At 61.9% G+C, this 57,671-nt stretch carries 46 protein-coding genes and 3 rRNA genes (2 of these 49 only partly in view); 9 read left to right on the forward strand and 40 right to left on the reverse strand.

Going from position 1 to position 57,671, the window contains the following annotated elements; all coding sequences use genetic code 11:
• Positions 1–1,246: the 5' portion of a sodium-dependent transporter gene (locus LCW13_RS16070; RefSeq protein WP_043336549.1), read on the reverse strand. It extends 95 nt beyond the left edge of the window; the window shows 1,246 of its 1,341 coding nt (coding positions 1–1,246); it begins with the start codon at positions 1,244–1,246; the stop codon falls past the left edge of the window.
• 349 nt (positions 1,247–1,595) lie between these two features.
• Here LCW13_RS16070 and LCW13_RS16075 point away from each other — a divergent pair, with 349 nt between their 5' ends.
• Positions 1,596–2,138, forward strand: coding sequence for an LOG family protein (locus LCW13_RS16075; RefSeq protein ID WP_043336551.1), 543 nt, complete (start codon positions 1,596–1,598; stop codon positions 2,136–2,138).
• Between the two features lie 120 nt (positions 2,139–2,258).
• Here the strand turns inward: LCW13_RS16075 and LCW13_RS16080 are convergent, their stop codons facing one another.
• Positions 2,259–4,040 (reverse strand): GNAT family N-acyltransferase, encoded by a 1,782-nt coding sequence (locus LCW13_RS16080; protein ID WP_225347375.1) that lies wholly within the window; start codon positions 4,038–4,040, stop codon positions 2,259–2,261.
• Positions 4,041–4,252: 212 nt separating this feature from the next.
• Here LCW13_RS16080 and LCW13_RS16085 point away from each other — a divergent pair, with 212 nt between their 5' ends.
• A complete protein-coding gene (locus LCW13_RS16085; RefSeq protein WP_225347376.1) occupies positions 4,253–5,221 on the forward strand; it encodes an NAD(P)H-quinone oxidoreductase in 969 nt (322 codons plus the stop codon).
• 191 nt (positions 5,222–5,412) lie between these two features.
• Here LCW13_RS16085 and LCW13_RS16090 read toward each other — a convergent pair whose 3' ends face one another.
• Complete coding sequence (locus LCW13_RS16090) at positions 5,413–5,913, reverse strand: 3'-5' exonuclease (RefSeq protein WP_043336558.1); 501 nt, start codon at positions 5,911–5,913, stop codon at positions 5,413–5,415.
• Positions 5,914–6,179: 266 nt separating this feature from the next.
• Complete coding sequence (locus LCW13_RS16095; RefSeq protein ID WP_043336560.1) at positions 6,180–6,665, reverse strand: tetratricopeptide repeat protein; 486 nt, start codon at positions 6,663–6,665, stop codon at positions 6,180–6,182.
• A 317-nt stretch (positions 6,666–6,982) separates the two neighbouring features.
• Here LCW13_RS16095 and LCW13_RS16100 point away from each other — a divergent pair, with 317 nt between their 5' ends.
• From LCW13_RS16100 to yaaA, 3 genes are all read left to right on the forward strand, one after another.
• Complete coding sequence (locus LCW13_RS16100; RefSeq protein WP_043336563.1) at positions 6,983–8,014, forward strand: NADP(H)-dependent aldo-keto reductase; 1,032 nt, start codon at positions 6,983–6,985, stop codon at positions 8,012–8,014.
• Between the two features lie 80 nt (positions 8,015–8,094).
• Complete coding sequence (locus LCW13_RS16105) at positions 8,095–8,547, forward strand: DMT family transporter (RefSeq protein ID WP_043336565.1); 453 nt, start codon at positions 8,095–8,097, stop codon at positions 8,545–8,547.
• Between the two features lie 107 nt (positions 8,548–8,654).
• Entirely contained in the window at positions 8,655–9,443 is a 789-nt protein-coding gene (yaaA, locus tag LCW13_RS16110) for a peroxide stress protein YaaA (protein ID WP_225347377.1), read from the forward strand.
• A 27-nt stretch (positions 9,444–9,470) separates the two neighbouring features.
• Here the strand turns inward: yaaA and LCW13_RS16115 are convergent, their stop codons facing one another.
• Complete coding sequence (locus LCW13_RS16115) at positions 9,471–10,076, reverse strand: isochorismatase family protein (protein WP_225347378.1); 606 nt, start codon at positions 10,074–10,076, stop codon at positions 9,471–9,473.
• Between the two features lie 74 nt (positions 10,077–10,150).
• On the opposite strand from LCW13_RS16115, the gene LCW13_RS16120 reads away from it, so the two are divergent.
• A complete protein-coding gene (locus LCW13_RS16120) occupies positions 10,151–11,050 on the forward strand; it encodes a Tim44 domain-containing protein (protein WP_225347379.1) in 900 nt (299 codons plus the stop codon).
• Between the two features lie 767 nt (positions 11,051–11,817).
• Here LCW13_RS16120 and rrf read toward each other — a convergent pair.
• From rrf to ilvC, 5 genes are all read right to left on the reverse strand, one after another.
• Positions 11,818–11,933 (reverse strand): 5S ribosomal RNA (rrf, locus tag LCW13_RS16125).
• 137 nt (positions 11,934–12,070) lie between these two features.
• Positions 12,071–14,956 (reverse strand): 23S ribosomal RNA (locus LCW13_RS16130).
• Positions 14,957–15,201: 245 nt separating this feature from the next.
• A 16S ribosomal RNA gene (locus tag LCW13_RS16135) occupies positions 15,202–16,742 on the reverse strand.
• The 16S, 23S and 5S rRNA genes sit together here, the layout of an rRNA operon.
• Positions 16,743–17,389: 647 nt before the next feature.
• Positions 17,390–18,241 (reverse strand): CDP-diacylglycerol--serine O-phosphatidyltransferase, encoded by an 852-nt coding sequence (gene pssA / locus LCW13_RS16140; RefSeq protein WP_054556944.1) that lies wholly within the window; start codon positions 18,239–18,241, stop codon positions 17,390–17,392.
• Positions 18,242–18,450: 209 nt separating this feature from the next.
• The gene (ilvC, locus tag LCW13_RS16145) at positions 18,451–19,467 is read right to left on the reverse strand and encodes a ketol-acid reductoisomerase (RefSeq protein WP_225347380.1); all 1,017 of its coding nucleotides are present in this window, start codon (positions 19,465–19,467) and stop codon (positions 18,451–18,453) included.
• A gap of 320 nt (positions 19,468–19,787) precedes the next feature.
• On the opposite strand from ilvC, the gene ilvY reads away from it, so the two are divergent.
• Positions 19,788–20,717: an HTH-type transcriptional activator IlvY gene (ilvY, locus tag LCW13_RS16150; RefSeq protein WP_043337230.1), complete on the forward strand. Its 930-nt coding sequence runs from the start codon at positions 19,788–19,790 to the stop codon at positions 20,715–20,717.
• 91 nt (positions 20,718–20,808) lie between these two features.
• Here ilvY and ilvN read toward each other — a convergent pair whose 3' ends face one another.
• From ilvN to rluD, 5 genes are all read right to left on the reverse strand, one after another.
• Positions 20,809–21,300, reverse strand: coding sequence for an acetolactate synthase small subunit (gene ilvN / locus LCW13_RS16155; protein WP_043337227.1), 492 nt, complete (start codon positions 21,298–21,300; stop codon positions 20,809–20,811).
• Positions 21,300–23,024, reverse strand: a complete 1,725-nt coding sequence (locus tag LCW13_RS16160) for an acetolactate synthase 3 large subunit (RefSeq protein ID WP_043337225.1) — start codon at positions 23,022–23,024, stop codon at positions 21,300–21,302. The genes ilvN and LCW13_RS16160 overlap by 1 nt, the downstream gene beginning before the upstream one ends.
• A 578-nt stretch (positions 23,025–23,602) precedes the next feature.
• A complete protein-coding gene (clpB, locus tag LCW13_RS16165) occupies positions 23,603–26,251 on the reverse strand; it encodes an ATP-dependent chaperone ClpB (RefSeq protein WP_225347381.1) in 2,649 nt (882 codons plus the stop codon).
• A gap of 313 nt (positions 26,252–26,564) precedes the next feature.
• On the reverse strand, positions 26,565–27,341 hold the full coding sequence (pgeF, locus tag LCW13_RS16170; RefSeq protein ID WP_043337183.1) for a peptidoglycan editing factor PgeF: 777 nt from the start codon (positions 27,339–27,341) through the stop codon (positions 26,565–26,567).
• A gap of 39 nt (positions 27,342–27,380) precedes the next feature.
• Positions 27,381–28,334: a 23S rRNA pseudouridine(1911/1915/1917) synthase RluD gene (gene rluD, locus LCW13_RS16175; RefSeq protein ID WP_054556942.1), complete on the reverse strand. Its 954-nt coding sequence runs from the start codon at positions 28,332–28,334 to the stop codon at positions 27,381–27,383.
• Positions 28,335–28,428: 94 nt separating this feature from the next.
• Here rluD and LCW13_RS16180 point away from each other — a divergent pair, with 94 nt between their 5' ends.
• Positions 28,429–29,232 carry an outer membrane protein assembly factor BamD gene (locus tag LCW13_RS16180; protein ID WP_054556941.1) on the forward strand — a complete coding sequence of 268 codons (804 nt, stop codon included), beginning with the start codon at positions 28,429–28,431 and terminating at the stop codon, positions 29,230–29,232.
• Positions 29,233–29,358: 126 nt separating this feature from the next.
• On the opposite strand, the gene LCW13_RS16185 is transcribed toward LCW13_RS16180, so the two are convergent.
• On the reverse strand, positions 29,359–30,993 hold the full coding sequence (locus LCW13_RS16185) for an NAD+ synthase (protein WP_225347382.1): 1,635 nt from the start codon (positions 30,991–30,993) through the stop codon (positions 29,359–29,361).
• 180 nt (positions 30,994–31,173) lie between these two features.
• Between LCW13_RS16185 and LCW13_RS16190 the strand changes: the two genes are divergently transcribed.
• The gene (locus LCW13_RS16190) at positions 31,174–31,437 is read left to right on the forward strand and encodes a PP0621 family protein (protein ID WP_043337174.1); all 264 of its coding nucleotides are present in this window, start codon (positions 31,174–31,176) and stop codon (positions 31,435–31,437) included.
• Between the two features lie 49 nt (positions 31,438–31,486).
• Here the strand turns inward: LCW13_RS16190 and thiO are convergent, their stop codons facing one another.
• The 24 genes from thiO to cgtA form a co-directional block, all read right to left on the reverse strand.
• Positions 31,487–32,632, reverse strand: coding sequence for a glycine oxidase ThiO (gene thiO / locus LCW13_RS16195; RefSeq protein WP_225347383.1), 1,146 nt, complete (start codon positions 32,630–32,632; stop codon positions 31,487–31,489).
• Between the two features lie 151 nt (positions 32,633–32,783).
• Positions 32,784–33,239: a type IV pilin protein gene (locus tag LCW13_RS16200; RefSeq protein WP_153636655.1), complete on the reverse strand. Its 456-nt coding sequence runs from the start codon at positions 33,237–33,239 to the stop codon at positions 32,784–32,786.
• A gap of 183 nt (positions 33,240–33,422) precedes the next feature.
• The gene (locus LCW13_RS16205) at positions 33,423–36,833 is read right to left on the reverse strand and encodes a pilus assembly protein (protein WP_225347384.1); all 3,411 of its coding nucleotides are present in this window, start codon (positions 36,831–36,833) and stop codon (positions 33,423–33,425) included.
• A 13-nt stretch (positions 36,834–36,846) separates the two neighbouring features.
• Positions 36,847–37,386, reverse strand: coding sequence for a pilus assembly PilX family protein (locus tag LCW13_RS16210; protein ID WP_225347385.1), 540 nt, complete (start codon positions 37,384–37,386; stop codon positions 36,847–36,849).
• Positions 37,383–38,384, reverse strand: a complete 1,002-nt coding sequence (locus LCW13_RS16215) for a PilW family protein (RefSeq protein WP_225347386.1) — start codon at positions 38,382–38,384, stop codon at positions 37,383–37,385. Before LCW13_RS16215 ends, LCW13_RS16210 begins: the two co-directional genes overlap by 4 nt.
• Positions 38,384–38,890 carry a hypothetical protein gene (locus LCW13_RS16220; RefSeq protein WP_131432817.1) on the reverse strand — a complete coding sequence of 169 codons (507 nt, stop codon included), beginning with the start codon at positions 38,888–38,890 and terminating at the stop codon, positions 38,384–38,386. Before LCW13_RS16220 ends, LCW13_RS16215 begins: the two co-directional genes overlap by 1 nt.
• A complete protein-coding gene (locus LCW13_RS16225) occupies positions 38,874–39,419 on the reverse strand; it encodes a GspH/FimT family pseudopilin (RefSeq protein ID WP_215824657.1) in 546 nt (181 codons plus the stop codon). Before LCW13_RS16225 ends, LCW13_RS16220 begins: the two co-directional genes overlap by 17 nt.
• 244 nt (positions 39,420–39,663) lie before the next feature.
• Positions 39,664–40,092, reverse strand: a complete 429-nt coding sequence (locus LCW13_RS16230) for a type IV pilin protein (protein WP_054556933.1) — start codon at positions 40,090–40,092, stop codon at positions 39,664–39,666.
• A gap of 56 nt (positions 40,093–40,148) precedes the next feature.
• Positions 40,149–40,487, reverse strand: coding sequence for a hypothetical protein (locus LCW13_RS16240; RefSeq protein ID WP_043335952.1), 339 nt, complete (start codon positions 40,485–40,487; stop codon positions 40,149–40,151).
• A gap of 10 nt (positions 40,488–40,497) precedes the next feature.
• Positions 40,498–44,082: a pilus assembly protein gene (locus LCW13_RS16245; protein WP_225347387.1), complete on the reverse strand. Its 3,585-nt coding sequence runs from the start codon at positions 44,080–44,082 to the stop codon at positions 40,498–40,500.
• Between the two features lie 13 nt (positions 44,083–44,095).
• Positions 44,096–44,602: a pilus assembly PilX family protein gene (locus LCW13_RS16250; protein ID WP_052384819.1), complete on the reverse strand. Its 507-nt coding sequence runs from the start codon at positions 44,600–44,602 to the stop codon at positions 44,096–44,098.
• Positions 44,603–44,673: 71 nt separating this feature from the next.
• On the reverse strand, positions 44,674–45,663 hold the full coding sequence (locus tag LCW13_RS16255; protein WP_225347388.1) for a hypothetical protein: 990 nt from the start codon (positions 45,661–45,663) through the stop codon (positions 44,674–44,676).
• The gene (gene pilV, locus LCW13_RS16260) at positions 45,660–46,226 is read right to left on the reverse strand and encodes a type IV pilus modification protein PilV (RefSeq protein ID WP_225347389.1); all 567 of its coding nucleotides are present in this window, start codon (positions 46,224–46,226) and stop codon (positions 45,660–45,662) included. The genes LCW13_RS16255 and pilV overlap by 4 nt, the downstream gene beginning before the upstream one ends.
• A complete protein-coding gene (locus LCW13_RS16265) occupies positions 46,223–46,723 on the reverse strand; it encodes a GspH/FimT family pseudopilin (RefSeq protein WP_192839470.1) in 501 nt (166 codons plus the stop codon). The genes pilV and LCW13_RS16265 overlap by 4 nt, the downstream gene beginning before the upstream one ends.
• 73 nt (positions 46,724–46,796) lie before the next feature.
• The gene (locus LCW13_RS17495; protein WP_318527667.1) at positions 46,797–47,285 is read right to left on the reverse strand and encodes a type IV pilin protein; all 489 of its coding nucleotides are present in this window, start codon (positions 47,283–47,285) and stop codon (positions 46,797–46,799) included.
• A 221-nt stretch (positions 47,286–47,506) separates the two neighbouring features.
• Complete coding sequence (gene ispH / locus LCW13_RS16280) at positions 47,507–48,475, reverse strand: 4-hydroxy-3-methylbut-2-enyl diphosphate reductase (protein ID WP_052384823.1); 969 nt, start codon at positions 48,473–48,475, stop codon at positions 47,507–47,509.
• Between the two features lie 59 nt (positions 48,476–48,534).
• Positions 48,535–48,978 carry an FKBP-type peptidyl-prolyl cis-trans isomerase gene (gene fkpB, locus LCW13_RS16285; RefSeq protein ID WP_043335961.1) on the reverse strand — a complete coding sequence of 148 codons (444 nt, stop codon included), beginning with the start codon at positions 48,976–48,978 and terminating at the stop codon, positions 48,535–48,537.
• A gap of 20 nt (positions 48,979–48,998) precedes the next feature.
• Positions 48,999–49,526, reverse strand: a complete 528-nt coding sequence (gene lspA / locus LCW13_RS16290; RefSeq protein WP_054556926.1) for a signal peptidase II — start codon at positions 49,524–49,526, stop codon at positions 48,999–49,001.
• A gap of 118 nt (positions 49,527–49,644) precedes the next feature.
• Positions 49,645–52,476: an isoleucine--tRNA ligase gene (gene ileS / locus LCW13_RS16295; RefSeq protein WP_131432822.1), complete on the reverse strand. Its 2,832-nt coding sequence runs from the start codon at positions 52,474–52,476 to the stop codon at positions 49,645–49,647.
• 11 nt (positions 52,477–52,487) lie between these two features.
• Positions 52,488–53,621 (reverse strand): bifunctional riboflavin kinase/FAD synthetase, encoded by a 1,134-nt coding sequence (gene ribF / locus LCW13_RS16300; protein WP_153636667.1) that lies wholly within the window; start codon positions 53,619–53,621, stop codon positions 52,488–52,490.
• Positions 53,622–53,755: 134 nt separating this feature from the next.
• Positions 53,756–55,252, reverse strand: coding sequence for a murein biosynthesis integral membrane protein MurJ (murJ, locus tag LCW13_RS16305; protein ID WP_234368289.1), 1,497 nt, complete (start codon positions 55,250–55,252; stop codon positions 53,756–53,758).
• 279 nt (positions 55,253–55,531) lie between these two features.
• Positions 55,532–55,798: a 30S ribosomal protein S20 gene (gene rpsT, locus LCW13_RS16310; RefSeq protein WP_043335965.1), complete on the reverse strand. Its 267-nt coding sequence runs from the start codon at positions 55,796–55,798 to the stop codon at positions 55,532–55,534.
• 301 nt (positions 55,799–56,099) lie between these two features.
• On the reverse strand, positions 56,100–57,281 hold the full coding sequence (proB, locus tag LCW13_RS16315) for a glutamate 5-kinase (protein ID WP_225347391.1): 1,182 nt from the start codon (positions 57,279–57,281) through the stop codon (positions 56,100–56,102).
• Between the two features lie 203 nt (positions 57,282–57,484).
• Positions 57,485–57,671, reverse strand: the end of a protein-coding gene (gene cgtA / locus LCW13_RS16320; RefSeq protein WP_043335967.1) for an Obg family GTPase CgtA. It continues 1,010 nt past the right edge of the window; 187 of the gene's 1,197 nt are visible here — the last part of the coding sequence; its start codon lies off the right edge, out of view — the gene reads right to left on this strand; its stop codon occupies positions 57,485–57,487.

A 57,671-nucleotide genomic window follows, 5' to 3' on the forward strand; every position in this document is an offset into this window, starting at 1 on the left:
CCGGCGCCCCGCTCTGGATCTCCTTGAGCAACGCATGGCGCGACATCGCCCAGCCCACCAGCAGGCACATCACCAGCGCGACCAGCGGCTGGCTGTACTGGGTGGTCAACATGATCACCAGGCCGAACAGTGCCCCGAAGTTGGCGGCGATGGTCAGGCTGATGGCCATGATGGCGGCACCGACGGCCAGGGTGGCGGCACGCCGACCCAGCCAGCCACGCTCGACCACGAAGGACACCGGCACTTCCAGCATCGAGATGGAAGAGGTGATGCCCGCCACGCTCATCAGCGCGAAGAACGCCACCATCAGGATGTCACCTGCGCCGCCCATCTGGCCGAACAGCGCCGGCAGCGTGTCGAACAGCAGGGTGTCCGAGCTCTTGAGCAGGCCATCGGCATCGAAGATCTCGACGCCCAGATGACGCGCGGCGTACATGGCCGGAATCACCAGCAGGCCGGCGAGGAAGGCGATGCCGACATCGATCAGCGTCACCAGTACGCCCAGACGCGGCAGGTTCTGCTCCGGCCCCAGATAGGAGCCGTAGATCAGCATCGCGCCCACGCCGAGAGACAGCGAGAAGAACGCCTGGCCCATCGCGCTCAGCATCAGGTCGGCATCGAAGATGCGGTCCCACTGTGGCGTCAGGTAGACACTCAGGCCTTCATCGGCGCCCGGCAGGGTCAGCACATAGCCGATCAGACCGACCAGCAGCATCAGCAACAGCGGCATCAGACGCGTGGACCACTTCTCGATCCCGCCGCGCACACCACCGACCACGATCGCCATCGTCAAGGCGAGGAAGACCGCCGTCAGCGAGACATTGCGCGTGAAGTCGAAGGTGGTCAGCCAGCTGGCGGCGGAGCTCATGCCCAGCGCCTCGCTGACCGGTGCGGCGGTATAGCCCAGCAGCCAGCCCGCGACGATGGCATAGAAGGCCAGGATCAGGCTGGCGGTCAGCATGCCCGCCCAGCCCGCCAGCGCGCCGAAACGCTTGGTGATGCCTCGACCGAGACTCATGCTGGTGACGATGTTGGCCTGACCATGGCGGCCGATGACAAGCTCAGCCATCAAGGCCGGCCATGCCAGCAGGAAGGCCAGCACCAGATACATCACCACGAAGGCCCCGCCTCCGTTGTTGGCCGTCTGGGACGGGAAGCCCCACACGTTGCCAAGTCCTACTGCCGAACCAGCGGCGGCCATCAAGAAGCCCAGCCGACTGGCAAAGCGTCCGCGCACCTGCGCCATCTGCCTCTCCTGCCTTGTTGTTCCGCGTCCGTCGAAGACGACGTCGCGATGAGTCCACGCTCGCCGAAGGCGGCGTCGCGATGAGTTGGGGTGCATCCCGGTGCAAGCTCACGGGGCGCCAGCGCCCGCCAGCCGTCGCCTGCGGGGGCGGCAAGGGTAGCAGAGCAGGCCCGCGAATGCAGGCGACAACGCCGAAAGTCAGCACGTGCCCGCGTTGGCCACGGGGCAATGCCGAGTTCCTCACCGGCGTCATAGCGTCGCCGCACAACTCGCGTAGGATAGGAAGGACATGACATCAAGGCACGGCAGCCAGCAGTGAGCGCCGCCGAGAAACATTCAGGAGAGCAACATGCATCGCATCTGTGTCTATCTGGGCTCCCGCGAGGGCGTCTCCCCACAGCACCGCCAACTGGCCGAAGCCCTGGGCACGGCCATCGCCGAGCGCGGCTGGGGACTGGTCTACGGAGGCGCGCGCGCCGGGCTGATGGGAGCGTTGGCAGATGCCGCGCTGGCAGCGGGCGGTGAGGTGATCGGCGTGATCCCCCAGGCACTGGTACGCAACGAGAAGGCGCATACCGGTCTGACACGCTTGATCGAGGTAGCGGACATGCATGAGCGCAAGGCGCAGATGGCCGCACTGGCGGATGCCTTCGTGACCCTGCCCGGCGGGATTGGCACCCTGGAGGAATTGTTCGAGACCTGGACCTGGCAGTATCTGCGCTTTCACGCCAAGCCGATCGCCGTCCTCGACAGTGACGGCTTCTTCGCGCCCCTGCTCGAGTTTCTGGACCGCACCGTCGAGGCGGGCTTCCTCGATGCGGACACTCGCGCGCGTCTGATCAGCGAGCGCGAGATCGCCCCCCTGCTGAAGCGTCTGGCGCCCGAGACGTAAGACCTGAGACCTGCCAGGCTGTCGCGTCACTCCCCATCAAGCGCATGACGCCGGCGCCATGGGGAGTGACTCTGCGAGCGGCCGTCTCAGCTCAGCGCGCTCTTTCAGCAGCGCGCCACCTCAGTTCAGCGCCGTCTCGCCAACAGCCTCAACGGCGTCGTCCGAGGCGGCCTGCTGCTGAACGGGTTTGCCGATATAGCGCGCCCGCTTGCTGGCGGTGACCTGCTCGACATCGACCATCACCAGGCCGTCGATGCAGTAACCGAAATCGGCGTCGACACTGAAATCGAGGAAGCGGGTGCCGCCGGGCTCGGTGACCTCGGCGTACTGCTTGTAGAGCGTCGGCACCGTCACGCCCATCGCATCCAGCTGGGCACGCAGGCGGCGGAAATCGCCATCGGCGTCCTGACCATCGAACAGGCGCTCCGCTTCATGGGCGGCGCTGCCCGGCACGCTCTGGGCGACCGGTGCCCGTGCGCGCGCCAGCCCCTCATCATCCCCGTAGTAGTGACGGTAGTAGCTGACGATCAGTACCCTGGCGGCCTCCGGATAGCTGTTGGAGAGCGTGACCGGGCCGAACAGCCAGCGAATCTCGGGATGACAGCGCAGATAGGCGCCCAGCCCCTGCCACAGGTAATCGAGACTGCGCCGCCCCCAGTAGCGCGGCTGCACGAAGCTGCGCCCCAGCTCCAGACCGTCCTGCATGCGCTCGAACATCTCCGGCGTGAAGCGGAACAGGGTCGGGCTGTAGAGCCCCTTCTCGCCATGTGCCGCCATGATCTTGCGCACCTCACCGATGCGATAGGCACCGGCGATCTCGAGATCGGCGTCATCCCACAGCACCAGATGCCGGTAGTGGGCGTCATAGCGATCGATATCGCGCCGCTCGCCGGTGCCCTCGCCGACCCGCCGGAAACTGATCTCGCGCAGTCGCCCGATCTCGCGCATCACGCTGGAGCCGGGGAAGGCATCGAACAGATAGATCTTCTTGCCGTCGCGGGTCTCGCCCAGCAGTTCACAGGGCGTCAGTTCCTCACGCAGCGCCTGGCGCTCCTCCGGATGGCCGATGGCCTTCTCGGTCACGAACAGACCGCGCTTGCCGCGCCCGATGCGATACAGGTGCTTGCGCAGCAGGCGCGTCTTGGCGTTGGTATTGAGGGCATCGCTGTCGAGGCGCTCCAGCGGAATCAGCTCGCCGATGCGCAGCTTGAGCTGCCGCTCGCGCTGGCGAAACATCTCATGCGCCAGCAGGGGCGTGCCGAAGCTGCGGTTGATCGACGACAGCGCATAGAAGAGCGTCGAGTTGCGCCCGCTGACGTGGATAGGCAGCACCGGCGCGTTGGTCTTGCGCGCGAAATGCAGGAAACCCGACAGCCACTTGCCGTCACGTGGCCCGGTCGGGCCTGCACGCGAGACCTCGCCGGCCGGGAAGATGATCACGGCCTCTTCATTCATCAGCGCATCGCAGATCTGACCACTGCTCTTGCGATAGCCACGACGACTGAGGTTGTCCAGCGGCAGCAGCAAGGGTGCCAGCGGCTCGACCTTCATCAGGATGTCGTTGGCGACGATCTTGACGTCGCGGCGCACTTCGCCGACCAGCTTGAGCAGTGCGAGGCCATCCAGTGACCCCAGCGGATGGTTGGCGACGATGACGACACGCCCGTAGGCCGGAATGTTCTCGCGCTCCCGCGAGGACACCGAGTATCCGAAGGAGAAGTGATCGAGCACGCGGTCAATGAAGTCGAAGCCGCGCTGGTCCGAGTTCTCGCCGAGGAAGGCATTGATCTCGCCCTCATGCACCAGGCGCCGCAGCATGGCCAGAGCTGGCCGCCGGATCAGCGGGTGACGTTTGGCAAAGGCAGGATACTTGGCAGCGATGACGCGGGCAGTATCGATCATGCTCTCTCCTTGGCCGCACGGAGTGCGGAACGCGATGTCTGGATCATGGGGCTTGATATCACGTCAGGTTCGCGCCACTTCATGACAGATGCGTCACAGTCCCCGTACAGTGAGATGACAGTCGCCCACGTGACCCGCGGCCGATGCGCCCCGGCACGGAGATCATCCGCGTACGAACAGGCAGCGCGACTGCCACGCCAAGGAGAGAGCGAATGTTTGCGATAGCCGTCGAGAATGAATCACTGGTCTGGCAGGAAACCGAGGCCCCGCAAGGGATCGCCTCGGATGAGGTGCGTATCGAAGTGGCCTGGGCCGGCGTCAACCGCGCCGACCTGATGCAGCGTGCCGGCCAATATCCGCCACCCGAAGGCGCCAGTCAGATCCTGGGACTTGAGGTCAGTGGCACCATTCGTGAAGTTGGCCGACACGTCGAGCGCTTCAAGGTCGGTGATCCGGTCTGTGCGCTGCTGTCCGGTGGCGGCTATGCCGAGGAGGTGGTCGTCAACGCCCTGCAGGTGTTGCCGGTACCGGAGGGCTATAGCTTGCGAGACGCCGCCGCGCTGCCGGAGATGTTCGCCACCGCCTGGCTGAACCTGTTCATCGAGGGCAATCTCAAGCACAAGGAGCGCGTACTGCTTCACGCCGGTGCCAGCGGCATCGGTACCACCGCCATCCAGCTGTGCGGGCTGTTCGGGCATCCGTGCTTCGTGACCGTCGGCAGCCAGGAAAAGCTGGAGACCTGCCTGCGCCTCGGCGCGGATGCCGGCTGGAACCGCCACGATGGCAGCTTCGTGGAGGCCGTGAACGACTGGGGCGGCGCCGACATGATTCTCGACCCGGTGGGCGGCGGCTATCTGGCCGACAATCAGCAGGTGCTGAAGCAGGATGGCCGCATGGTATTGATCGGCCTGATGGGCGGGCGCATGGATGAGCTGGATCTGGGTCGCATGCTGATGAAGCGTCAGCGCCTGATCGGCTCGACCCTGCGTTCGCGCTCCCCCGATGGCAAGGGCATGGTGCTGGATGCGCTCTACGTGCATGTGTGGCCACGCCTGGCACGGGGTGAGCTGCGCCCGCATATCGACAAGAGCTGGCCGATCCAGGAAGCCGATGCCGCGCATGCCTATGTGCAGGACAACGCCAGCACCGGCAAGGTGTTGCTGGCGGTGACGGGCGCCTGAGCCTCGTCATGGCGCTGATGACATCAGCAGCATGAAAAAGCGGCAGCCCAGTGGGCTGCCGCTTTTTGGGCTTTATTGGCGCTATCTCGTGCTCGCTGCTCCGCCTGACAACATCTGACCTGACAACACCCGGCCTGACAGCAGTGTCGCTCATGCCGCCAGGCGTAGGCCCCGAGGCACCTGGCAGAGGCTTACTCGCTACGCCCGATCGACTGGGCTTTCTGCCAGGTGAGTTGCAGCAGACGGGCGTCGTCTCCGGCGCGATGGCGCTGGATGCCGCCCTCGGCGATCACCGCTTCCTTGAGCTCCGCCCAGCAATTCAGCTGCTCCTCATCGAGCAGCCGTCTGAGCGCCTCGAGACGAAAGCGCGGCAGCATGCCGGCATGATAGAACAGCAGCGAGAGCCAGGTATTGTCGTAGCCCCAGCTGTCGCTATAGGCGATTCCCGCCTCACCCAGCTCATCATTGACCCACTGCGCCACCTCACGCACTGGTCGCCCTTCGCGTGCCAGCCGCGCCCGTGAGATGCCATGCAACAGCTCCGCCTTCGGGTCCCAATGCACCCACTCATCAAGAGGCTGTATCAGAAAGGCGCAACTGCTGCCGTCGGCACGCGCCAGCCCGATCTCGATCGGATAGCTACCACGGCCAAAGCCGGAGGCTTCAATATCGAGCAGAATAGGCAGCGTCACACGAATCTCCCAAGGTATCTCAGGCAGACAGGGCCCGGGCGAGAAGAGGTTGAATGTCCTCAGGTTACGGGAATTGCCCCCTGCTTGGCGAGTCCTGAGCGCGACGCTGTCAACGCAGGCATCAGGTCGATCTGCTCCATCACGCTGGCATCACGTTCAAGAGACGCGCGCGGGAGGGCCAGAGACGACAACGCCCTCACGAAGAGGGCGTTGTCAGTGGCAGCGAGGGCAGTACCGCAGCTGGTACATCCGGTCAGTACATCAGCTCAGTGCAGGTCTGCCTCACCACCCGTGCGGGCGTGGGCTTCCCACTGCTCGGCCTTGTGCGGACAGACCGCCAGACCGAGGGAGCCTTCACGATAGGCACGCGCCAGGCGCTGGGCCGCGAGAGCATGGCGGCACTCGGCGGCACGTGCGTACCAGGTCACGGCCTTGGCCGGATCGCTCTGATACTGGGCACAGCCATACTCATAGATACGCGCCGCCTGATACTGGGCATGCACGTCACCGGCCTGCGCGGCCTTGATGACGAAACGCGCGCCCTTGGCCTTTTCCTGAGCGGAGTTGCCGCGCTGGAACAGCATGTGCCCGTACAATGACAACGCACCGGTGTGACCGGCATTGGCGCAGTGATTGAACAGACGCATGGTCAGACGATGCTTCTGCTGAGAGCCGGACAGCCAGGAGGCGTGGAACAGACGCTCCGCCAGGCGGTATTTCAGTCCAGTCATCAGGGTTGGGGCCTGCGGCATGACGAGTAACCTTGATACAGAATAAGAGGGGTGACGCCGTGTCCTGGCCCGATCCTGAGCCCGCGACGCTATTCTCCTTGCCAACACTGTCAGTTTGCCCTTGCGGGCGGCCTAGAAAGACTGCTCCCCTGACAGCGGGGCGCCAAGCATACTCGCGCAATCGGGGGGACTCAAGCCCGCCTTGTGGGTTTTTGTTACGCTGCTAATATGTGCGCCATCCTTGGGGTAAAGTACGCGCGCGAACCGCGCGCCACGCGCGTGCTGGAAGCACTCGTCCTGCCCGCTACATTGACACCTACCCGATAGGGGAATCCTGCATGCAACGTAGAGCTCTTGGCCGTACTGGCATCGACGTCAGTCTGCTATGCCTTGGCACCATGACCTTCGGCGAGCAGAACAGCGAAGCCGATGCCCACCAGCAGCTGGACCGTGCGCTTGACGCTGGCATCGACTTCATCGACACCGCCGAGATGTACCCGGTGCCCCCGAATGGCGAGACCCAGGGCCGTACCGAGGAATACATCGGCAGCTGGCTGGCGGCACGCGGCAATCGTGATCAGGTCAAGATCGCCACCAAGGTCACCGGCCCGGGCATGGATTACCTGCGCGGTGGTTCGCGCCTGACGCGTGAGCAGATCATCGCCGCCTGTGACGACAACCTGCGTCGCCTGGGCACCGATTACATCGACCTCTATCAGCTGCATTGGCCGGACCGCAAGACCAACTTCTTCGGCAAGCTGGGCTACCAGCCGACCGAAGACGAAGACATGACGCCGCTGGAAGAAAGCCTGTCGGCACTCGGCGAGCTGGTCACCGCCGGCAAGATTCGCGCCGTGGGTCTGTCCAACGAGACGCCGTGGGGCGTGATGCAGTGCCTGAACCTGGCCGAGCGCCTGAACCTGCCGCGCGTGGCCAGCGTCCAGAACCCGTACAACCTGGTCAACCGCAGCTTCGAAGTGGGCCTGGCCGAGTTCGCGCACCGCGAAGATGTCGGCCTGCTGGCCTACTCGCCGCTGGCCTTCGGCACCCTGTCCGGCAAGTATCTGGACGGCGCCCGTCCGGAAGGCGCTCGCCTGACGCTGTTCGAGCGCTTCCAGCGCTACAACGCCGAGCCGGCTCAGCACGTCATCGCCTGCTACGTGGACATCGCGCGTCGTCACGGCCTGAACCCGGCCCAGATGGCTCTCGCCTTCGTCAACACTCGCCCGTTCCTGACCAGCAACATCATCGGTGCCACGACGATGACCCAGCTGGAAAGCAACATCAAAAGCCTCGAGGTGGAGCTGAGTGAGGAAGTGCTGGCCGAGATCGAGATGATCCACAACACCGCGCCCAACCCGTGCCCCTGAATCGCCTCTGACCCGTAGCGGATACACAACCCCGACAGGCCGGTCATCATGACCGGCCTGCTCGTGACCAAGGACCCCACATGAATCCCGCTGAATTGAGCATGATCCTCATGGCTGTCGCCGCCGGTGCCATGATGCCGATTCAAGCTGGCGTCAATTCCACGCTGGCCCTGCAGACCCACAGTTCGCTCATGGCTGCCATGGTCAGCTTCGTGGTCGGCTCGATCGCGCTGGTCGTCATCGTGCTGGCCATGCGCCTGCCCATGCCGGGCGTCGGCGCTCTGAAAGCGGCCCCCTGGTGGAGCTGGACCGGCGGTCTGCTGGGCGCCTTCTTCGTCGCGGCCAGCGTGATACTGGTGCCCAAGCTGGGTGCTGCCACCATGATGGCCACCTTCCTGGCGGGGCAGCTTACGGCCTCGGTGGTGCTGGACCACTTCGGCTGGGCAACCTTCCCGCAGCATGATCTTTCGCTGGGGCGCGTGGCAGGCGTGTTGCTGCTGTTCGCGGGGGTCTTCCTGATCCGCCGCTATTGATGCCTCTGGCGTCACGCAGTGCAATCTATGGCCCCGATAGTCCTGGCGGACTCGGGGCCATCTTGTCTGCCTGATATACTGAGACCTTTCCCTGCCAGGAGGTCTACATGCTGAGTGTGATTTCGCCCGCCAAATCGCTGGATTTCGACAGCGCCCCCGTGACCTCCCGTCATAGCCAACCCGATTTTCTCGAGCAGGCTCAACCGCTGATCGACATCCTGCGCGAGCAGTCGCCGCAGGACATCGCAAGCCTGATGAAGCTCTCCGACAAGCTGGCCGGCCTCAATGCCGCTCGCTTCCAGGAATGGCAGCCGCCCTTCACGCCGGATAATGCCAAACAGGCGGTGCTGGCCTTCCAGGGGGATGTCTATCAGGGCATGGCGGCGGATTTGTTCAGCGAGGAAGATTTTGAGCGCGCACAACACAAGCTGCGCATTCTCTCCGGCCTCTATGGGCTACTGCGCCCGCTGGACCTCATCCAGCCGTACCGTCTCGAGATGGGCACGCGTCTGAGCAACCCGGCCGGCAAGGACCTCTACGCCTACTGGCGCAAGACGCTGACACCGGCACTGGAGCAGGCCGTCGAAGACAGCGGAACGCCGATACTGGTCAACCTGGCCTCCAATGAATACTTCAAGGCCATCGATGCCAAGGCGTTCCGCCACCGTATCGTGACGCCGGTCTTCAAGGACGAGAAAAATGGCCAGTCCAAGATCATCAGCTTCTACGCCAAGCGTGCACGCGGCCTGATGAGCGCCTGGATGCTCAAGCACGACATCGAGACAGCCGAAGACCTCAAGGACTTCGACGTGGCCGGTTATCGCTTCTCCAATGCCGCCTCTGAAGGCGATACGCTGGTCTTCACGCGCAGTGAGGCCGACGCGGCACGCACCTGATACGTGACCGCCGGGTCACTTGACGCCTCATCCGCCCAGCCCCGGGAAAGTCAGGTGTTCTGCGGCGCGTGGTTTGAGGTAACGGCGATGAATATCGCCGAACAGGGCGTGATCCGCACACCCAAGCCATTCATACGCCACCATCTCGGCACTGACGATACTGGCGCCCGCGGCCTCGCAGCGGGCCACTCCCAGCGCCGCCTCCCGCGGGCGGCGACTGGCGACCCCATCGGCGACCAGCGCCACGCGATAGCCTGCGCCACACAGGGACAGCACGGTCTGCATCACACAGACGTGCGCCTCGGCACCACATACCACCAACTGGTCACAGCCACTCTGCTCCAATGCCTTGCGAAAGTCCTGCGCATCCAGCGCGCTGAAACTGCGCTTGGTAAAGCAGCGGGTGCGCTCGCTCAGTAGATGCGTCATCGGAGCACTTGCGCCCAACTTGTCGGGGCAGTGTTCGGTCAGCCAGACGGGAATTTCCAGCGCCTGGGCGATTCCGCCCAGCCAGATGGCACTGTTGATGGCCTCGGTTCCGCCACTCAGAACCGGCATCAGGCGAGCCTGGAAATCGATCAGCAACAACAATGATCGCCTCGCCATCAGGTGTTGAGACTTTTCGTCGTCCATTGGTCCTCCCACGACGATTCTAAGGCTAGAATGGAGCTTCCACTTACACGCTAGCGCATCCAAGGAGATCCCACATGCGCCATCTGTTCATCATGCTGATGGTCGGCTTGCTCGGCTTCGGTCTGAGCGTCGAACACGCAGAGGCCAAGCGCCTCGGCGGCGGCAAGAGTTTCGGTAGCTACTCACGATCCGCTGACAGCGGAAAATCCTCCAGCTCACTGTTTGGCAGCAACAAGGCCACCAACAGCAGCACCGCAGCGAAGTCCAAACCCTCCAGCGGCCTGTCCAAGTTTGCCGGACCTCTGGCAGGCCTGCTGGCAGGCGGCCTGTTGGCATCGCTGTTCTTCGGCGGCGCCTTCGATGGTCTGCGCATGACAGACTTCCTGATCATCGCGGTGATCGCCTTCATCGCCTTCAAGTTCCTCAGCGCGCGCAAGAAGGCCGCCATGGCGAGCGGCGGGCCGGCAGGTAGTGGTGGTGGTTCCTCTACACGCCACGATGACCAGCCGCGCAATGTGCAGGCGCGTGAAGCGCATCAGGCGCAAGGCGAGTCGCTGGCGCCGGCCGGTGGTATCGGGGCAGGCCTGACGGGCGGTGCCCCGACCAGCGAACCGGCCTGGTTCGACAAGGAGCAGTTCCTCGGTGGCGCCAAGGAACACTTCATGACGCTGCAGCGCGCCTGGGACAACAACGACCTGCCGCGCATTCAGGAGTACGTCACGCCAGAGCTCTACAATCTGCTGCGTGAAGAGCGCGCTCAGCAACCGGCCAACAACCGTACCGAGATCGTGCGTCTGTTTGCTGAACTGGGCAGCGTGCAGGAGATTGGCAAGCAGGCGGAAGCGACGGTCCTGTTCCACGGCGTGCTGGATGAAAATGGCGAGCAGAACGAGTTCAACGAGACCTGGCACCTGGTCCGTGAGCTGCGTGATGGCGCCGACTGGCACATCCAGGGTATCGAGCAGAACAGCTAAGACGTTCCTCGCTCACTGATGTGACCTTCACTCCGTGAGGGCCACATCAGACGCCAAAGCGGCCGGATGATCACTCATCCGGCCGCTTTTTTGCGTCTCGCTGCAGATGACCTACCAGGGCTTTGCAACTGCTTGCCGAAGACCACAAAGACATCGCCCGAATGACAGGCATAAAAAAACCGGCCACTGGGGAAGTGACCGGCGGATAGGCTGCTCGACTGCAAGGCAGGAGCGCCAGATCGCAAAAAGTCTGCTGATGGGATAGCACAGACAAGTTTCTAAGCAAGGGAACGTCGAAACTCACATACTCAGAGTCGCCGACTGAGCTTTAGTTCAGCCTGATCATAAAAAACATGAGCAACACTGAGGTGCAGAACCCGCGACGCCTGATCAGCCCCCACCATCAGCCGGCTGTACCCAAGGTTTCAGCAAGGCTTGCCTACCCCAGGAAACACCTCATGCTCGACAAGCCCTTGTGGATAATTCAGGCGCCACTCCCAGATTCCGGTTGTCCACAGGCGGATCTCTGCGCGCTCCCCTTCCTCAGCAGGGAACCTTGCCCCCCTATGCACTGCCACAGACAGCACCGCCCCTGCAGCAAGGCGACAGGGGCGGTTCGGGACAAGTGCCTGACGAGCTTTTCATGACCGCCCTTGGTACAGGCCTCCCATGAGCTGGCCATCCGCGGGCTTTTTACGCGTCAATTTTTTCCGCGCACAAAGAGAACCGCCCCTGCAGCAAGGCTGCAGGGGCGGTTCGGTATAAGTGCCTGACGATGACCTACTCTCACATGGAGAAACTCCACACTACCATCGGCGCTAAGCGGTTTCACTTCCGAGTTCGGCATGGGATCGGGTGGTTCACGCTCGCTATGGTCGTCAGGCGAAACGGTGGCATCTTGCGATGCCTGAGTCTCAAGGCTTTTGGCCTCGCGACTCGCAATATGAATCATGCTGACCGATATGTCTCGATCCTTTCGCAATCCCGGCGGTTTGCCTAAGCAAACCCCTTGGGTGTTATATGGTCAAGCCTCACGGGCAATTAGTACTGGTTAGCTCAACACATTGCTGTGCTTCCACACCCAGCCTATCAACCTTGTAGTCTTCAAGGGCCCTTCAGGAGGCGCAAGGCCTCAGGGAAGTCTCATCTTGAAGGGGGCTTCCCGCTTAGATGCTTTCAGCGGTTATCCCGTCCGAACGTAGCTACCGGGCAATGCCATTGGCATGACAACCCGAACACCAGAGGTTCGTCCACTCCGGTCCTCTCGTACTAGGAGCAGCTCTTCTCAAACTTCCGACGCCCACGGCAGATAGGGACCGAACTGTCTCACGACGTTCTAAACCCAGCTCGCGTACCACTTTAAATGGCGAACAGCCATACCCTTGGGACCGACTTCAGCCCCAGGATGTGATGAGCCGACATCGAGGTGCCAAACACCGCCGTCGATGTGAACTCTTGGGCGGTATCAGCCTGTTATCCCCGGAGTACCTTTTATCCGTTGAGCGATGGCCCTTCCATACAGAACCACCGGATCACTAGAACCTACTTTCGTACCTGCTCGACGTGTCTGTCTCGCAGTCAAGCACCCTTATGCTCTTGCACTCAATGCACGATTTCCAACCGTGCTGAGGGTACCTTCGTGCTCCTCCGTTACTCTTTAGGAGGAGACCGCCCCAGTCAAACTACCCACCATACACTGTCCTCGATCCGGATAACGGACCTGAGTTAGAACGCCAATGATGTCAGGCTGGTATTTCAAGGTTGGCTCCACCGCATCTGGCGACGTGGTTTCAAAGCCTCCCAGCTATCCTACACAGACAACATCAGCATCCAGTGTAAAGCTATAGTAAAGGTTCACGGGGTCTTTCCGTCTAGCCGCGGGTACACAGCATCTTCACTGCGATTTCAATTTCACTGAGTCTCGGGTGGAGACAGCGTGGCCATCATTACGCCATTCGTGCAGGTCGGAACTTACCCGACAAGGAATTTCGCTACCTTAGGACCGTTATAGTTACGGCCGCCGTTTACCGGGGCTTCGATCAAGAGCTTCGCGTGAGCTAACCCCATCAATTAACCTTCCGGCACCGGGCAGGCGTCACACCCTATACGTCCGCTTGCGCGTTTGCAGAGTGCTGTGTTTTTAATAAACAGTTGCAGCCACCTGGTATCTTCGACCGGTAGGAGCTTACGGAGCAAGTCCTTCACTCGAACCGGTGCACCTTCTCCCGAAGTTACGGTGCCATTTTGCCTAGTTCCTTCACCCGAGTTCTCTCAAGCGCCTTGGTATTCTCTACCTGACCACCTGTGTCGGTTTGGGGTACGGTCGCATGTGATCTGAAGCTTAGAGGCTTTTCCTGGAAGCGTGGCATCGATGACTTCCTGACCGTGGTCAGTTCGTCTCGCATCTCGACCTCAGAGGAACCGGATTTGCCTGATTCCTCGGCCTACATGCTTTCACCAGGACAACCAACGCCTGGCTCACCTAGCCTTCTTCGTCCCCCCATCGCAACCACATCCGGTACGGGAATATTAACCCGTTTCCCATCGACTACGCGTTTCCGCCTCGCCTTAGGGGCCGACTCACTCTGCTCCGATTAACGTAGAACAGAAAACCTTGGTCTTCCGGCGGGGGAGTTTTTCACTCCCCTTATCGTTACTCATGTCAGCATTCGCACTCGTGATACCTCCAGCAGACTTCTCAATCCACCTTCATTGGCTTACACGACGCTCCTCTACCGCTCATCCAGAGGATGAACCCGTAGCTTCGGTACCTGATTTAGCCCCGTTATATCTTCCGCGCAGGCCGACTCGACTAGTGAGCTATTACGCTTTCTTTAAAGGATGGCTGCTTCTAAGCCAACCTCCTAGCTGTCTGAGCCTTCCCACATCGTTTCCCACTTAATCAGGATTTTGGGACCTTAGCTGACGGTCTGGGTTGTTTCCCTTTTCACAACGGACGTTAGCACCCGCTGTGTGTCTCCCACGCTGCACTCACTGGTATTCGGAGTTTGCCTCGGGTTGGTAAGTCGGGATGACCCCCTAGCCGAAACAGTGCTCTACCCCCAGCGGTGATACGTGAGGCGCTACCTAAATAGCTTTCGAGGAGAACCAGCTATCTCCGGGCTTGATTAGCCTTTCACTCCGATCCACAGCTCATCCCAGCATTTTTCAACATACTTGGGTTCGGGCCTCCAATTGATGTTACTCAATCTTCACCCTGGCCATGGATAGATCGCCCGGTTTCGGGTCTATACCCTGCGACTGGTCGCCCAGTTAAGACTCGGTTTCCCTACGCCTCCCCTATACGGTTAAGCTCGCCACAGAATATAAGTCGCTGACCCATTATACAAAAGGTACGCGGTCACACCACGAAGGTGCTCCCACTGCTTGTACGCATACGGTTTCAGGATCTATTTCACTCCCCTCGCCGGGGTTCTTTTCGCCTTTCCCTCACGGTACTGGTTCACTATCGGTCAGCCAGGAGTATTTAGCCTTGGAGGATGGTCCCCCCATGTTCAGTCAAGGTTTCTCGTGCCCCGACCTACTCGATTTCACGTGACTCAGACTTCGACTACGGGACTATCACCCTGTATCGTCAAGCTTCCCAGCTTGTTCGTCTGTCAGTTGTCACGCTTAAGGGCTGGTCCCCGTTCGCTCGCCGCTACTTGGGGAATCTCGGTTGATTTCTTTTCCTCCGGGTACTTAGATGTTTCAGTTCCCCGGGTTTGCCTCTATAGGTTATGTATTGGCCTATAGATACTCACCTGATGGTGAGTGGGTTTCCCCATTCGGAAATCGTTGGGTCGCAGGGTATTTGCCACCTCGCCAACGCTTATCGCAGGCTATCACGTCCTTCATCGCCTCTGGCTGCCAAGGCATCCACCGTATGCGCTTAATCGCTTGACCATATAACCCCAAGGGGTCTGTCAAGGATTACGAATCTGTCGGACCTCTCCGACATATCGTTTTGATAGACATGCGCTTGGCGCACACATCTATCGTCAGCATGATTCACATTGTTAAAGAGCGGCTGTTCAGAGAACAGTGAGAAGCGCGCTCTGTGATGAGCACGCTTGCCACTGCCGGCTAAGCCAGCAATAAGATCAGGTAATTCGTTGTGAGCACTTGCCGCGAGCAGTAGACAGTGTCGATAAGGAGGTGATCCAGCCCCAGGTTCCCCTAGGGCTACCTTGTTACGACTTCACCCCAGTCATGAACCACACCGTGGTGATCGCCCTCCCGAAGGTTAGGCTAACCACTTCTGGTGCAGTCCACTCCCATGGTGTGACGGGCGGTGTGTACAAGGCCCGGGAACGTATTCACCGTGGCATTCTGATCCACGATTACTAGCGATTCCGACTTCATGGAGTCGAGTTGCAGACTCCAATCCGGACTGAGGCAAGCTTTATGGGATTGGCTCCACTTCGCAGTATTGCAACCCTTTGTACTTGCCATTGTAGCACGTGTGTAGCCCTACCCGTAAGGGCCATGATGACTTGACGTCGTCCCCACCTTCCTCCGGTTTGTCACCGGCAGTCTCCTTAGAGTTCCCGACATTACTCGCTGGCAAATAAGGATAGGGGTTGCGCTCGTTACGGGACTTAACCCAACATTTCACAACACGAGCTGACGACAGCCATGCAGCACCTGTCTCAGAGTTCCCGAAGGCACCAATCCATCTCTGGAAAGTCCTCTGGATGTCAAGGGTAGGTAAGGTTCTTCGCGTTGCATCGAATTAAACCACATGCTCCACCGCTTGTGCGGGCCCCCGTCAATTCATTTGAGTTTTAACCTTGCGGCCGTACTCCCCAGGCGGTCAACTTATTGCGTTAGCTGCGCCACTAAGTCCTCAAGGGACCCAACGGCTAGTTGACATCGTTTACGGCGTGGACTACCAGGGTATCTAATCCTGTTTGCTACCCACGCTTTCGCACCTCAGTGTCAGTGTCAGTCCAGAAGGCCGCCTTCGCCACTGGTATTCCTCCCGATCTCTACGCATTTCACCGCTACACCGGGAATTCTACCTTCCTCTCCTGCACTCTAGCCAAGCAGTTCCAGATGCCGTTCCCAGGTTGAGCCCGGGGCTTTCACACCTGGCTGACTTAGCCACCTACGCGCGCTTTACGCCCAGTAATTCCGATTAACGCTTGCACCCTCCGTATTACCGCGGCTGCTGGCACGGAGTTAGCCGGTGCTTCTTCTGCGAGTGATGTCTTTCCTCGGGAGTATTAATCCCAAGGCGTTCTTCCTCGCTGAAAGTGCTTTACAACCCGAAGGCCTTCTTCACACACGCGGCATGGCTGGATCAGGCTTTCGCCCATTGTCCAATATTCCCCACTGCTGCCTCCCGTAGGAGTCTGGGCCGTGTCTCAGTCCCAGTGTGGCTGATCATCCTCTCAGACCAGCTACGGATCGTCGCCTTGGTGAGCCATTACCTCACCAACAAGCTAATCCGACATGGGCTCATCCGATAGCGCAAGGTCCGAAGATCCCCTGCTTTCTCCCGTAGGACGTATGCGGTATTAGCCTGAGTTTCCCCAGGTTGTCCCCCACTATCGGGCAGATTCCCATGCATTACTCACCCGTCCGCCGCTCGACGCCTCCTAGCAAGCTAGGATCGTTTCCGCTCGACTTGCATGTGTTAAGCCTGCCGCCAGCGTTCAATCTGAGCCATGATCAAACTCTTCAGTTGAAAGCTTGATAGTCTGTTAAGCAGACCAAACTTGGTTCAGAGTCAAACTTCTCGTGAGAGGCTTGCTCCGATATTTGGTGACCTTGTCACCACTCATCGGCAAGCGCTCACACGAATTACCTGATCAAATTTTTAAAGAGCGTCGCTGTTAAGCGAGGAGGCATATTCTACCCGAAACGCTTGAGAAGTCAAGCACTTGATGATGAGTCAGTCGACTGCCTCTAAGCATCATCAAGCGGTGAGGAGCGTTGCTCGATCACCTGTTCCGTAAGGAGTGCGGCGTATTCTAGCGAATCGCCCGGGATTGTCAATCGATGATTTCGAAGCGGACTTCTAAAACATCAAGCAAAACAATTACCTGCAAACCTCTTTCACCGCTGGTAACGCCATGCGTCCCCGGCAGCGGATGCGTACTTTACGCACGAACCGCCGTGAGGGCAAGGGCTTTTTCAAGAGATTGTCATTCTCGGGACATACGGGTGACATCTCTGCTCTGCCTTTCTCTTCTCTCCTCATTCTGCTTCTCTGTTCTCCTTGTCCTCGTCGCGCCGTTGCTTGCTGACATCTTCCCTTGGCCAGCAACGCATTCGGCCCCGCCAGGAATGGTGGGGCCGAATATCGATCATCACACTGCTGGCAGCTGACGCTTACTTGTTGCCACGCAGCTTGCGCCCCAGCGCCATGATCGGGCCACTGGCGACATAGCAACCGAATAGGCCCAGCAGCATCACGGACGGCTCCAGCGAGATGACCACGAAGGCCAGCACGATGGCGAGCAGCGCCACGAAGGGCACCGGCCCCTTGAGGTCGATTTCCTTGAAGCTGTAATAGCGGATGTTCGACACCATCAGGATACCGGCAGCCGCGACCACGAAGACCATCAGTGACTTGAAGGCGAAGGTCTCGGCGTCGAAGTTGTGCATGGTCCATACGCAGCCGGCCACGAGTGCCGCCGCTGCCGGACTCGGCAGACCGATGAACCACTTCTTGTCGGTGGAGCCGATCTGGACGTTGAAGCGCGCCAGACGCAGCGCAGCGCCTGCCACGTAGACGAAGGCGGCGATCCAGCCGATCTTGCCGACATCCTGCAGAATCCAGCTGAAGGTGACCAGCGCCGGCGCCACGCCGAAGGACAGCATGTCCGCGAGGCTGTCGTACTCGGCACCGAAGGCGCTCTGGGTGTTGGTCAGGCGCGCCACACGACCGTCCAGGCCGTCGAGCACCATCGAGACGAAGATGGCGATGGAGGCGTTGGCAAACTCCCCGTTCAGCGCACACACCACAGCGAAGAAGCCGGAGAACAGCGCGGAGGTGGTGAACAGGTTGGGCAGCAGATAGATGCCACGCCGACGAACGGGCTTGCCGTCCTCGATGGCTTCTTCCACGACTTCGCTGTCGTCGGTGAACTCCTCCACTACCTTGTCCAGCACTGAACTGCTGCGGCGTGTCTGTGCTTCGGGGGCTTCGTCTGCGCCGGGATGTCGATTTTCGTCTGTCATGGGATTCCTTGCATCATGCCTCGTCGTGGCAGGGTAACCACATTCTACACCTGCCAGTGAGCGCGAATAGTGGTGACACCCTAGCGGCCTCACCGTCGACTGTCACTTCCCTCTCCCATTCGATAGCGCTTATAGAGCAACAACGCAAGCGGGGCGCCCTCCTGATGGAGAGCGCCCCGCTCATTTCACGCTGGATCCAATAGCCAGGATCAGTTGCGTGACTTGTCGACCAGCTGGTTGGCAGTGATCCACGGCATCATGCCGCGCAGCTTCTCACCAGTCTGCTCGATCGGATGCTCGGCGTTCTGGCGACGACGGGCCGTCATGGACGGGTAGTTGGTGCTGCCTTCCTGGATGAACATCTTGGCGTATTCACCGCTCTGGATGCGCTTGAGTGCATTGCGCATGGCGACACGGGACTGCTCGTTGATGACTTCGGTGCCGGTCACGTACTCGCCATACTCCGCATTGTTGGAGATGGAGTAGTTCATGTTGGCGATGCCGCCTTCGTACATCAGGTCGACGATCAGCTTGAGCTCGTGCAGACACTCGAAGTAGGCCATTTCCGGTGCGTAGCCCGCTTCGGTCAGGGTCTCGAAGCCCATCTTGACCAGCTCGACCGCACCACCACACAGGACAGCCTGCTCACCAAACAGATCGGTTTCGGTCTCGTCCTTGAAGGTGGTCTCGATGATGCCGGTACGGCCGCCGCCGACGCCTGCCGCGTAGGACAGTGCGATGTCCTTGGCCTGGCCAGTCGCATCCTGGTGGATGGCGATCAGGTCCGGGATACCGCCGCCCTTCACGAACTCGGAACGCACGGTGTGACCCGGTGCCTTCGGCGCGATCATGATGACGTCGAGGTCAGCACGCGGAACGACCTGGTTGTAGTGGACGTTGAAGCCGTGAGCGAAGGCCAGGGTCGCGCCCTGCTTCAGGTTCGGTTCCACCTGGTTCTCATAGATGGCCTTCTGGTTCTCGTCCGGCGCCAGGATCATGACCAGGTCGGCAGCCTTGACCGCTTCCTCGACTTCAGCAACCTTCAGACCAGCCGCTTCGGCCTTGGCCCAGCTGGAGGAAGAGCGACGCAGGGCTACGGTGACGTCGACGCCGGATTCCTTCAGGTTGTTCGCGTGGGCGTGGCCCTGGGAACCGTAACCGAGGATGACCACTTTCTTGCCCTGGATGAGGGAGAGGTCACAATCCTTGTCGTAATAGAGTTTCATCGTCATTGCTCCTGGCGGCTCACCCCGTCAGCGGGATGGCGTGAGATCTTGAAAGAGTGTCTGTTGTTCTTGCGACCCTTCCCGCGAGGGAAAGGCGTATGACAGTGTCCAGCGCCGACGGCCATCTGTCTCGGCCGCTCTGCGTCCTGGGGAGGTCGTGCGCCTTGAATCAAGGTCTGCCGTCCTCCTCCTGCGCGGCGATGAGTCCACCTTACCTGCACCTCGACATTGCGTAAAATGCTATATTTGCACCATTATATGCCATATTGCGCAATACAAGGCATTTCCCTCTACAGCACTCACCGACAGCGGACTCCGGCATGGACAATCGTCAACTCAAGCAATTCCTGACCCTCGCCGAAACGCTGCATTTCGGGCGCGCCAGCACAGCCTGCCACCTGAGCGCCTCTGCCCTGTCACGTGCCATCCGGGCCATGGAGGAAGAGCTGGGCGTCAGCCTGTTCGAGCGCGACAACCGCAGCGTCGCGCTGACACCGGCGGGTGAACGCTTCCGTCGTCATGCTCGCGAACTCCTGAGTCAGTGGGATGACATTCGCCAGTCACTGCTGGAAGACAGCGATGAGCTGCGCGGCGAGCTCTCCCTGTATTGCTCGGTGACCGCCAGCTACAGCTTTCTCTACGAGATTCTGGCCACCTTCCGTGCCCGCCATCCGCATGTGGAGCTCAAGCTGCATACCGGCGACCCCGCCGTGGCGTTGGAGCGTGTCCTGATGGGACACGAGGACCTGGCGATCGCCGCGCGCCCCGACGTGCTGCCTTCCCGTCTCGCCTTCACCGACTTCGCCGAGTCGCCACTGCGCTTCATTGCCCCGCGTCGTGATGGCCCCGGCCAGCAACTGGAAGGCATCGGCGAGGCGGACGATTCGGCGGCGGGCGACGACCACATCGACTGGACTCGCGTGCCGATGATCCTGTCGGAGACCGGCCTGGCGCGCGAGCGCTTCGATGCCTGGTGCCATACACGCGGCATCAAGCCTCGCCTGTATGCCCAGGTCGCCGGCAACGAGGCCATCGTCAGCATGGTCGGGCTGGGCTTCGGGATCGGCGTGGTACCGCAGATCGTGCTCGACAATTCGCCGCTGGCCGACCAGGTGCGCATCCTTGATGTCGATCCGCCGCTGACTCCCTACAAGGTCGGGCTGTGCGTCCAGGAAAAACGCCTGCGTCACCCGCTGGTGCGCGCGTTGTGGGAGCAACTGCCCGGCTCGCCGCAGCGCCCCGCTGACTGATACCTGGTAGCGAGCCAACGAAAATGGCGCAGCAACGAAAACGGCGCCCCGAGGGGCGCCGTTCTTGTCTTGCGATTCCACCACCACCGTCTTACAGGCTCAACACCTTCTCACCGCGAGCGATGCCGGAGACACCGGTACGTGCCACTTCCAGCACGCCTACCGGCTGCATCGCCGCCAGGAAGGCATCCAGCTTGCCACCGTCGCCGGTGATCTGGATGGTGTAGAGGCTCGGCGTGATGTCGACGATCTGGGCACGGAAGATGTCCGCCGTGCGCTTGATCTCGTCACGCTGGGCGCCCAGCGCCTTGACCTTGACCAGCATCAGCTCGCGCTCGATGTGGCTGCCCTCGGTGAGATCCACCAGCTTGACCACATCCACCAGCTTGTTGAGATGTTTGGTGATCTGCTCGATGACGCGATCTTCACCGACCGTGGTGACGGTCAGACGGGACAGGGTCGCGTCTTCGGTCGGGGCCACGTTGAGGGTCTCGATGTTGAAGTTGCGCTGTGAAAACAGGCCGACGACCCGTGACAGCGCGCCCGGTTCGTTTTCCATCAGAATGGAGATGATATGGCGCATCAGGTCCGCTCCGTCTTCGTAAGCAGCATGTCACGCATGGAGCCGAGAGGCACCTGCATCGGGTAGACGTGTTCACGCGGGTCGACATAGATGTCGAGGAACACCAGCTCGTCCTTGTTGCGGAAGGCTTCTTCCAGCGCAGGCTCGAGCTCCTCCACCGTGTGCACCTTGATGGCACGGAAGCCATAGGCACCCGCCAGCTGCACGAAGTCAGGCAGCGACTCCATATAGGAATGCGAGTGACGGGACTTGTAGTTCAGGTCCTGCCACTGACGCACCATGCCCAGCGACTGGTTGTTGAGGTTGATGATCTTGACCCCGATCCCGTACTGCTTACAGGTCGAGAACTCCTGCATCATCATCTGGAAGCTGCCCTCACCGGTGAACAGCACCACATCGTCTTCCGGGTAGGACATCTTGATGCCCATGGCCGCCGGGAAGCCGAAGCCCATGGTGCCCAGGCCACCGGAGGTGATCCAGCGGTTGGGGCGCTGGAACTTGTAGTACTGGGCGGCGAACATCTGGTGCTGACCGACATCGGTGGCGACGAAGGCTTCGCCACGCGTCGCACGGTGCACGGCTTCCACCACCTGCTGCGGCTTGAGCGGCTCACCCGGGGCGGACGGCTCATACAGCTTGCCTTCACGCTCGGCACGCCAGCCATCGATCTGGGACCACCAGGCCTCCAGTGCATCAGGGTTGGCCAGCTCGCGACCCTGCACGAGGCTGATCATCTCGTTGATCACGGCATCGGCCGGACCGACGATCGGCACATCGGCGCGCACGGTCTTGGAGACCGAGCTCGGATCGATGTCGACGTGGATGATCTTGGCCGTCGGGCAGAACTTCGAGGTGTTGTTGGTCACGCGGTCATCGAAGCGCGCACCGATGCAGATGATCAGATCGGTGTGGTGCATGGCATTGTTCGACTCGTAGGAGCCGTGCATGCCGGGCCAGCCCAGACACTGCCGATCGCCCTGCGGGTAGGCACCGATGCCCATCAGCGAGGTGGTGATCGGGAAGTTGAGGCGGCGCACCAGGTCAGTCAGCGCTTCGCTGGCACGCCCTGACACCACACCACCGCCAGTGAAGAACAGCGGGCGACGTGCCTTGAGCATCAGCTCGACGGCTTTCTTGATCTGACCGCTGTGGCCACGGGTGACCGGGCTATAGGAGCGCATGCGTACCTTCTTGGGGTAGCTGTACTCATAGCGTTCGGTCGGGGCGGTCATGTCCTTCGGGATATCGATGACGACCGGCCCCGGGCGACCACTGGAGGCCAGATAGAAGGCCTTCTTGATCACCTCGGGAATCTCGCTCGGGTGCTTGATCGAGAAGCTGTGCTTCACGATCGGGCGGGTCACACCGACGATGTCGGTTTCCTGGAAGGCGTCTTCACCGATCAGGTGGCTGGCGACCTGACCACACAGCACGACCATGGGGATCGAGTCCATGTAGGCCGTGGCAATACCGGTGACGGCATTGGTCGCGCCCGGGCCTGAGGTGACCAGCACCACACCCGGCTTGCCGGAGGCGCGCGCGTAACCATCGGCGGCGTGGGTCGCGGCCTGCTCGTGACGGACCAGAATGTGCTGGACCTTGTCCTGGCGGAACAGGGCGTCATAGATATGCAGCGCCGCTCCACCGGGATAGCCGTAAATATATTCCACGCCCTCGTCATGCAGGGCGCGGGCGATCATGTCAGCGCCGGAAAGCAATTCCACTTGGTTATTCTCCCCTGGAGGTCTCGAGTGCGTCCGGCGGCAATGCGCAAGCCGGATCGAGTGCGACCTAAATGTCGCTACCGCAGAAATTGCGGCACCTGATGCCAAACCCTGGCGTCTGCGGCCCGGTTAGGGCCTGCACTCTTGTCGCATCGGTTGGATGCGGTCGGGGCTGATGGCCGGTCGGTACGGTTGGCGTACCCGGACCGGCGTATCCTTTGACAGGCGGACAGCGACTCAGCGTCTGTCCTTCACGCGGCGCTTCGAGGGTCGCCCGAATGGCCGCGCCCGCAATCAGGAATGGTCAAGAGTCCAACAGCCGCAAGGGGCTGTCAACTCAACCTTACGCCAGTGTGCGCCGCCTGCGCCAAATGCCACACCGATAACAACGAATCCGGCCATAAGCGTGCGTAAAACCTCACCAATGGCGATAAATTCGCAATTTCCTGCTTCGTGAATTTCAGCATGCCTCACGCCGGGTTGTCTTTTTGCGCCCGGGCGGCAGACACAAGAACGCCCCACCGCAAGCGGAAGGGCGTGCTTCCGTCACGGTGGGGCGTCACTCACGGGCGCACGAATCAGCGCGTGAAGGTCAGCTCCCCGCCCTCTTCGCCGACATGGATAACGTCACCGGGCACGAAGTCACCGCCCAGCAGGGCCTGGGCCAGCGGGTTCTCGATGCGGCTCTGGATGGCGCGCTTGAGCGGGCGAGCGCCATAGACCGGATCGAAGCCGGCCTTGGCCAGCAAGGCCATCGCCGGGTCGGTGATCTCGAAGCCGAGATCACGCTCGGCCAGACGCGCCTTGAGACGCTCAAGCTGAATGCCCGCGATGGAGGCGATCTGCGCCTGTCCCAGCGCGTGGAACACGACCACTTCATCGATGCGGTTGATCAGCTCCGGGCGGAAGTGATTGCCGACGACTTCCATCACCGCCGTCTTCATGTCGTCGTACTGGAAGGCCGCCTTGCGCTCGGCACGCTCGTCGGCGCTTTCCGTACTGCCCTCGTCTTCCGCCAGCTCGCCATTGAGGCCGCTCATGCGCTGGATCATTTCCGAGCCCAGGTTGGAGGTCATCACGATCACGGTATTGCGGAAGTCGACGGTGCGCCCCTGACCATCGGTCAGGCGGCCATCTTCCAGCACCTGCAGCAGGATGTTGAAGACATCCGGATGCGCCTTCTCGACCTCGTCGAGCAGCAGCACGGAGTACGGCTTGCGGCGCACGGCCTCGGTCAGATAGCCGCCCTCTTCATAGCCGACATAGCCGGGAGGCGCGCCGATCAAGCGAGCCACGGAATGCTTCTCCATGAACTCGGACATGTCGATGCGCACCATCGCCTCTTCGGTGTCGAACAGGAAGTTGGCCAGTGACTTGCAGAGCTCCGTCTTGCCGACACCGGTCGGGCCGAGGAACAGGAAGGAGCCGTTGGGACGATTCGGATCGGACAGCCCCGCGCGTGAACGACGCACCGCATTGGATACCGCGATCACCGCCTCGTCCTGGCCGATCACCTTCTCGTGCAGCGCCTCTTCCATGCGCAGCAGCTTGTCACGCTCGCCTTCAAGCATCTTGGCGACCGGAATGCCGGTCCAGCGCGAGACGACCTCGGCAATCTCCTCCTCGGTGACATTGGAGCGCAGCAGTACGTGGGCGGAGGTATCCGCCTCGCCGTCGCCGGCTTCGCTGATCTGCTTCTCGAGCCCCGGAATCACGCCGTACTGCAGTTCCGACATGCGACTGAGATCACCGGCGCGGCGCGCCTGCTCCAGATCGATACGCGCCTGCTCCAGCTCGGCCTTGAACTGGGCCGCGCCCTGGATGCTGGACTTCTCGGCCTTCCAGACTTCATCGAGGTCGGCGTATTCCCGCTCCAGCTCCGAGATCTGGTCCTCAAGCGCGCCGAGGCGCTTGAGCGCCGCCTCGTCGGTTTCCTTCTTGAGCGCTTCACGCTCCATCTTGAGCTGGATCAGGCGACGGTCGAGACGGTCCATCTCCTCCGGCTTGGAATCCAGTTCCATGCGGATACGTGACGCGGCCTCATCGATCAGGTCGATCGCCTTGTCCGGCAGCTGGCGGTCCGTGATGTAGCGCGAGGACAACCGCGCGGCGGCGATGATGGCGCTGTCGGTGATGTCGACCCCGTGGTGCACCTCGTAGCGTTCCTTCAGGCCACGCAGGATGGCGATGGTGTCTTCCTCGCTGGGCTGGTCGACCTGCACCTTCTGGAAGCGGCGCTCGAGTGCGGCGTCCTTCTCGATGTACTGGCGATACTCGTCAAGCGTGGTGGCACCGACACAGTGCAGCTCGCCACGCGCCAGCGCCGGCTTGAGCATGTTGCCGGCATCCATCGCGCCTTCGGCCTTGCCCGCGCCGACCATGGTGTGCAGCTCGTCGATGAACAGGATGACCTGGCCTTCTTCCTGTGCCAGCTCCTTCAGCACCGACTTGAGGCGCTCCTCGAATTCGCCGCGGAACTTGGCCCCCGCCAGCAGCGAGCCCATGTCGAGGGACAGCACGCGCTTGTTCTTGAGGCCTTCCGGCACCTCGCCATTGACGATACGGCTGGCCAGCCCCTCGACGATGGCGGTCTTGCCGACGCCGGGCTCACCGATCAGCACCGGGTTGTTCTTGGTGCGACGCTGCAGCACCTGGATCGTGCGGCGAATTTCCTCGTCACGCCCGATCACCGGGTCGAGCTTGCCATCCCGCGCGCGCTCGGTGAGATCCAGGGTGTACTTGTTGAGCGCCTCGCGATTGTTCTCGGCATCGGCATCGCCCACGGCTTCGCCACCGCGCAGCGCATCGATGGCGGACGTCAGGGCGGGCTTCTTGATGCCCGAGGAGGTGAACAGCTTGCCGAGATCACCGCCCAGCTCCAGCGCGGCCAGCAGCGCGAGCTCGGAGGCGATGTATTGATCGCCGCGTTTCTGCGCTTCGCGATCGGCCAGATTCAGAAGCTTGCCGAGGGCCTGCGAGGGCGCGACATTGCCGTCGAACTGGGACACGGTGGGCAGGTCATCCAGCTGGCGCTTGAGGCCACTCATCAGGCTGGTGGCATCGCCGCCCGCCTTGTTGACCAGCGCCTTGAGACCGCCATCGCGGTCTTCCAGCAGTGCCAGCAGCAGATGCTGCGGGTGAATTTCATTGTGGCCTCGCCCGACGGCGAGCGACTGGGCATCCGCCAGAGCGTTCTGCAGCTTGCTGGTGAGTTTGTCGATGCGCATGGTGCCTTCTCCTGAGAGTCATGGCGGTACTCCTTTTCTCAGGAGCTTCGCCTGTAACATTTCGTATCTGACTCTCAAGATGGGGGCTGGCGCACGGCTTTCAAGGCAGGATTCGCCGCGCTGCAGCATGTTGTGGCATTTGCCTGATCCAGGTCAGATTCCGGCTGCCCCCGCCGGTCATCAGCTTTGCCACACACACAGAAACGCCCCGCCAACCTGAAACATCAGGTCAACGGGGCGTTTGTGGGTACTGCATGTCGAGCTTGCGGAATGCGCTGATCCAAGTCCCGATCAGAGATTCCTGATCAGCGCCTCAGCGCAGCCAGATCACCGTGGCGAGGCGTCCGGTCACGCCATCATCCCGCCGGTGGGAATAGAAGCGGGATTCAGAGGCGGTACAGAAGTGGCCGCCACTGACATGACCGACCCCGGCACGCTCGAGACGCAGGCGTGCCAGCTTGTAGAGATCACCCATGTAGTGACCGAGCCGGTAGGGGCTGGCCTCGAAGGCATCATCGGCCTCAGGCAGATCCGCGATGAAGGCATCACGCACCTCGGGGCCGACCTCGAACTGTGCATTGGAGATCGCCGGGCCCAGCCAGGCCATCAGCTCGCCGGGGTCATCACCGAGACGCTCGATGGTGGCTTCCAGCACGCCTTCGACCAGCCCGCGCCAACCCGCATGCGCCACGCCGACGCGCGTGCCCTGCCGATCACAGAACAGCACCGGCAGACAGTCCGCCGTCATCACCACACAGGCCTGTCCGGTCCCGGTACTGATGCAGGCATCCGCCCGTGGCGGGGCATCTGGGCGGTCTTCGGCGTGGCAGACATCGAAGGCATCCACCACCTGAGTGCCGTGTACCTGATCCAGCCACGCCAGCGGACGGCCATCATCGACCTCCGCCGCGAGCAGCTCGCGCACCTGCGCCACCATCGCCGGGTCATCGCCGACATGCAGCGCCGGATTGAAGCCGGCATACGGCCCCTGGCTGGGGCCGCTCTCACGCGTGGTCACGAAGGCCTGCACCGGGCTCGGCGCGGGCCAGTCCGGCAGTATCAGCGTCGGGCGTAGACTCTCGTCGTGCATAACCTCTCCTTGTGCGGCGTGTCGCGCGAGCCTGCCGCCTCAGCGAGCGATGTCTTCCTTGAGATAGTCGATCAACACCAGCATGTCGCCCGGCATCTCGGCGCGGAATTCGACTTCCTTGCCCGTGATCGGGTGGATGAAGGCGAGACGACGGGCATGCAGTGCCTGACGCGGGAACTGACGCAGCAGCTCCTTGAGCGGGTCACTGGCACCCGGCGGCAGCTTCAGACGCCCGCCGTAGACCGGATCTCCGACCAGCGGATAGCGCTGGTGCGCCATGTGCACGCGAATCTGGTGGGTACGCCCGGTTTCCAGCTTGCAGCGGATATGGGTGTGCCCCCGGAAGCGCTCCACTACGCGGAAGTGGGTGACCGCCGGCTTGCCACTGTGAGTGACGGCCTGACGCTTGCGGTCCTTGGGGTGACGCCCGATGGGCGCATCCACGGTGGCACCGGAGGTCAGCACGCCCGTGACGACGGCATCGTACTCGCGCGACACGGTACGGGCCTGCAGCTGCTCGACCAGGTCCGCCTGGGCGGTCAATGACTTGGCCACCACCATCAGCCCGCTGGTGTCCTTGTCGAGACGGTGCACGATGCCGGCACGCGGCATCATGGAATTGCCCGGACAATGATGCAGGATGGCGTTGAGCAGCGTGCCATCGTGGTTACCCGCGCCCGGGTGCACGACCATGCCGTGCTCCTTGTTGATGACCAGCACGTCGTCGTCTTCATAGACGATCTCGAGCTCGATATCTTCCGGCTCGTGGCTGACTTCTTCTTCAAGCTCGGCGGTCAGGGCCAGACGTTCACCGCCATAGACCTTCTCGCGGGGTTTGACGGCGGCACCGTCGAGGGTCAGCGCACCGGTCTTGATCCAGTGCTTGAGACGCTCGCGGGAATAGTCGGAGAAGATCTCGGCGCAGGCCTGATCAAGGCGCATGCCAATCATCGCCTCCGGGATCCGCTCTTCGCGGTTGATGGTGTCTGCCATATTGCTCTCTGAGGCCGTTTCGCACGAAAGGGCCTTTGCTTTATAGTGAGTGCGGATCGGCGGATTCTAGCATGCCCGCCATGGATTGCCCGAGATGAGGAAACCGATGCGCGCCCTTCCCTTGACTGCCCTCGCCCTGGCCAGCACCTTGCTGGCTGGCTGTGCGTCCAACGAGCCGGCACCGGATCTTCAGGAGCAGGACCTGTATCGTCAGGCCCAGGTTTCCTTGGATACCAGCCGCTTCAACTCCGCTGTGCAACAACTTGAAGCCCTGGATACTCGCTTCCCGTTCGGCAGCTACGCCGAACAGTCGCAGCTGGAGCTGATCTACGCCTATTACCAGGTCGACAACTGGGAGGCGGCACGCGCCGCGGCCAGCCGTTTCATTCGCCTGCACCCCGATCACCCGCAGGTCGATTATGCCTACTACATGCGTGGACTGGCAGCGTACAGCGCGGGTCGCTTCAGCCTGGAATCCCTCGATCTGATCGATATTTCCAAGCGTGACCTGGGCGCGACACGCGATGCCTACGTCGACTTCGGTGAGCTGGTACGTCGCTTCCCCAACAGCACCTACGCGGCAGATTCCCGTCAGCGCATCATCTATCTGCGCAACGTACTGGCTCGCGGCGAGCTGCAGACAGCCGATTTCTACCTGCGCAAGCAGGCCTATCTGGCTGCCGTGAAGCGGGGTGAGTGGGTCATTGAGCACTACCCTAACACTCCTGCCACCCGCGATGCGCTGGCCGTGATGGTCGAGGGCTATCTGGGCCTCGGTCTGCGTGACCGTGCCAGCGAGACGCTCAAGGTGCTGATCCAGAATGATCCGGACAACGAACGTCTGGATGGTCGTACCTTCGAGCCGCGTTACGTGAAGGCTGACGACCTGACGGTCTGACGACCGGCAGGCGTCACCATCGAAAAGCCCGTGATCATCGATCACGGGCTTTTTCGTGCTGCCAGCATGGCCAGAATCGTCGGATTCAGGCGCTTTCAGCGTCTTGCGCAAAGAATCCGCAATCCGTCATTCGCCGGCCACCCAGCCATTGACGATCGGATAGCGGCGGTCCCGCCCGAAGCCGCGCGGCGTGACGCGCACGCCTACCGGTGCCTGACGGCGCTTGTACTCGGTACGGTCGACCAGACGCACCACGCGATAGACATCCTCTTCCTCGAAGCCTGAGCGGATGATCGCCTCGGCGCTCATGTCACCCTCGATATAGTGGGTGAGAATCGCATCCAGGGTGTCGTAGTCCGGCAGCGAATCGCTGTCGAGCTGGTCTTCGGCGAGCTCGGCGGACGGCGGGCGCGTGATGACGCGCTCCGGAATCGCCGGGCCCATGGTGTTGCGCCAGTTGGCGAGACGGAACACCCAGCTCTTGTAGACATCCTTGAGCGCGTTGTAGCCGCCGACCATGTCGCCGTAGAGCGTGGCGTAACCCACCGCCATCTCGCTCTTGTTGCCGGTGGTCAGCACCATCAGGCCCTTCTTGTTGGAGATGGCCATCAGCAGCACACCACGGCACCGCGACTGCAGGTTCTCCTCGGTGGTGTCGCGCTCGCTGCCGGCGAAGCTCTCCGCCAGGGTCTCGGTGAAGGCCTCGACCATCGGCGCGATGGGCATCACCTCGTAATTCACGCCCAGCAGCCTGGCTTGCTCGGCGGCGTCTTCCTTGGAGATGTCCGCGGTGTAGTGATACGGCATCATCACGGCGTGCACGCGGTCCGCGCCCAGCGCATCGACGGCGATGGCCAGCGACAGGCCGGAATCGATGCCCCCGGAAAGCCCCAGCACCACACCCTTGAAGCCGCTCTTGTTGACGTAGTCACGCAGCCCGGTGACCAGCGCACAGTAGAGTGACTCCTCCGGCGACAGCAGCTCGGCGAGCTCGCCACTCTGCGGCACCCAGTTGCCACCCTCTGTCTTGAGGAACTGCACCGGCATCAGGCCGACATCCCACCACGGTGCCTGCACGCAGGTCTTGCCGTCGGCATCGATGGCGGCAGAGCCCCCGTCGAAGACCAGCTCATCCTGACCGCCGATCTGATTGACGTAGACCAGCGGGCAATTGACCTCGGCTGCCCGCTCGGCGAACAGCTGATTGCGCTCGGCCGGCTTCTCCAGGTGGTAGGGCGAGGCGTTGAGGCTGACGAGAATCTCGGCACCGGCATCGCGCGCCTGACGGATCGGCACGCCGTCCCACAGGTCTTCGCAGATGACGATGCCCAGGCGGGCACCACGGCACTCGACCACACACGGCTCGCTGCCCGGCGTGAAATAGCGCTGCTCATCGAAGACCTGATAGTTGGGCAAGGCCTGCTTGGCATATTCGGCGATCCACTCACCATCCTTGAGCACGCCGGCCAGGTTGTAACGCTTGCCGTCACGCATGCCGGGGTAGCCGACGATGACCATCACGCCCGGCGCGACCTTCTTCGCCATCTGGGCGCGCGCCTCCTCGAGGCGGGATTCCATGGACTCGCGTAGCAGCAGGTCTTCCGGCGGGTAGCCGGTCAGACACAACTCGGGCAGCACTACGACATCGGCCTTGTGCTCAAGACTCGCTTCACGCACCGATTCGATGGCACGCGCAGTGTTGCCGGGAATATCACCGACCAGCGGGTCGAGCTGGGCCATCACCAGAGTCAGATCTTGCATGCGGTAAGGATCTCTCGATTGGCGGTTCGATAAGGGGCCAGTACACTGTGGCCAGACATCTGGCTCAGATCACTGAGCCGTGCACCGGCCCACCTGTCATCATGTTGGCCGCCATTGTCCCGCAAGGTCGCGCCGCTGGCAAAAGCCACGCGCGCCGCCTCATCTGGGAGTCATATAGGAATGAGCCTGTTGATCATCCGTCTGCTGGTTTTCGTCGCCCTGTTCTGGGCCGGCCTGCGCCTTTACCGCATGTATCGCCAATGGAAGCTGAGCCAGGACGACTACGGCAACGACAGCCCCGCCGAACGCGAGGCGCAGAACATGGTGCGCTGCGCCTACTGCGACCTGCATCTGCCGGAAAATGACGCCATCCGCCATGAGGCGCTGCACTTCTGCTGCCAGGAACACCAGCAGCACTTCCTCGACGAAGGACCGCGCAAATGATTCGCCACCGAGACGAGATGCTCGATGGCGAAAGACGGCAACCAATCCCTCAGGCCCAGCGGGTCTCACCGGCATTTGACGACGTATCCAGCGCAGCGATCTCGGCCAGCAGGGCCTCGGGCTGGTAGGGGGCGGGGTCGATGATCGGCGTACGCCCGAGCAATTGATCCGCCAACAGGCGGGTCGAGGCCGGCGCCAGTACCAGCCCATTGCGGTAATGGCCGGCATTGACGTGCAGGTGGCGGCGTTCAGGCACGGCACCAATGAAGGGCGTGCCGGTCGGCGAACCGGGGCGCAGTCCCGCCCAGTGGTGCTCGACCTCACACTCCGCCAGCGCGGGGATGATCTCGCAGGCGCTCTTGATCAGTGACTCGCGTGCCTCGGCGGTGGTCGCCTTGTCGAAGCCGACCTCCTCCAGCGTCGAGCCGGCCACGATACGGCCATCGCCCCGCGGTATCACGTAGCGTCCATTCTTGAGCACCACGCGCTCCACCAGCCCCTTGGGTGCCTTGAACAGCACCATCTGGCCGCGTACCGGCCGTACCGGCAGCGCAAGCCCCGCCTCACTCAGAATCTCTCGACTCCAGGCACCACCGCAGACCACGACCTGCCCGGCAGACAGCACCGAATTGGCGGTCTGTACGCCGATGGCGGTGTCGTCCTGCAGCAGAATGCCCTGCACCGCGACATTCTCCAGCAGCCGCACGCGCGGGTGAGCGTCGAGCGCGGCGCGCAGTGACTTGCCCAGACGCGGATTGCGGATGCTGCCCAGCGTCGGCATCCACAGCGCCGACTCACAGCCGAGCGCGACCGCCGGTGCCTTGTCATAAACGAAGTCGGCGTCCACGCGCGTCAGCGGCTTGGCATATTCCCGGGACCAGGCCAGTGCCTGCTCGGCGTCCTCGACATTCAGGTACAGCAGGCCCTGCTGGCGATATTCGGGGTCGATGCCGGTGGTCTCGATCAGGCGCTCGGCCAGCGTGGGGTAGAAGCCTTCCGACCAGGCAGACAGGCGTGAGATCGGCGCGCTATAACGCCACGGATACAACGGCGAGACGATACCGCCGCCCGCCCATGACGCCTCACGCCCACACTGGCCTCGCTCGACCAGCGTGACCTCGGCACCGCCATCCGCCAGCTCCAGCGCGGTCAGCATGCCGATCACGCCACCGCCTACCACCACAAAGTCATTCACGCCTGTTCGCTCCTGCCATCAGCCCGAGAAAGGGATCAAGAATACGCCGCCCGCAAGGCGGTGCAAGCGAGCCGCGTGCAATCCAGCATTGCGCAGAGCCTCCAGCATTGAGCAGAGTCTCCAGCATCGTGCAGAGCCGAGCGCTTCACGGCTACCAGCAATCGCCGTCGCCGGTCGTATCGCGGACACCGGTATTGGTGAGGGTCAGCGCGGGGCAGTCGGCATCGGCGCTTTGAGGCGCCACCGCGGTCGCGATGAGCGTGAAGCGCGTGGTCGTGGCGCCATCCTCCAGGCTCAGGGTGTAATAGCCTTCCGGCGACTCGGTGGCACGCCCCAGTCCTTCCTCATCACAATCACTGTCGCCGGCGATGCTGGTCGCGTAGCCGCCGCAACGCGCCATGTAGCGCTCCTGGGCCTGGGCCAATGACATCAGCGCCGCCTGCCCATCGGCACGACGCGAGCGAATTACCTGGTCCTGATAGCTCGGGTAGGCGATCGCCGCGAGAATGCCGACGATGACGATCACGATCATGATCTCCGTCAGCGTGAAGCCTGAGGCGTACCGGCGCCGAGAGAGGCGCGAACGGGAAGAGAGAAGACTGGCCATGAAGTGCTTCCTTGAAGAACGTGAATGAAGGGCTTGAGTGAAAGACCAGGGCGCAAGACTCGGTTAAAAGGCTCAAGGCAAACCTGCCTGAAGGAAGTAAGCCCTGATGAAAGGCAAGGCGCCGCCACTCCGGGGAAGGCGTGGCGGCGCAGCGTGTCATCCTTGCCTCATATCGAGACGGGCTCAGCGCAGCTGATACCAGGAGACACGGCCGGTGTCCGTCGAGCTGGACACGTTGAGATCATAGGACGAGACACCACCCTCCTCGCTGCCCAGCGAACTGGTGCCCACGTAGACCGTATCACCGACACTGACACTGGATGTCGGTGTACCGCTCAACTTGACGCTGACGATGACATTGCCGACGGCGACGGTGTCATCAACGAGGGTACCGACCAGGTCATCAGCGCTGAAGGCCTCATCCTGATTGAAATCGAAGATGGTCACGTAGCTGCCTTCGCTATCGTCGTAGGTCGGCAGACCTGTCTCGGTGTCCAGCGCGACCAGCCAGCCACCGCCGGTACTTTCACAGAAGTTGGTTCCGGTACTGGACGTGCTGGTGGAGAAGACCACCAGATTGGAGAGCAGATTGGCCGGCTCGACCAGCTCTTCCTGCTCGGAGGTATCCAGATCCAGATACCAGCCGAAGCGATCCGTGTCTTGATCCTCGAGCTGGCTGGGATAGTAGGCAAAGCTGTCGCCGCCAAGGGTCCGGCCTGTCAGCTCGCCGTTGGTGTAGCTGCCGCTGACGAAGTTGCGTGCCTCAAGGTCACTGCGCGTCAGGCTGGTATGACTGCCGCCGGTATCCAGCACGGTGTAGAGGCTCTGCGTGACCCAGGCTTCATCTTCGGCGTCGGCGTACATGTCCTGGCCGGTCCCGAAGGACACCAGCAGATTGGGCGAGGTCATGGTGTGCGTCTCGCCGGAGTAGCGACTGAGTGTCGGCTTGACGGTGATCGGCTGCAGCGCGTCCGTCTGGCACTCCCCGCCGGTCAGGCTGGTAGCACAGGCCGTGAACAGGCGCGTGACATTCCACTTGCTGCTGTCGTCGTCACTGAGGTCAAACTTCCACAGTCGCCCCTGCAGGTCTCCGCCATAGGCGAAATCGACGGTGCCATTGCTGTCGAGGTCCGCGACCTGCAGGTTTGCCAATCCGCCGGTCACTCCGCTGGGGGACAGCTTGGCGATCACGCCGCCGGCATTGACTCCATCAAGCTCCAATGCGAACAACGTCGGCGCGGCGTTCTCATCGGCCGTTTCCAGCCCGTTGCCGACCAGCACCGCGCTGTCGCCGTTGTTGAGGGTGACGATATGCGCGCTGCCGTAGACATGCCCCATGTCATCATCGTCACTGGCACCGAATTCCCAGCGCACCACATCATCTTCATCGAAGTCTTCGCCTGCCACGGCCTTGGTGACATTGAGCGCGAACAGGCCGCGTCCACCGCCAGCGAGACCGGATACCAGCCACTCCTCACCATTCAGGCTGGCCAGACGCAGTTCACCGTCGACATAGTAGCGATGCTGATAGCCCGGGTCCGTCAGATACCCCAGCCCTGCGTCGTCCTCTTCGCTGTAGAGCAGTTCCGGAATATAGGCGAACTGCTCGTTGCCGGTCTTGAGGTCGAAGGCATGCAGCATGCCGTCGTTGGCCCCGACAAAGACACTGCCCTCTGTCGTCGAGTCTTCTTGAGTCACGACGACAGGCGACGAGCCGATGATGTCGCCCAGCTGGACGCCAGTGCGATTGCGCAGGCCATCACCTTCGTATTCATCGCTGCCCCGCAACCATTCGATCGCCGCCTCCACATGGTCATCGGTGGAGTTGCCACCGACCTCCATGCGCGCGAGATCATTGCGCTGGCTGGAGCTCAGACGGCCCGCATTGTCGGTCGTGAACTCGACTCCGTTGCCGCCGGACATGGTGAAGACCGTACGCGACTCAACACCATCCTCATCCGCCAATGCCTCACTCAACTGGGTGGCAGCACTCCAGACCTGGTCGTCATCCTCGACGTCCTTGCCCTCCTGTACCGACGAGGCCACCACATCACCCGTCCAGGTCGAGGCGGAATAGCGGCTCTCGATCAGTTGGCTATCCGTCTCGACACTGGCCGTGGTCAGGTTGGTGGAGAGGCCACTGACACTGTTGCCCACCGCGACGATCTCGGAGGCGATCGCCGCCAGGGCCGAGACGAGGTCCGTCGGACTGGAGGCATTGAAGTAGGAGCCCCCGCCATCGATCGCCGCCTGCTCCAGATCATCGATGGTGCTGGAGCTGCTCTCGATGACGCGATCCTTGTCATCCCAGTCGTCACTGGTCGACTCGACCCCGAACGCCACCGTATAGGTCGTCATCACCTGCTTTTCATAGGTCCCGCTTCCAAGCTTCGGCAAGAGATCATTATGAGCATAATAATAAGCGACATCCGCCAGCGTGGCATCACCGCCATAACTGTAGTTATAACTTTCCCGCCAGGTTCGTCCGTCACCATTGGCATCGCCGATCTTGCTTTCAATATTATTGGAGGCGGAAGAGTTTTCGGAGTTCCAGAAACCATCGGTGATCAAAACAGTGAAGTTCTGCTGACACATACCGCCTTCATCTTCGGAAAGAATCGGCGTGGAACCCAGGCTGGAGTAATTGTCACTGTAATATTCACCAGCGCGATAGAGTGCCTCACGCAAGGGCGTCGACACATAGGTGTTGCTTGAGCTGATTTCCGTTTTGACGATGGCATCCTTGATCTCATCAAGATGATCGTTGCCACTGTCACTTGTTGTGACGACTGATACCAGATTGCCCAGTACATTGGTGACATATTCTATGATCGAATCCAGAATATCATCGACCTTTACCTTGGTTGCCGTCTCTGAGCCGGGGTTGATGGTGATGAACCCAGTGCGGTACTCAATATCGGAAAGCAGCTCGAGACCGGCAGCCTTGCCGACATTCAAGCGACTGCGATAATAAGTGAACCAGTTGGCATAGTTGACCTGCTCATCCGGACTGAGATCCGAAACCTGCACTTCGCTGCTGTCACTGCAATTGCTGCCAGTGTAATAACGAAACTCGAGATCCGGGTCCGTCAGGTCAACCAGATTGTCTTCATCATCGCCTTCATTGAAATCAATCCACGCCGCTGCCGGGTCCATGTCATCATAACGTTCATCCCCATTTCCAGACTTCCAGGGCTGATAGATCTGATCCGGGTCATAGGCTTGGCTATTGGAGTCAGCACAGAAGTATTTGTTGGAAAGATCTTGCGGCTTGAAGACATATTCACAGGACCACTTCCATCCATTACTATATTTTTTCTCGACCTTCTCACATACCTGTCGCTTCTTGTAAAGCATGTTGTAGCCCTGATAGGAGCTACCACCATCAAAGGTGTCTTCCCAGGTCATCGAGCCCGAGTCATCCAGCACCAGCAGAACATTGGGCGTAACGCCGACACTCTGGGTGGTGGGCAACTGAAGTAGTGTGTCGCTGTCTGCCAGCACGGGCAAGGAGACCAGCAGTCCACCTGACAGCAAGACCGGCAGGTGAATACGACGCAAGCCGCTGCAGCGGGGTGAGTGCTTCGATTTCATCGATAGATTCCCTTCAATCGGCCATCATGATTTCGCTTTGCACCACTGCCAGTGCACGCTTCTTGCTATCAGGGTCACCTGCGCTCTCAAGACTCCAACCGGCGGCCGTGATGCGGAAGGCATTCAACAACTGACTGCTGCTCAGGTTATCGTCATTCAGAACGCCTTCCGTCGTCTCTCCGAGATACTCGATGACATAGTTGCCGTTGTCAGCCGCATCACCACTCAAGACACCTTCCCCCTCCCAGGCGTCTGCCTGCAGAGGATCGAAGTCCAGGTCCTCCCCCGCCGTGACGTCATAGAAGCCGTCCCCACCGAAATCATCCAGGGTCAGCTCCCCCTCGAGCAGACGACTCTCAGCCTGTTGCTGAAGGCTCTCGGCCTCCGCGTAGGCGTTGTCGTAGAACTGGGTATTCATCAACATGCGGGTCTGCAACTGGGTATCTTCATTGCCTGTCACCGCCATCACGCCCACCACGATCAGCATGATCAGCACGACCAGCAATGCCATGCCTTGCTGGCGTGGCGGCCTGGAAGAACTTGCCTGGTTCATAGACCGATATTCCTCGGGCTCAGGGTGATATCGAAGGTGCGTTGCAACTCACCGTTCCCCTCACCCTCGACGTTGATCGTCGGCGGCGTCTTGAGGGTCAGGCTGATGTGGATCCGTCTGACGCTGCTCCAGTCGTTCGCGGCTTCCACTTCCGCCACGCTGCGCTCCACGGCAAAGCGACTCGCGCTACCGCTGCCGGAGGCCGTATCGAAGGTCAGGTCCAACGCTTCGACGTATCGCGCCACTTCTTCGCCACAGCCTGCTGCCGGGTCGCCATCGACATCCTCGCCGTTCAGGCAGAGCCGAACGGGGGAGTCGTCATCGGCCTGTGACAGCAACAGGTACCAACGCTGCAGCGGATAGACATATGCCTGGGTCTGTATGGTGCCGCCATAGCCGTGCTCGACGGCGCTCGACAGATCGAGCGAGTTGTTGCCATCGCCCGAGAGGCGTGCGATGTCGCCGCTCTCACAGTCGCTGATCAGCACGACGCTATCCGTCTCCAACGTGCCGGAGGTGTAGTCCTCCAGGGTCAGCGAGGTATCGCCCTGGGCGACGCTCGCCCCGAGCTGCCAACCGCGCTGCGTTCCCAGCGCCGGTACCTGCAAGGCCAGACGGTCGTAGGTGATCCCCGCCACCGTGTCGGACTCGGCCGTCAGAGGAGAATCGGACAGCGCATGGCTCCCGGTGCCATCACTGACACTGCTCACCGACGCACAGCCGGAAAAGCCGGCATTGCGCACCAATGGCTGCAGGCGGCGTGTGACGTGGCGTGCAGACTCCTGCAGGTAAGACACGGCAGACGTGGTGTTGAGGGTCGAGCGCGAGGCCAGAAAGTATTCCAGCGCCATGGCGGAAATGAACAGTCCCAGCACCAGCGCCAGCATCAATTCGACCAGGCCGACGCCCTGCTGGGCACGCCGTGAGGGAATCGAGCGCGGCGCCCGAGGCGAGCGCGACGCGAAGGCTCGCAGCGAGAGGGAGGCTTTCGACGACATCAGGGCACCACTCGTATCTGTAGGGTCTCGCTCAACGCCTGAGCATCGGCGTCCATGCTGTCTTCGTTCTGCCCGAGCTGCGCGGCACCGCTCCAGCCGAGAGTCAGGGTGAGAAGGTCACTGCCGCTGCTGGCGATGGACCCGACCGGCGCGTTCAGACTGCTGTCCTCAAGCCTGTCCGCCCACACCGCCACATCACGGGCCGCTAGCTCGGCAACACTGCAGGGACAACCGCCCGGATTTCCTGCCCCCGCAGTGGAAAGCCCATCGTAGTCATCCACGCCATCGGGATTGGCTTGAATCCGCTCAGCCATGCTGACCAGGAGAATACGGGCTTCGGTACGCGCGTAACTCTCGTTGTTGGCCTGCAGACTTTCCATCTGCATGAGCCCGAACCCCAGCAATGTCAGCCCCATCAACAGCAGAGCGATCAACGCCTCCAGCAGGCTGGTACCTTGCTGGCTACCGCTTGCACGGGACACGCCAAGCTCAGCAACTCTGGTCATCGCTGCCATAAGTCTCCGTCAATACTCGTCCGATGGGAGTCAATTCAAGCTGGCGATGGCCCTGCCCGCCCGACTGATCGCAGATCAACAACCAGGTGGAATCAGAGGTCGCGCCCTGATCATCGAAAGTCACGCCGGCAACACCCGCCTGCACGGTGATGGCGGCATCAAACACGCGCAACAGGTCATCGCCCAGCGACGCCCGTGCCTCGGCCTGACTGCCCTGCACCACCGCCCAGCCATTGCTCCAGCTGGTGGAATTCATGCAGGCGTCACCCTGCGCATTCAGGGGGCAGAGCGTGATGTCGTTGCCGCTGGCCACCGCCTCGCTACGCGCATAGTTGATGGAAGACACGAGCGTCTCGGCCGTGCCGGTGACGGCGTTGCGCGCGACCACCCCCTGCCAGGCGGGGACGGCAATCGTGATCGTGATCACGAGAATGGCCAGCGTGATCATCAGCTCAATCAACGTGAAGCCTTGCTGGCGGCCCTGCTGACATCCATGCCGAAGTGCAGGAAAAAGCTGCATCGTCTTACCCCTGAAAGCCACGCAGGCCAAAGCACCCTGCAGGGCGTGAAATTGGGCAATTTAACGTCTATGAACCACAGATGGAATCATTATGTTACACAAAATTACCCATCATTCCGAAAACTCCCCATAATCACCGTTATTCCATATTTCTCGACTGAACCTCATCCACCAGACAAAAAAAGCCCCGATCATCGTAGATCGAGGCTTCAGGCGCTTGCCATGCAATGTCGGCTGTCAGTGCCTACCAACAATCACTGCTATCGGTATCTTCCGAGTCCTCAAGAACTGCCGCTCCCTTCACTCCCAACTCCGTGAGCGTAAAGGTGGCGCAGTCCTCATCATTGGCCTGACTGCCGGTAGCAGTGGCAGTCAGGGTATAGCTGTCTGCATCCCCTGCGACGGCCAGGTTGTAGAAGCCTTCCTCGCTGACGGCATCTGCCTGTCCCAGCCCGATACCACCGCCACCGCCTCCGAGCGCATCTCCACAGCTGGTCGCCGCTGTCACGCTGGCCGTCGCGTATTCACCGCAGGTTGCCATGATGCGCTCCTGGGTCTGGGCCAGTGCCAGCAAGGCGGTGGTGGCGTCGGTGCGACGTGAACGCTCCACCTGATCCTGGTAGCTGGGATAGGCGATCGCCGCCAGAATGCCGATGATGGCCACGGCAATCATGAGTTCCAGCAGACCGAAGCCGCCTTGTGCCCGCCCCCCCCCTGTTCGCCTGATCATCAGCGCCCCCGACGCAGCAGCGTGATGTCGATGACCTGCTTCGGCTCACCACGTGGGTCGAAGCGCACCTCGACCTCCTGCCCCGGCGTGAGGTGGAAGGCCTTCAGCTCGCGCCCATTGCGATTGAGTATCCGGCTATCCGGCTGAAGCACGAACCCCATGTCGTCGACGAGCAGCTGATCCCCCTCTCGCTCGTCGATGACGCCGGTGACGCTCTGCTCCATGACCAGCGGAATTGGGGCATCTTCCGCCAGGGCCTGGGAGCCCCAGCTCGTGAAGAGCAAGCCCGCCGCCAGCATCAGTCCACTACCAGTCAGCTTGAGTCGTGATGTCTTCATGGTCTCTCTCCTAGCGCAGCTGATACCAGGCACTACGGCCTTCCAGCCCATCGATCCCGAAGTCCATGGCCATTTCGACCACCTGATTGGTGCCACCCTGACCGACATACTGGGTATCACCCAGGAATTTCGGTGAGGTGGGCTCGCCTTCTGTCTTGATCGAGAGTACGACCTGATTATTGACGTTGTCGCTCGCGTTGACCTCGCCATCATCGTTGTAATCAAAGACCTGCTGCACATTGTTGTAACTGCGTACCGGCTGCAGGCCGTTGCGCAAGCTGAGCGCATTCAGCCAACCACTGGCACCGCCAGTACAGGGGCCATTGGAGCCCGGGATGGTGGTATTGAAGACAATCAGATCACCACGGACAGCCGGGATGGTCACCAGACGCTCACCGGAGTCCGGTAGCTCCAGGTACCAGCCGTACTGCATACCATTGTTGTTCTGATTGGAATAATCGACGCCTACCCCCGTGACCGTCCGCGCGTCACTCACGCCGCTGATATTGGAGAAGCTCTGCTTTTCCAGCTGGCCATGATGACGGCGAGTCGAAGACCCGGTATGCAGCACGCTGTAGAAGGATTGCGTCGAGGTATCGACCGCATCCTGCAGCGTCAGCAATTGCCCGGTGCCCCAGTACACATTCAGGTACGGCGTATCGACGGTGCTGTTGAAGACACCGCTGCGTGCCACGGCTACCCGCGATGTGATGGGCTGTCGGGAAGCTGCCGGACAGGTCGATGACGTGCTGTTCAAGGCAACGGCACATGACTGGAACAGACGCGACATTTCGCTGCTGCCGATGTTGCTCAGCGAGAACTCGCGCATGTCGAACACCCAGACATTGCCATGCAGATCGCCGGCATAGACCCAGTCGGTGATGCCATCGGCATCGACGTCGGCCAGCTCAGGGCTCGACATGCCATTGCAGTCACTGCTGCCAGAGGTGCACGATCCACCGGCATTGCTGCCCTGTTGAGAATCCAGCAGCGCATAGTTGTCGGGGTCTTCCAGGTCCACGATGAACAACTTGGCACGCCCATCGCTGTCGGCGTTGTAGCCATTGCCGAAGATGGCATACCACTTGCCGTCATCCAGACGCGCTACCTGAATATCGCTGAAGGTATAGCCGAGGTCCTCGTGCGTGAATTCCCACTGCACGATCTCGGCCGGCGAGGTGCCGTCGGATTCACCCAATGACTCGAAGCCTTCAGGATCGGTGATATCCAGCATGTAGACCGCCTTGCCACCAGCGCCCAGCCCACCCAGCAGGACCGAGTGCCAACCGGGCGCATCCTCATCCCCCAACTGGACATGCACGTCACGCGCGACCGGAGTGGCATCGACATAGTACTGGTGCACATAGTTCTGATCAGCGAGCTGGCGAATACCGCGCCCGCTCTCGATGCTGAAGGCGGCATACGGCATGTAGGCGAACTTCTCTTCACCGGTCTCCATGTCGATGGCGTGCAGCATGCCGTCGTTGGCACCGATGTAGATCATGTTCTGGCGCTCCTCATACAGCGTCTTGAAGGAGCGGTACGAAGACACTTCCATGTCATTGCGATAGCTGGCCGAAGGCGGCCCGACGATCGCCGGCGAGGCATGCACGATATCTCCGAGATAGTTGTCGTCACGCTCGCGGAACAAGGTGCCTTCGTAGGCATCATCACCCTTGAGGTAGCCGATCAGATTCTCGAGATCCGACGTTCTGACACCAAGGTTAGCGCCATCCAGCTTCAGGAAGGTACCGGTAGTATCCAGGACGCGTCCCGTCAGCTGAGTCACGCCACTGGTGACGCCTCCGACCACTGAGCCGACTCCGCCAAGAATGCCATCATCATCGTCGTCGTCGTCGTCGTCGTCGTCGTCGTCATCATCCCGGACGGTTCTCCGCAGCGTTGCCAGCAGTGTTTCTGACAGCAGGGTCTCATCGAGGAAGCCCACGAGGTCCAGTACCTGTTCGGCCTCCAGTGATCCGGCCTCCTCGATATTGAAGAAGAACGCCTTTTCATCCACTTCGGAGATCCCCGGGTTGTAGGTGATCACCTTGCGGCTGGAGCTACGGCTATCATCGTCACGCAACCACTCCGCGACGGACCAGTCCGAGGTGGCGCTCAAGGCGCCATTGGTGCCGATCTTGCGTGCAACGACATCGCCCGACCAATCGGCGGGATCATAGATGGTCTGGATCACATAAGCGCCGCTGGTCTGCCCACCACTGCTGATGTCCAGGCTACCGGTGCTGGCCGCGCGCCCTGCGATGGACTGCGCGATATTGTTCAGCGCATCAATCAATGCCTGCGGATTGGCGGCGCTGAGATATTCACCACGTCCGTTCCAGGCCGCATGGCGCAGATCATCGATGGTGGTATTGGTATTGGCGGAAGGCTGCGGCCAGGTGAAGGCAGACTCGAGATCAGCAGGGTTCTCGGACAGCGAGCCATCCACACCGAAAGCGACGGTGTAGGTCACCATGTGCTGAGCGGAGTTTTCATCCACTCCCGGTATGGTAGGCACGCTGTCGATCAAGTCAGTCCGCAGGTCCTCGCGATAATATTTCATCGCGACATCGCCAAGCGTATTGGAATGGCTGTCACGGTGACTGGCACTGATGTGATCACCGCTGCCACCATCGACGTTGCCGACACTGGGGCTGGAGCCATTCCAGTAGCCATCGCTCATCATGATGGAATAGTTCTGCTGGCACATGCCGCCCTCATCCGCACTCAGGATGGGAGCATTGCTTCCAGTGCTGGAATAATACTCACCGGCATTCTTGAGCGCGGTACGCAGAGGGGTGCCACCGGAGGGATAGGCGGTAAACAGCTCCTCCAGCAGGTCTTCACGCTCATCGACATCCGTCATGTCCGCAACGTTGCGATTGTTGCGACCCTGGATGGTACGTAGCCCGACCCGGGACTCGTTGGCGTCGATCACGCCGGCCATGGCGGATTTGGCCACGGACATGCGGTCACGGTAATACGTGAACCAGTTGGCGAAGTTGGTCTTCTGCGCGGCGGACTGCTGGTTGATGTAGGTCTGACGTGTGTTGTCCACATAGAGGCTGCTGCCGCTTTGATAGAGGCCACACTCCTCGAAGTCATACTCTCCATCACCATCATTATCCGTCCAGGGCATGTAGTAGACCCCGGTGAGGTTGACGGTGGACGTCGGCTCATAAGGATTTGAACGCGCCGTCAACAACGTGGCATCTGCGTACTCCACCCCAAAGCGGTCCTTGCCCGCCCAAGGGGTGTAGGTCAGCTCCGGATCGTAGGCCAGCACATTGAAACCATTGCACGAGCCGATGGCCCGAGCGATGGTGTTCTGGGTGCGATGGCTGACGACCCCGGCATTGATCGAGTAGACCCCGGAGTTCCCAAGCACCGAGGAAGCCGGCTGATACCCCCAGTGTTCCACTCCCTTGTTGAGAGTGTCCTCCCAGGCCATGCTGCCCGAATCATCCAGAATGAACAGGATATTGGGCTGAACCCCGGTCGCTTCCGTGACCGGGGCGCGGGCGATTTCCCCGGGGGCCGCCAGACAGGGCAAGGCGACAAGGCACAGGGCACCACTCAGCAGATAACGCATATTCATGCTCCTCTCAGAAGTAAGGGCCCAGTTCCATCTCGCTTTGCACTACTGTCCAGGAGGCACCATTGCCGCCCCCCGTGCCCATCGCGTTGATACGGAAGGCATCCAGGCGCGTGCCCACCGCATTCACTTCGTTGCTGGCATTCAGCGGCGGCTCGCCGACCTTGCCCAGATACTCGATCACATAGGCCCCGATGACCGCACCGGTATCACTGTCCAGCGTCTGGATACCGCTGGCTTGCCAATCCGCTTCCGAGAGCGGGTTGATCGGCGGTGCATCCTCGGGCAGTGCCAGCATCAGGCCGGCCGAGTCATCGAAGCTGTCCAGGCTCCAGGTGCCATCCTCCAGGCTTTCCTGCAGCGCACGCTCACCGATGCTCAGGCTGGTTTCCGCGTTGTAATAGGACTGCTCGAAGTTGCGGCTGTTGACGGCCATGCGTGTCTGCAGCTGACTGTCCTCGACCCCGGTCACGGCCAGCAGGCCGATCACGACCAGCATGATCAATACGATCAGCAAGGCGATGCCTTGCTGACGTGCTGGCCCCCGGGTGACCGCGCAGACCCTGGACGTTGAAGACGATGTATTCATCAGCTGCCCCTCAGTTGCAGATTGCGCGGTGTGAACGTGAGATTGAAGGTTCGCGTCAAACGCCCATCGTTATCCCCGCCCGGCACCACTCCCGGCAGGCTCTCGAGCGTGAGTGCGATCTCGATACGGCGCACCTCATCCCAACGGCCTTCGCTGCGCACCGTGGCGGCCGGCACCTTGACACGATCGACACTGCCATTGCCGGTGGTATCCAGGCTGAAACTGACATCGAAGCCCTGTACGCCGGAGGCCAGTTCTTCGCGTGCGAAAGCGGCATCGATACGGTCGATATACAGTGCACGCACCGAAGAATCGTTGGCCTGGTCATCCAGCCGCAGCTCCCAGGCCTGCACCGGGTAGAGATAGGCATTCGAGGACTGAGAGCTGCCGTAGGAACGTGACAGGGTGTCGTTGGTTTCCACATTGCCCTGGGTGGTGCCCGACACCCTGAAGACATCGGTGCTGCTGCAATCACTGACCAGTGCATACTCGTTGGTCACGAAGGCATCTTCGCTACCGTTGCGCACGGACAGCGGGCCGCCCAGCGACGTCATGCTGCTGGTCAGCGTGGTTTCATCGCCGTCCTTGCTGGCAGCGACGAACGTCAGATTGAAATAGCTGAGGCCCCGCTGGGTACGCTGCTGCCCCCCGAAGGGCGCCGTGAGGTCATGGGAGGCATCCACCGAGCTGGCATTGGTGATATCGCGGCTATTGGCACAGCCTGCGTAGCCCACATTGCGCATCAGCGGCTGGAGCCGGAAGGACACGTAGCGGGCCGATTCCTGCAGATAGGAAAGCGCCTCCTGGGTGCTCACGGTGCTGCGTGAGGTCGAGAACATCTGCACGGCCATCGCCGTGATCAACAGCCCCAGCACCAGGCTGATCATCAGCTCGACAAGCCCCACGCCCGCCTGGCGTTTCAAGCCATGCGGACGGGCGGTGTCGGGGGCGAAGCGTCGGCGGACCGATGCAGGGGAACAGCGATTCATGGCTCTACCTCGAAACGATAGGTCTGCTGGTCAACTCCCCCGCTGATGGGGTCACTCCACTGCACCTGGACACTGACATCGTGAACGCCGATACCGGCGCCGCCAACAACACGCTCGTCGACTTCCACGCTGCCGACGCCGCTGGTCAGCGTGGAGCCGATGATGGCGTCACGCCAATCAATGATGTCCTGGTCCGCCAGCTCTGCGGGCACGCAGTCCGAGCTGCATCCATCCGCCGGCGCATTGGTGGTGTCGGCATCATCATATTGATCGATGGCCTCAAGGTTGGCGCGGATACGCTCAGCCAAGTCCAGCGACAGCAGTTGTGCCACGGTATTGCTGTAGCTGACGCGCTGATGTTGAAGCGTCTGAACTTGCAACAACCCCAGCCCCAGCAGGGAAACCCCCAGCAGCATGACCGCGACCAGCGCCTCGATCAGGCCGACGCCGCGCTGTGAATGCCGAGCGGAACGCCGCCGCTGCAGGCGAGACAGCAATGTCTTCCTCAGCGCTCGCGGCTGCAGGGCTTGCTTGAGGGATGTGATCATCAACGATGCTGTCATGAGCAGTCCCCTCCTGATTCAAGGCGTACACGGCCTGAAGGCGCCACTACCACAGAGGTAGCATCGGATGCCGCACAGAACACCAGCGTACTGTTGCCACTAGTCAGCGTGCCGCGATCGTTGTAGGTGATCCTGGCGGCGCCGCCCGACTGGGCAACCGCATTGCTGTCCTGATGGATCCAAAGGCGGTCGTCGAGGGTGAAGTTGGAAGCATTCCCGACATAGACAACCCAGCCATTCGCCCAGTCATCGTCGCAGGTCGTGGGATTGGGGGTGGCGACGCTCGGCGCATAGGGACAGACACTCACATCCACACCGCGCGTGGTGGCGGTGCTGCGCGCCATGCCGAGCGCATGGGTCAGGGCACGCACATCGGACTCCACCTGAGAGCGCTGCACCAGGCCTTGCCAGGCCGGCACCGCCCAGGTCGCGATGATGGCAATGATCGCCACTGTCACGACCAGCTCGATCAGGGTGAAACCACGGGATTGGCGCATGAGAGATACTTCTCCTTGCCGCTGAGGGTCGACCGGCCATGCCGGACTCGAGTCTGTCTTCTGGGGCCCACCATCACCAGCACCGACCTCCTCCTTCGGCACCGGTATTCATGTCCTGGTCCATCCACAGCACGCCGCAGTCATCATTGAGTTGTGCCCCTTGAGGCGTCGCCTGCAGGACGAAGTCCGAGGCAGACAGACTGCGATACGTGATCAGGTAGCGAAGATTGCCACCGCTGTCCTCTATACGGCTGACGCCATCCGTCGGCTGGTCATCATCCCCCACGGGCGCCTCGGAAAAATTCTGGTAGTAGAAGCCATGCAGCTGTCTGGCCTGCTGCCCCAGCGCCTGCTGGGCATACGAGCGCCAGCTGCGCTCCACATAACCGAGATAGGAGGGAATGGCGACCGCCGCCAGAATGCCGATGATCGCGACCACCATCATCATCTCGATCAGAGTGAAGCCCTGAGACCGACGCCTGCCAGCTGCCCCGCGCCCCGGTCTCGGCTTGCGGCGTGCACCTGCACTGCTGACACCGGTGACCGAGAACAGTCGTGGCATGGGGAATTCTCCAGAGTACGAACCATACCTCTATTATGTATCATTTTGGTAACTGCGCATTACATTTTTTTTCAATACGCACCATTTTGATCAACGATCGTGCTCAAGAATGCCGTTGCTTATACAAGAAACTGCTGAATTGAATGGCAAAATGCGAATGGCGCACATAAAAAAGCCGCGACAGGGTCGCGGCTTCTTCACTGGCAGAAACTTACAAGGCGTTACAGCTCGCGGATCTGATCCGAGGCGATCAAGCGCTCCTTGAGCTCCTTGGGCATCGAGAAGACGATGTTTTCCTCCTGGCCCTCGAGCTCCTCGGGCGCCGAGGCTCCCAGCGCCATCAGACGATCGATCACTCCCTGCACCAGCACTTCGGGGGCACTGGCCCCGGCGGTGATGCCGATGCTGCCGATCCCCTCGAGCCAGCTGGCCTCGATCTGCTGCGCATCGTCGATCAACCAGGCCGGGGTCTGCATGCGCTCGGCCAGTTCGCGCAGGCGATTGGAGTTGGAGCTGTTGGGGCTGCCGACCACCAGCACCACATCGCAGGCTTCCGCCAGCATGCGCACGGCGTCCTGGCGATTCTGGGTCGCGTAGCAGATGTCATCCTTGCGCGGGCCCTGAATCGCCGGGAAGCGTTCGCGCAGCGCGTCGATCACGCGCGCCGTGTCATCCATCGAGAGCGTGGTCTGGGTGACGAAGGCCAGCTGCTCCGGGTCCTTGACCTCCAGACGCGCCACATCGGACTCGTCTTCCACCAGATGGATGGTGCCACCCTTGGAAGTGTCATAGCGGCCCATGGTGCCCTCGACCTCCGGGTGGCCCTCATGACCGATCAGCACGCAATCCTGGCCCTTGCGCGCATAGCGCAGGACTTCCATGTGCACCTTGGTCACCAGCGGACAGGTGGCATCGAAGACCTTGAGGTTGCGACGCTCGGCCTCTTCCTGCACGGCACGCGAGACGCCGTGTGCCGAGAAGATGACGATGACGTCATCCGGCACTTCGTGCAGTTCCTCGACGAAGATGGCGCCGCGCTCCTTGAGGGAGTCGACCACGAAACGGTTGTGCACCACCTCGTGACGCACGTAGATCGGCGGCCCGAACACGTCGAGCGCCCCGTTGACGATATCGATGGCGCGATCCACTCCGGCGCAGAAACCGCGCGGGTTGGCCAGCTTGATCTGCATGACAGGCTCCGCTTGATGGCGAGGTGCGCTCACGGGGAGCGCACCTTTTGATAGTAGACTCAGTGCGTGGTCGCGGGGGCGACTGACAGTACCTCGACCTCGAAGGTCAGGGTACGCCCGGCCAGCGGGTGATTGAAGTCGACCTTGACGTCACGCTCATCGATCTCGCGGATGATGCCCGGCAGCTCCGAACCCGACGGCTCGGCGAAGGACATCACCATGCCGACCTCGATCTCTTCATCGAAGCTCTTGCGCGCCACGGTCTGGACGTTCTGCGGATTGTGCTGGCCGAAGGCATGCTCCGGCGTGATCGTGAAGCTGCCGGTCTCGCCCGCCGCCATGCCCATGATCGAACGCTCGAAGCCCGGCGGCAGATTGCCGTCACCCACCTGGAAGGTGGCCGGTGTCTTGTCGAAGGTGGAGTCCACCTCGGTGCCGTCTTCCAGACGCAGACGGAAATGGAGGCTGACCTCCATGTTATCGGCGATACGATGCTCGCTCATGCTGACCTCGCTTGTGGCGCTCATTCGGAGCGGCCACGGAAAGATTCAAGAATCAGTGCCACGGCTCCCAGGCTGATGGCGACGTCCGCCACGTTGAAGGCCGGGAAGAAGGCATTGCCCCAGTGGAAGGACAGGAAGTCCACCACGTAGCCATGCACGACACGATCATAGAGATTGCCAAGCGCGCCCCCCAGCACCAGCGCGATGCCCAGCGCGGTGAAGGTCTCGTGACGCTTGAGGCGCGCAAGCCAGATGCTCAGGCCGATGGCTGCCACCACCGCAATGCCCGCAAACAACCAGCGCTGCCAGCCATCATGGCCAGCCAGAAAACTGAACGCCGCGCCGGTGTTGTGGAGCAGCGTCAGATTGAAGATCGGCAGCACTTCGTTGGCCTGACCATAGACCAGCGAACTGCTGGCCAGCCACTTGGTGGCCAGGTCCAGCACCACGATCACCAGCGACAGCCACAGCCAGCGCAGCGGCGAGCGCATCGGCTCACTGCCGGCTGAAGGGGTATCCGTCGCGGGGCCTTGTGAAGAAGACGTCATGTTACCTTCCTGTCGTGAAATGAGTCTGCGACCGGCAAGACACGAACGCCGGGCCAGAGCCCGGCGTTCGATATCAGCGCTCAGCGGAGGCTGAACGATGCCGCGGTCGCATCAGCGATCAAGCGAAGTGACGCGTCTCGCCTTCGCCATCCGGCAGGTTGGTCACGCAGCGACTGCACAGCGTCGGATGTTCCGGCAGGGTGCCGACTTCCGGACGGTGGTGCCAGCAACGCTCGCACTTGGCATTCTCGCTGACCTTGACCGCCACCTTGAGGCCGGACACTTCGGTCTCTTCCGCCTCACCGGCCGCCTCGAGAGGCGCCAGGGTCACGCCGCTGGTCAGCATCACGAAGCGCAGCTCGTCGCCGAGACTTGCCAGCAGCGTGTTGAGCTCGTCATTGACGTAGAGGGTGACTTCCGCCGCCAGGCCATTCTTGACCAGACCGGCGTTGCGCGCGCCTTCCAGCGTCTTGTTGACCGCCTGCTTGACGTGCAGCACCTGCTCCCAGAACTCACGCCCCATGGCCGCATCATCCGCCAGAGTCGTCAGGCCGGTGTAGGCCGTCTCGAGGAAGATGGTGTCCTTGCGCGGGCCCGGGATGTTGGCGTAGATCTCTTCACCGGTGAAGGAGAGGATCGGCGCCATCCAGCGTGCCAGTGCCTCGATCACGTGATACAGCGCCGTCTGGCAGCTACGACGCGCACGCGAGTTCGGCTGCGTGGTGTACTGGCGGTCCTTGATGACATCCAGATAGAAGCCGCCCAGCTCACGCGAGCAGAAGGTCAGCACCTGCTGATAGATGTCGAGGAAGCGGTATTCCTCGTAGGCCAGTTCGACACGTGCCTGCAGCTGGGCGGCACGATCGACCACCCACTGGTCCAGCGCCAGCATGTCGTCAAAGGCCAGCGCATCACGCTCGGGTTCGAAGCCGTTCAGATTGGACAGCAGGAAGCGCGAGGTGTTGCGGATACGACGATAGGCATCGGCGGTACGCTTGAGGATCTCGTCCGAGACGGCCATCTCGCCGGAGTAATCATTGGAGGACACCCACAGGCGCAGGATGTCGGCGCCCAGCTTGTCCATCACCTGCTGCGGCGCGACCACGTTGCCGACGGACTTGGACATCTTGCGACCCTGCGCATCCACGGTGAAACCGTGAGTCAGCAGCGCCTTGTAGGGCGCGTGGCCGTCGATGGCACAGCCGGTCAGCAGTGACGAGTGGAACCAGCCACGGTGCTGGTCGGAGCCTTCCAGGTACAGGTCGGCACGCGGGCCTTGCTCATGACCATGCGGGTGCGAGCCACGCAGCACGTGCCAGTGGGTCGTCCCGGAGTCGAACCACACGTCCAGCGTGTCAGTGACCTTCTCGTAGTTCTCGGCCTCATCGCCCAGCAGCTCCTGGCTGTCGAGTGACCACCAGGCATCGATGCCGTGCTCGGCAACGCGATCGGCGACCGCTTCCATCAGCGCCACGCTGTCGGGGTGCAGCTCCCCCGTCGCGCGATGCAGGAACAGCGGGATCGGCACGCCCCAGTTGCGCTGACGCGAGATGCACCAGTCCGGACGGTTGGCGATCATGCTCTTCAGACGCGCCTGACCCCAGGCCGGGATGAAGGCGGTATCCTCGATGGCGGACAGCGCCTTGTCACGCAGGGTCACGCCGTCGGTGCCGGCAATGTCCATGCCGACGAACCACTGGGCCGTCGCGCGGTAGATGACCGGCGTCTTGTGGCGCCAGCAGTGCATGTAGCTGTGGGAGATCTTCTCGTGCGCCATCAGCGCGCCGAGCTCTTCCAGACGCGCGACGATGTTCGGGTTGGCCTTCCAGATGAACTGGCCACCGAATTCCGGCAGGTCCGGCACGTAGACGCCGTTGCCCTGCACCGGGCTTTCGATCTCGTCGAAGCTCATGCCGTAACGACGGCAGGTATGGAAGTCATCCTCGCCGTAGGCCGGCGCGGAGTGGACGATACCGGTACCGGCGCCAGTCTCGACGTAGTCGGCCAGATAGACCGGCGACAGACGATCGTAGATCGGGTGACGGAAGTTGATCAGCTCCAGCGCCGCGCCATTGACGGTCGCCAGCGTCTCGCCGCTCAGGCCGAAGCGCGCCAGACTGTCCTCGACCAGTTCCTCGGCGAGCACCAGCAGGCGCTCGCCGGTGTCGACCAGCGAGTAGACGAAGTCCGGGTGCACGTTGAGCGCCTGGTTGGCCGGGATGGTCCACGGAGTGGTGGTCCAGATCACGATCGCCGCCGGCTTGCTCAGTGACTCGAGGCCGAAGGCCTTGGCCAGCGCCGCGCTATCGTCTGCCGCGAAGGCGACGTCGATGGCATCAGAAGTCTTGTCGGCGTACTCGACTTCCGCTTCCGCCAGCGCAGAGCCGCAGTCGAAGCACCAGTTGACCGGCTTCAGGCCCTTGAAGACATAACCGCCCTTGACCATCTCGGCCAGCGCACGGATCTCACCGGCTTCATTGGCGAAGTCCATGGAGCGATACGGATTGCCCCAGTCACCGACGATGCCGAGACGGATGAACTCGTGCTTCTGGCCTTCCACCTGCACGCCGGCGTATTCACGGCAGAGATGACGCGCCTTCTCGGACTCGAGATGCTTGCCGTGGGTCGTCTCGACCTTGTGCTCGATGGGCAGACCATGACAGTCCCAACCCGGCACGTAAGGCGCGTCGAAGCCCGCCATCGTCTTGGACTTGACGATGATGTCCTTGAGAATCTTGTTGACGGCATGACCGATGTGAATATTGCCGTTGGCATAGGGAGGGCCGTCGTGGAGCACGAAGCTCGGACGGCCCTTGCCTGCTTCACGCAGACGCGCGTAGAGGTCAATCTCGTTCCAGCGTGCCAGTTGGTCCGGCTCACGCTTGGGGAGATTGCCGCGCATCGGGAAGTCGGTATCGGGCAGATTCAAAGTATGCTTGTAGTCGCTCATAGCCTTTCGGGTCAGCCGTCGTGGGGGCGGGAAGCCTGGGCTTCCCGAGCTGTGGAATCAGACACCTCAGCAGTGCCGTGTAAGGGTGCCGTCGGCGCATCCGTCATCAGTGCGCTCAGCGGACGGCTGGCCAGCGGCAGGTCAGCCATCGAGGTCATGCAATCAAGCAACGCCTGCTCATCACCGGCAGGCGTCTCGCCCGCGGCCAGCGCGAAGAAGCGCTTCGCCAGGGCGATGTCGGCGTAGATGGCGGCCTTGAGGGCTTCCAGGCCATCGAAGCGCTGTTCACCGCGCAGGAAGGCGCAGAAGCTGACGCGCATCGGCTGGCCGTAGAGGTCTTCCGCGAAATCCAGCAGATGGACCTCGAGCACCGGCCGCGGCGTGCCGACCGTCGGGCGCCAGCCGATGTTGGCCACCGCCGGACAGTCGCGGCCATCGGCAAGGTGCGCCATTACCGCGTAGACGCCGGAGACTGCCAGCGGCGCATTCGGCAGCGGCAGGTTGGCGGTCGGCACGCCCAGCGTGCGACCCAGCTGGCGGTCCGCGACCACGCGTCCCTGCCAGTGGTGGGCACGCCCCAGCAGCCGGGCGGCCAGCGCCATGTCGCCTGCGGCCAGCACCTCACGCACGCGGGTGCTGGAAACACGCTCACCGGCGATCTCGAAGGTGCGGGTATGCTCCACCGCGAAGCCTTCGGCGGCGCCGATGCGTTCCAGCAACGCGAAGTCTCCGGCGCGATCGCAGCCGAAGCGGAAGTCGTCACCGACCACCAGATGACGCACGCCGAGCCCATCGATCAGCACCTGCTCGATGAACTCGCGAGCCGACAGCGAGCGCAGCGTCTCATTGAAGGGCAGACACAGTACGCGCTCGGCGCCATGGCTACCCAGCAGACGCACCTTGTCCGCCAGACGCGTCAGCCGCGGTGGCGCCTTGTCACCCGCGAAGAACTCACGCGGCTGCGGCTCGAACACCACCACCGTGGCGGGCAGGCCATAGGCCGCCGCGCGCTCGCGAAGTTGCTCCAGAATCGCCTGGTGGCCGAGATGCACGCCATCGAAATTGCCGATGGTGGCCACGCAGCCGCGACTGCCATCCTGCTTGCGCAGGCGGGCGAGATTGTGGAGTCCTCTGATCAAGTCCATGCGTGCATCACACAAGCCGCCGAAAGTGGTCGATTATAGCGAAGGGGCACGGCGCTGACAGCCACCGTTGCCCCGCCAGGGAGAAAACAGCTGGAACCGAGGGCACCAACCTGCGTGGCACCCGGGCAGCAGACTCAGCTCTGCATGCGGAAATGGCGCGGGCGGACACCGCACAGCCCCAACCACACCGCATAGGCCAGTACACCGCCGACGACCAGCGCTCCCATCATCGCACAGCGCTCCCACAGGCCCCAACCAAGCCAGGTGGTCCAATCCGGCGACAGCCACATCAGGCCGCCGCCCATCAGGGCACAACCGCCGATCAGGGTCAGCGAATAGCGTCCCCAGCCGGGCTGGAAGCGCAGCACGCCGTCACGATACAGGCCGCGTGCCAGCAGGCCCGCATTGAGGAAGGCCGACAGCGCCGTGGCCAGCGCGAGCCCGGCATGTGCCAGCGGCACGATCAGCGCCAGGTTGAAGGCCATGTTGGCGACCATCGCGATGATACCGATCTTGACCGGCGTTTTCGTGTCCTGACGCGCATAGAAGCCCGGCGCCAGCACCTTGATCAGCATGAAGGCCAGCAGACCGAAGCTGTAGGCACGCAGACTCTGGGCCGACATCACCACATCGTTGTCGGTCATCGCGCCGTAGTGGAACAGCGTGATCAGCAGCGGTTCGGCCAGCACGCCGAGCGCCAGCGCCGCCGGCACACCGATCAACAGCACCGAGCGCAGCGCCCAGTCGAGCATCTTCTGGAAGTGCTCCAGTGATTGCTCGGCATGACGTTTTGAGAGCGCCGGCAGAATCACCGTCCCGATGGCGATGCCGATGATGCCCAGAGGCAACTCGACCAGACGGTCGGAGTAATAGAGCCACGACACGCTGCCGGTGACCAGAAACGAGGCCAGCACGGTATCCAGCAGCAGATTGATCTGCGAGACCGAGACACCGAACAGCGCCGGGGTCATCAACTTGAGAATGCGGCGCACGCCTTCATGGGCGAAATTCGGCCACGGCTTGGGCATCAGGCCGAGGCGCAACAGGAACGGCACCTGGAACAGCAACTGCACGCCACCTGCGATCAACACGCCCCAGGCCAGCGCCATGGCGGGTGTCTCGAAGCGCGGGGCCAGCAACAGCGCCGCGCCGATCAGACTCAGGTTGAGCAGCACCGGCGTGATGGCCGGCACCGCAAAGCGATTCCAGGTATTGAGCACGCTGCCCGCGAAGGCGGTCAGCGAGATCAGCAGCAGATACGGGAAGGTCAGGCGCAGCATGTCGCCGGTCAGCGCCAGCTTGCCGGCATCGTCACCGAACCCGGGCGCGAAGACCCACACCAGCCAGGGTGCGCACAGCATCGCAAGCGCGGTGATCAACGCGAGTATGACACCAAGACTGCCACTGACGGCGTCCAGCAACTCACGGACCTCTTCCCGCGTCCGGCGAGTCGCATACTCCGACAGCACCGGAATGAAGGCCTGGTTGAAGGCACCCTCGGCAAACAGGCGGCGCATGAAGTTGGGGATCTTGAAGGCGACGAAGAAGGCGTCCGCCCCGCTGCCGGCGCCCAGCAGGGATGCGATGGTCACATCGCGCGCCAGGCCCAGCACGCGCGACAGCATCGTCATCACGCTGACGATCAACCCGGAGCGCAACAGACCACCCCGCACCGGCAGGCTGTCGCCCGAGCGGGTCTCGCCCTGGGCACTCGCCTGTGAAGCGGACTGCGCGGCGGCCTCGGCCTTGCCGCCTTCTCCCCTGACTTCCTTCTCGCCTGCGGGCGACTCATCCTGCGGCTTGCTCACCCTGCCCCCCCTCTCGCTTCCCTGACCTGACACCGATGTCATCCACTCGACAGACAGACACAAAAAAACCGGCCGAAGCCGGTTTTTTCACACTCACACGTCTTAGACAGCCAGTGCCTTGACGCGAGTGTTCAGACGGCTCTTCAGACGAGCGGCCTTCTTCTTGGACAGAATGTCCTTGTCGGCGTAACGGTCGAGGACCTTCTGCGCGACATTGAAAGCGGCCATGGAAGCAGCGTGATCGCCAGTCTTGACGGTCTTCAGCACGTTCTTGATGCTGGTACGCACGGCAGAACGTTGTGCGGAGTTGTGCTGACGACGAACTTCAGCCTGACGAGCGCGCTTACGTGCTTGCTTGGAATTTGCCACTTTGATGCTCCTTATGAGTCCACCCGTAGGCGCGTACTCATGAACTTGAATTTGGAAGACGTTGTCGCACCGCGACAGCGAGTCCGATCATCTCTCGCCTTTCGACACTGAAGTGAAGACTTTCGAGAAATCAGCGACTTGACGTGGAAGCCCCGCCAAACCTTCGCCATCGGGGCGGACCAGCACCCGACAGGACGGCAGAGTCTAGCATGACCCGAGCGCATATCGCCAGTCTGAGCTTGCCTGCGCCGGCCCCAGACACAGACCCAGGCACAGAGCCAGGAAGCAGGCCTCATGGGTGCTACAGCACGATGAGGTTGTCGCGGTGGATCAGTTCCGGCGCCTCGATATAGCCCAGCGTCGCCTCGATCTGATGACTGGGCAGGCCGAGAATCCGTCCGGCATCTTCGGCGCTGTAATTCACCAGCCCCTTGGCGATGCGCTGGCCGGATTCATCGACGCACTGCACCAGATCACCGCGCTTGAAGGCGCCCTCGATCTTCCTGACGCCCACCGGCAACAGGCTGGAGCCACGCGTGGTCAACACATTGACGGCGCCGGCATCCAGCGTCAGGGTGCCGCGCACCTGCAGCTGCCCCGCGATCCAGCGCTTGCGCGCCGCGATCGGCGCATGCTCCGGCAAGAGGAGCGTGCCGAAGCGCTCACCGGAAGCCAGCCGGGTGATCACCTCGGGCTGACGACCAGAGGCGATCACGGTCAATGCGCCACTGCGCGCCGCCAGACGCGCCGCGCGCACCTTGGTCGCCATGCCACCACGGCCGAGCACGCCGCCACCGCCGGCCACCTTGACCAGTATCGGGTCATCGGCCTGGGCTTCCTCGATCAGGCTGGCCGCCGGATCATGACGCGGGTCGGCATCATAGAGGCCTTCCTGATCGGTGAGCAGCAACAGCGCATCGGCCTCGAGCAGGTTGGCGACCAGCGCGCCGAGGGTGTCGTTGTCGCCGAAGCGGATCTCGTCGGTGACCACGGTGTCGTTCTCGTTGATCACCGGCACCACCCGCAGGTCGACCAGGGTGCGCAGCGCCGAGCGTGCATTCAGGTAGCGCTTGCGGTTGGAGAGGTCATCGTGGGTCAGCAGAATCTGCGCCGTGGTCAGGCCATGACGATGAAAATGCTCTTCATAGCACTGGGTCAGACCGTTCTGACCGACCGCCGCTGCCGCCTGCAGCTCATGCACACCACTGGGGCGTGCCGTCCAGCCCAGCCGCGACATGCCGACCGCGATCGCCCCGGAGGACACCACGATCACCTCGACACCCCGCGCGTGCAGCGCCGCGATCTGATCGACCCAACGGCCGATGCCGGCATCATCCAGCCCGCGGCCGTCATCGGTCAGCAGCGCACTGCCGATCTTGACCACCACGCGTCGTGCATTGGCCAAGGCCTCGCGCCCCGTCTGAGTACCCAGTTCCGCCACTTCCGCCACCTTCTGCTCCGACACCGCGCTCTCTCCTGTCATGTAATCCCTCGCCCGGCAGGCTCTGCCTCCCTGCTTGCCATTGTCTGCTCCCGCCAGCCCGCTGTCATCACTCCTCGCCGGCCCCGACAACGAAAACGCCCCGCCGCGAGACCATGAGGTTCGGGGCGGGGCGTGAATCGCGAAGCGGGTCGCTCGTCACTCAGTGGCTGCCACGCAGGACAGCCACCGGACGAACTGAGACCTCAGGGCGCGTATTCGACTTCGACGTCGTAATCGTCGTCATTGAAGTCGTCATCGTCCTCTTCTTCGTCATCCTTCTTGCGCTTGCGACGTGTCAGGCGCTCTTCAGCGCGCTCCAGCGACTCGTTCTCCATGCGCGCCAGCAGGGCGGCATGTGCCTCGGCAGCTTCCGGATCTTCCGCCAGCTGC

This window comes from Cobetia amphilecti (assembly GCF_020217465.1).
Taxonomy (GTDB): domain Bacteria; phylum Pseudomonadota; class Gammaproteobacteria; order Pseudomonadales; family Halomonadaceae; genus Cobetia; species Cobetia amphilecti.

Coding starts and splice junctions, on each gene's coding strand:
- pgeF (WP_043337183.1), bottom strand. CDS start 27,341: ATGCACGACGAGAGTCTACGCCCGACGCTGATACTGCCGGACTGGCCC.
- pilV (WP_225347389.1), bottom strand. CDS start 46,226: ATGACAGCATCGTTGATGATCACATCCCTCAAGCAAGCCCTGCAGCCG.
- LCW13_RS16240 (WP_043335952.1), bottom strand. CDS start 40,487: ATGAAGACATCACGACTCAAGCTGACTGGTAGTGGACTGATGCTGGCG.
- LCW13_RS16185 (WP_225347382.1), bottom strand. CDS start 30,993: ATGCAAGATCTGACTCTGGTGATGGCCCAGCTCGACCCGCTGGTCGGT.
- LCW13_RS16205 (WP_225347384.1), bottom strand. CDS start 36,833: ATGAAATCGAAGCACTCACCCCGCTGCAGCGGCTTGCGTCGTATTCAC.
- LCW13_RS16085 (WP_225347376.1), top strand. CDS start 4,253: ATGTTTGCGATAGCCGTCGAGAATGAATCACTGGTCTGGCAGGAAACC.
- ilvY (WP_043337230.1), top strand. CDS start 19,788: ATGGACAATCGTCAACTCAAGCAATTCCTGACCCTCGCCGAAACGCTG.
- LCW13_RS16245 (WP_225347387.1), bottom strand. CDS start 44,082: ATGCGTTATCTGCTGAGTGGTGCCCTGTGCCTTGTCGCCTTGCCCTGT.
- murJ (WP_234368289.1), bottom strand. CDS start 55,252: ATGACGATGCTGTCGCGCGTGCTGGGCCTGGCGCGCGATGTGACCATC.
- LCW13_RS16255 (WP_225347388.1), bottom strand. CDS start 45,663: ATGAATCGCTGTTCCCCTGCATCGGTCCGCCGACGCTTCGCCCCCGAC.
- LCW13_RS16105 (WP_043336565.1), top strand. CDS start 8,095: ATGAATCCCGCTGAATTGAGCATGATCCTCATGGCTGTCGCCGCCGGT.
- LCW13_RS16120 (WP_225347379.1), top strand. CDS start 10,151: ATGCGCCATCTGTTCATCATGCTGATGGTCGGCTTGCTCGGCTTCGGT.
- LCW13_RS16220 (WP_131432817.1), bottom strand. CDS start 38,890: ATGACCAGAGTTGCTGAGCTTGGCGTGTCCCGTGCAAGCGGTAGCCAG.
- pssA (WP_054556944.1), bottom strand. CDS start 18,241: ATGACAGACGAAAATCGACATCCCGGCGCAGACGAAGCCCCCGAAGCA.
- ileS (WP_131432822.1), bottom strand. CDS start 52,476: ATGAGCGACTACAAGCATACTTTGAATCTGCCCGATACCGACTTCCCG.
- LCW13_RS16190 (WP_043337174.1), top strand. CDS start 31,174: ATGAGCCTGTTGATCATCCGTCTGCTGGTTTTCGTCGCCCTGTTCTGG.
- ilvN (WP_043337227.1), bottom strand. CDS start 21,300: ATGCGCCATATCATCTCCATTCTGATGGAAAACGAACCGGGCGCGCTG.
- LCW13_RS16115 (WP_225347378.1), bottom strand. CDS start 10,076: ATGGACGACGAAAAGTCTCAACACCTGATGGCGAGGCGATCATTGTTG.
- LCW13_RS16180 (WP_054556941.1), top strand. CDS start 28,429: ATGAGGAAACCGATGCGCGCCCTTCCCTTGACTGCCCTCGCCCTGGCC.
- LCW13_RS16200 (WP_153636655.1), bottom strand. CDS start 33,239: ATGGCCAGTCTTCTCTCTTCCCGTTCGCGCCTCTCTCGGCGCCGGTAC.
- clpB (WP_225347381.1), bottom strand. CDS start 26,251: ATGCGCATCGACAAACTCACCAGCAAGCTGCAGAACGCTCTGGCGGAT.
- LCW13_RS16210 (WP_225347385.1), bottom strand. CDS start 37,386: ATGAACCAGGCAAGTTCTTCCAGGCCGCCACGCCAGCAAGGCATGGCA.
- LCW13_RS16075 (WP_043336551.1), top strand. CDS start 1,596: ATGCATCGCATCTGTGTCTATCTGGGCTCCCGCGAGGGCGTCTCCCCA.
- LCW13_RS16215 (WP_225347386.1), bottom strand. CDS start 38,384: ATGTCGTCGAAAGCCTCCCTCTCGCTGCGAGCCTTCGCGTCGCGCTCG.
- LCW13_RS16225 (WP_215824657.1), bottom strand. CDS start 39,419: ATGCAGCTTTTTCCTGCACTTCGGCATGGATGTCAGCAGGGCCGCCAG.
- LCW13_RS16230 (WP_054556933.1), bottom strand. CDS start 40,092: ATGATTGCCGTGGCCATCATCGGCATTCTGGCGGCGATCGCCTATCCC.
- ribF (WP_153636667.1), bottom strand. CDS start 53,621: ATGGACTTGATCAGAGGACTCCACAATCTCGCCCGCCTGCGCAAGCAG.
- LCW13_RS16265 (WP_192839470.1), bottom strand. CDS start 46,723: ATGCGCCAATCCCGTGGTTTCACCCTGATCGAGCTGGTCGTGACAGTG.
- fkpB (WP_043335961.1), bottom strand. CDS start 48,978: ATGAGCGAGCATCGTATCGCCGATAACATGGAGGTCAGCCTCCATTTC.
- LCW13_RS17495 (WP_318527667.1), bottom strand. CDS start 47,285: ATGCCACGACTGTTCTCGGTCACCGGTGTCAGCAGTGCAGGTGCACGC.
- ispH (WP_052384823.1), bottom strand. CDS start 48,475: ATGCAGATCAAGCTGGCCAACCCGCGCGGTTTCTGCGCCGGAGTGGAT.
- rluD (WP_054556942.1), bottom strand. CDS start 28,334: ATGGCAGACACCATCAACCGCGAAGAGCGGATCCCGGAGGCGATGATT.
- ilvC (WP_225347380.1), bottom strand. CDS start 19,467: ATGAAACTCTATTACGACAAGGATTGTGACCTCTCCCTCATCCAGGGC.
- yaaA (WP_225347377.1), top strand. CDS start 8,655: ATGCTGAGTGTGATTTCGCCCGCCAAATCGCTGGATTTCGACAGCGCC.
- LCW13_RS16100 (WP_043336563.1), top strand. CDS start 6,983: ATGCAACGTAGAGCTCTTGGCCGTACTGGCATCGACGTCAGTCTGCTA.
- lspA (WP_054556926.1), bottom strand. CDS start 49,526: ATGACGTCTTCTTCACAAGGCCCCGCGACGGATACCCCTTCAGCCGGC.
- LCW13_RS16080 (WP_225347375.1), bottom strand. CDS start 4,040: ATGATCGATACTGCCCGCGTCATCGCTGCCAAGTATCCTGCCTTTGCC.
- LCW13_RS16095 (WP_043336560.1), bottom strand. CDS start 6,665: ATGCCGCAGGCCCCAACCCTGATGACTGGACTGAAATACCGCCTGGCG.
- proB (WP_225347391.1), bottom strand. CDS start 57,281: ATGACAGGAGAGAGCGCGGTGTCGGAGCAGAAGGTGGCGGAAGTGGCG.